General features: G+C 62.5%; 62 protein-coding genes and 1 pseudogene (1 of these 63 cut by a window edge). 49 read left to right on the plus strand and 14 right to left on the minus strand.

Translation table 11 applies throughout. The annotated features are described in order from the left end of the window. Positions 1–369 precede the first annotated feature (369 nt). Both J2X15_RS13255 and J2X15_RS13260 read left to right on the plus strand, forming a co-directional pair. Positions 370–1,431: a hypothetical protein gene (locus tag J2X15_RS13255; RefSeq protein WP_310343613.1), complete on the plus strand. Its 1,062-nt coding sequence runs from the start codon at positions 370–372 to the stop codon at positions 1,429–1,431. A gap of 116 nt (positions 1,432–1,547) precedes the next feature. Then, positions 1,548–1,694: a hypothetical protein gene (locus J2X15_RS13260; protein WP_310343615.1), complete on the plus strand. Its 147-nt coding sequence runs from the start codon at positions 1,548–1,550 to the stop codon at positions 1,692–1,694. Positions 1,695–1,777: 83 nt separating this feature from the next. Here the strand turns inward: J2X15_RS13260 and J2X15_RS13265 are convergent, their stop codons facing one another. The 3 genes from J2X15_RS13265 to tauA are packed head-to-tail and all read right to left on the minus strand — an operon-like array spanning position 1,778 to position 4,488. Further along, the gene (locus tag J2X15_RS13265) at positions 1,778–2,650 is read right to left on the minus strand and encodes an ABC transporter permease subunit (protein WP_310343617.1); all 873 of its coding nucleotides are present in this window, start codon (positions 2,648–2,650) and stop codon (positions 1,778–1,780) included. Continuing rightward, positions 2,647–3,447, minus strand: a complete 801-nt coding sequence (locus J2X15_RS13270; RefSeq protein WP_310343618.1) for a taurine ABC transporter ATP-binding protein — start codon at positions 3,445–3,447, stop codon at positions 2,647–2,649. The genes J2X15_RS13265 and J2X15_RS13270 overlap by 4 nt, the downstream gene beginning before the upstream one ends. Before the next feature lie 18 nt (positions 3,448–3,465). Beyond that, complete coding sequence (tauA, locus tag J2X15_RS13275; RefSeq protein ID WP_310343619.1) at positions 3,466–4,488, minus strand: taurine ABC transporter substrate-binding protein; 1,023 nt, start codon at positions 4,486–4,488, stop codon at positions 3,466–3,468. Between the two features lie 139 nt (positions 4,489–4,627). Here tauA and tauD point away from each other — a divergent pair, with 139 nt between their 5' ends. The 11 genes and pseudogenes from tauD (at position 4,628) to J2X15_RS13330 (ending at position 12,206) form a co-directional block, all read left to right on the plus strand. Beyond that, the gene (gene tauD / locus J2X15_RS13280) at positions 4,628–5,461 is read left to right on the plus strand and encodes a taurine dioxygenase (RefSeq protein WP_310343621.1); all 834 of its coding nucleotides are present in this window, start codon (positions 4,628–4,630) and stop codon (positions 5,459–5,461) included. Positions 5,462–5,617: 156 nt separating this feature from the next. Beyond that, on the plus strand, positions 5,618–6,085 hold the full coding sequence (locus J2X15_RS13285; RefSeq protein WP_310343623.1) for a rhodanese-like domain-containing protein: 468 nt from the start codon (positions 5,618–5,620) through the stop codon (positions 6,083–6,085). 11 nt (positions 6,086–6,096) lie between these two features. Continuing rightward, complete coding sequence (epsC, locus tag J2X15_RS13290) at positions 6,097–7,029, plus strand: serine O-acetyltransferase EpsC (RefSeq protein WP_310343625.1); 933 nt, start codon at positions 6,097–6,099, stop codon at positions 7,027–7,029. Continuing rightward, entirely contained in the window at positions 7,026–7,298 is a 273-nt protein-coding gene (locus tag J2X15_RS13295; protein ID WP_310343627.1) for a helix-turn-helix domain-containing protein, read from the plus strand. Before epsC ends, J2X15_RS13295 begins: the two co-directional genes overlap by 4 nt. 57 nt (positions 7,299–7,355) lie before the next feature. Further along, positions 7,356–7,836: pseudogene (locus tag J2X15_RS13300) on the plus strand (hypothetical protein); the annotation flags it as partial. An 8-nt stretch (positions 7,837–7,844) separates the two neighbouring features. After that, positions 7,845–8,552 (plus strand): TorF family putative porin, encoded by a 708-nt coding sequence (locus tag J2X15_RS13305; RefSeq protein WP_310343629.1) that lies wholly within the window; start codon positions 7,845–7,847, stop codon positions 8,550–8,552. A 132-nt stretch (positions 8,553–8,684) separates the two neighbouring features. Continuing rightward, complete coding sequence (locus tag J2X15_RS13310; RefSeq protein WP_310343631.1) at positions 8,685–9,278, plus strand: RNA polymerase sigma factor; 594 nt, start codon at positions 8,685–8,687, stop codon at positions 9,276–9,278. Next, on the plus strand, positions 9,275–9,955 hold the full coding sequence (locus J2X15_RS13315; protein ID WP_310343634.1) for an anti-sigma factor: 681 nt from the start codon (positions 9,275–9,277) through the stop codon (positions 9,953–9,955). Before J2X15_RS13310 ends, J2X15_RS13315 begins: the two co-directional genes overlap by 4 nt. Continuing rightward, positions 9,952–11,229 (plus strand): S8 family peptidase, encoded by a 1,278-nt coding sequence (locus tag J2X15_RS13320; RefSeq protein WP_310343635.1) that lies wholly within the window; start codon positions 9,952–9,954, stop codon positions 11,227–11,229. The genes J2X15_RS13315 and J2X15_RS13320 overlap by 4 nt, the downstream gene beginning before the upstream one ends. A 143-nt stretch (positions 11,230–11,372) precedes the next feature. Beyond that, entirely contained in the window at positions 11,373–11,966 is a 594-nt protein-coding gene (locus J2X15_RS13325) for a hypothetical protein (protein WP_310343637.1), read from the plus strand. Positions 11,967–11,996: 30 nt separating this feature from the next. After that, positions 11,997–12,206: a hypothetical protein gene (locus tag J2X15_RS13330; protein ID WP_310343639.1), complete on the plus strand. Its 210-nt coding sequence runs from the start codon at positions 11,997–11,999 to the stop codon at positions 12,204–12,206. A gap of 205 nt (positions 12,207–12,411) precedes the next feature. Here the strand turns inward: J2X15_RS13330 and J2X15_RS13335 are convergent, their stop codons facing one another. Continuing rightward, positions 12,412–12,852 carry a nuclear transport factor 2 family protein gene (locus tag J2X15_RS13335; protein ID WP_310343641.1) on the minus strand — a complete coding sequence of 147 codons (441 nt, stop codon included), beginning with the start codon at positions 12,850–12,852 and terminating at the stop codon, positions 12,412–12,414. Between the two features lie 196 nt (positions 12,853–13,048). Next, positions 13,049–13,231, minus strand: coding sequence for a hypothetical protein (locus J2X15_RS21255; protein WP_409034285.1), 183 nt, complete (start codon positions 13,229–13,231; stop codon positions 13,049–13,051). Here J2X15_RS21255 and J2X15_RS13340 point away from each other — a divergent pair. The 6 genes from J2X15_RS13340 to J2X15_RS13365 all read left to right on the plus strand — a co-directional run bounded on the left by J2X15_RS13340 (position 13,185) and on the right by J2X15_RS13365 (position 18,846). Next, entirely contained in the window at positions 13,185–13,496 is a 312-nt protein-coding gene (locus tag J2X15_RS13340; protein WP_409034286.1) for a helix-turn-helix domain-containing protein, read from the plus strand. The genes J2X15_RS21255 and J2X15_RS13340 overlap by 47 nt on opposite strands. 79 nt (positions 13,497–13,575) lie before the next feature. Beyond that, positions 13,576–14,508, plus strand: coding sequence for a family 2A encapsulin nanocompartment shell protein (locus J2X15_RS13345; protein ID WP_310343646.1), 933 nt, complete (start codon positions 13,576–13,578; stop codon positions 14,506–14,508). Positions 14,509–14,565: 57 nt separating this feature from the next. Then, the gene (locus J2X15_RS13350; protein ID WP_409034288.1) at positions 14,566–16,443 is read left to right on the plus strand and encodes a family 2A encapsulin nanocompartment cargo protein cysteine desulfurase; all 1,878 of its coding nucleotides are present in this window, start codon (positions 14,566–14,568) and stop codon (positions 16,441–16,443) included. A 97-nt stretch (positions 16,444–16,540) separates the two neighbouring features. Beyond that, complete coding sequence (locus J2X15_RS13355) at positions 16,541–17,326, plus strand: EAL domain-containing protein (protein WP_310343651.1); 786 nt, start codon at positions 16,541–16,543, stop codon at positions 17,324–17,326. Positions 17,327–17,331: 5 nt separating this feature from the next. Then, entirely contained in the window at positions 17,332–17,892 is a 561-nt protein-coding gene (locus J2X15_RS13360; protein WP_310343653.1) for a hypothetical protein, read from the plus strand. Between the two features lie 219 nt (positions 17,893–18,111). Further along, the gene (locus J2X15_RS13365) at positions 18,112–18,846 is read left to right on the plus strand and encodes a hypothetical protein (RefSeq protein ID WP_310343655.1); all 735 of its coding nucleotides are present in this window, start codon (positions 18,112–18,114) and stop codon (positions 18,844–18,846) included. Positions 18,847–19,495: 649 nt separating this feature from the next. Here the strand turns inward: J2X15_RS13365 and J2X15_RS13370 are convergent. Together J2X15_RS13370 and J2X15_RS13375 are read right to left on the minus strand one after the other, a co-directional pair. After that, on the minus strand, positions 19,496–20,941 hold the full coding sequence (locus J2X15_RS13370) for an IS1182 family transposase (RefSeq protein ID WP_310343657.1): 1,446 nt from the start codon (positions 20,939–20,941) through the stop codon (positions 19,496–19,498). A gap of 784 nt (positions 20,942–21,725) precedes the next feature. Next, complete coding sequence (locus J2X15_RS13375; RefSeq protein ID WP_310343659.1) at positions 21,726–22,157, minus strand: hypothetical protein; 432 nt, start codon at positions 22,155–22,157, stop codon at positions 21,726–21,728. A 261-nt stretch (positions 22,158–22,418) separates the two neighbouring features. Here J2X15_RS13375 and J2X15_RS13380 point away from each other — a divergent pair, with 261 nt between their 5' ends. The 17 genes from J2X15_RS13380 to J2X15_RS13460 all read left to right on the plus strand — a co-directional run bounded on the left by J2X15_RS13380 (position 22,419) and on the right by J2X15_RS13460 (position 37,527). Further along, positions 22,419–22,874 (plus strand): hypothetical protein, encoded by a 456-nt coding sequence (locus J2X15_RS13380; RefSeq protein ID WP_310343661.1) that lies wholly within the window; start codon positions 22,419–22,421, stop codon positions 22,872–22,874. 205 nt (positions 22,875–23,079) lie between these two features. Beyond that, complete coding sequence (locus J2X15_RS13385; RefSeq protein WP_310343663.1) at positions 23,080–24,018, plus strand: fatty acid desaturase; 939 nt, start codon at positions 23,080–23,082, stop codon at positions 24,016–24,018. Positions 24,019–24,032: 14 nt separating this feature from the next. Further along, entirely contained in the window at positions 24,033–24,965 is a 933-nt protein-coding gene (gene osmF / locus J2X15_RS13390; protein ID WP_310343665.1) for a glycine betaine ABC transporter substrate-binding protein OsmF, read from the plus strand. Positions 24,966–24,975: 10 nt separating this feature from the next. Continuing rightward, the gene (locus J2X15_RS13395) at positions 24,976–25,782 is read left to right on the plus strand and encodes a phosphate/phosphite/phosphonate ABC transporter substrate-binding protein (protein WP_310343667.1); all 807 of its coding nucleotides are present in this window, start codon (positions 24,976–24,978) and stop codon (positions 25,780–25,782) included. Between the two features lie 144 nt (positions 25,783–25,926). Then, complete coding sequence (locus tag J2X15_RS13400; RefSeq protein WP_310343669.1) at positions 25,927–26,760, plus strand: transporter substrate-binding domain-containing protein; 834 nt, start codon at positions 25,927–25,929, stop codon at positions 26,758–26,760. A 66-nt stretch (positions 26,761–26,826) separates the two neighbouring features. Beyond that, positions 26,827–27,519 (plus strand): amino acid ABC transporter permease, encoded by a 693-nt coding sequence (locus J2X15_RS13405; protein WP_310343671.1) that lies wholly within the window; start codon positions 26,827–26,829, stop codon positions 27,517–27,519. Next, the gene (locus tag J2X15_RS13410) at positions 27,516–28,262 is read left to right on the plus strand and encodes an amino acid ABC transporter permease (RefSeq protein ID WP_310343673.1); all 747 of its coding nucleotides are present in this window, start codon (positions 27,516–27,518) and stop codon (positions 28,260–28,262) included. The genes J2X15_RS13405 and J2X15_RS13410 overlap by 4 nt, the downstream gene beginning before the upstream one ends. Further along, a complete protein-coding gene (locus tag J2X15_RS13415; RefSeq protein ID WP_310343674.1) occupies positions 28,259–28,999 on the plus strand; it encodes an amino acid ABC transporter ATP-binding protein in 741 nt (246 codons plus the stop codon). Before J2X15_RS13410 ends, J2X15_RS13415 begins: the two co-directional genes overlap by 4 nt. 10 nt (positions 29,000–29,009) lie before the next feature. Then, positions 29,010–29,450 carry a 2OG-Fe(II) oxygenase family protein gene (locus J2X15_RS13420; protein ID WP_310343676.1) on the plus strand — a complete coding sequence of 147 codons (441 nt, stop codon included), beginning with the start codon at positions 29,010–29,012 and terminating at the stop codon, positions 29,448–29,450. A 29-nt stretch (positions 29,451–29,479) separates the two neighbouring features. Further along, positions 29,480–30,136 carry a methylthioribulose 1-phosphate dehydratase gene (mtnB, locus tag J2X15_RS13425; protein ID WP_310343678.1) on the plus strand — a complete coding sequence of 219 codons (657 nt, stop codon included), beginning with the start codon at positions 29,480–29,482 and terminating at the stop codon, positions 30,134–30,136. Positions 30,137–30,157: 21 nt separating this feature from the next. After that, positions 30,158–30,709: a 1,2-dihydroxy-3-keto-5-methylthiopentene dioxygenase gene (locus J2X15_RS13430; protein WP_310343680.1), complete on the plus strand. Its 552-nt coding sequence runs from the start codon at positions 30,158–30,160 to the stop codon at positions 30,707–30,709. A 7-nt stretch (positions 30,710–30,716) separates the two neighbouring features. Continuing rightward, positions 30,717–31,982, plus strand: coding sequence for an S-methyl-5-thioribose kinase (mtnK, locus tag J2X15_RS13435; RefSeq protein ID WP_310343682.1), 1,266 nt, complete (start codon positions 30,717–30,719; stop codon positions 31,980–31,982). Further along, positions 31,982–32,677, plus strand: a complete 696-nt coding sequence (mtnC, locus tag J2X15_RS13440; protein ID WP_310343684.1) for an acireductone synthase — start codon at positions 31,982–31,984, stop codon at positions 32,675–32,677. Before mtnK ends, mtnC begins: the two co-directional genes overlap by 1 nt. Further along, entirely contained in the window at positions 32,674–33,783 is a 1,110-nt protein-coding gene (gene mtnA, locus J2X15_RS13445) for an S-methyl-5-thioribose-1-phosphate isomerase (protein WP_310343686.1), read from the plus strand. The genes mtnC and mtnA overlap by 4 nt, the downstream gene beginning before the upstream one ends. 115 nt (positions 33,784–33,898) lie before the next feature. Next, the gene (locus J2X15_RS13450; RefSeq protein ID WP_310343688.1) at positions 33,899–35,344 is read left to right on the plus strand and encodes a sugar ABC transporter ATP-binding protein; all 1,446 of its coding nucleotides are present in this window, start codon (positions 33,899–33,901) and stop codon (positions 35,342–35,344) included. 75 nt (positions 35,345–35,419) lie between these two features. Then, complete coding sequence (locus J2X15_RS13455; RefSeq protein ID WP_409034287.1) at positions 35,420–36,427, plus strand: ABC transporter permease; 1,008 nt, start codon at positions 35,420–35,422, stop codon at positions 36,425–36,427. A gap of 59 nt (positions 36,428–36,486) precedes the next feature. Next, complete coding sequence (locus J2X15_RS13460) at positions 36,487–37,527, plus strand: substrate-binding domain-containing protein (protein WP_310343690.1); 1,041 nt, start codon at positions 36,487–36,489, stop codon at positions 37,525–37,527. Between the two features lie 103 nt (positions 37,528–37,630). Here J2X15_RS13460 and J2X15_RS13465 read toward each other — a convergent pair whose 3' ends face one another. The 6 genes from J2X15_RS13465 to J2X15_RS13490 form a co-directional block, all read right to left on the minus strand. After that, positions 37,631–39,004 carry an LLM class flavin-dependent oxidoreductase gene (locus J2X15_RS13465; RefSeq protein WP_310343691.1) on the minus strand — a complete coding sequence of 458 codons (1,374 nt, stop codon included), beginning with the start codon at positions 39,002–39,004 and terminating at the stop codon, positions 37,631–37,633. 48 nt (positions 39,005–39,052) lie between these two features. Continuing rightward, positions 39,053–39,790 carry an ABC transporter ATP-binding protein gene (locus tag J2X15_RS13470; protein WP_310343693.1) on the minus strand — a complete coding sequence of 246 codons (738 nt, stop codon included), beginning with the start codon at positions 39,788–39,790 and terminating at the stop codon, positions 39,053–39,055. Between the two features lie 8 nt (positions 39,791–39,798). Then, positions 39,799–40,650, minus strand: a complete 852-nt coding sequence (locus tag J2X15_RS13475) for an ABC transporter permease (protein WP_310343695.1) — start codon at positions 40,648–40,650, stop codon at positions 39,799–39,801. A gap of 16 nt (positions 40,651–40,666) precedes the next feature. After that, on the minus strand, positions 40,667–41,656 hold the full coding sequence (locus tag J2X15_RS13480) for an aliphatic sulfonate ABC transporter substrate-binding protein (RefSeq protein WP_310343697.1): 990 nt from the start codon (positions 41,654–41,656) through the stop codon (positions 40,667–40,669). Positions 41,657–41,689: 33 nt separating this feature from the next. After that, positions 41,690–42,892: an acyl-CoA dehydrogenase family protein gene (locus J2X15_RS13485; protein WP_310343699.1), complete on the minus strand. Its 1,203-nt coding sequence runs from the start codon at positions 42,890–42,892 to the stop codon at positions 41,690–41,692. Positions 42,893–43,034: 142 nt separating this feature from the next. Further along, on the minus strand, positions 43,035–43,931 hold the full coding sequence (locus J2X15_RS13490; protein WP_310343701.1) for an MBL fold metallo-hydrolase: 897 nt from the start codon (positions 43,929–43,931) through the stop codon (positions 43,035–43,037). 110 nt (positions 43,932–44,041) lie between these two features. Here J2X15_RS13490 and J2X15_RS13495 point away from each other — a divergent pair, with 110 nt between their 5' ends. From J2X15_RS13495 to J2X15_RS13520, 6 genes are all read left to right on the plus strand, one after another. After that, on the plus strand, positions 44,042–44,374 hold the full coding sequence (locus tag J2X15_RS13495) for an ArsR/SmtB family transcription factor (RefSeq protein ID WP_310343703.1): 333 nt from the start codon (positions 44,042–44,044) through the stop codon (positions 44,372–44,374). Further along, positions 44,371–44,805, plus strand: a complete 435-nt coding sequence (locus J2X15_RS13500; RefSeq protein WP_310343705.1) for a YeeE/YedE family protein — start codon at positions 44,371–44,373, stop codon at positions 44,803–44,805. Before J2X15_RS13495 ends, J2X15_RS13500 begins: the two co-directional genes overlap by 4 nt. A gap of 16 nt (positions 44,806–44,821) precedes the next feature. After that, entirely contained in the window at positions 44,822–45,262 is a 441-nt protein-coding gene (locus J2X15_RS13505; RefSeq protein WP_310343707.1) for a YeeE/YedE family protein, read from the plus strand. A gap of 1 nt (position 45,263) precedes the next feature. Beyond that, entirely contained in the window at positions 45,264–45,605 is a 342-nt protein-coding gene (locus J2X15_RS13510; protein ID WP_310343709.1) for a protein tyrosine phosphatase family protein, read from the plus strand. A 10-nt stretch (positions 45,606–45,615) separates the two neighbouring features. Beyond that, a complete protein-coding gene (locus J2X15_RS13515) occupies positions 45,616–47,358 on the plus strand; it encodes a SulP family inorganic anion transporter (protein ID WP_310343711.1) in 1,743 nt (580 codons plus the stop codon). A 104-nt stretch (positions 47,359–47,462) separates the two neighbouring features. Next, positions 47,463–48,023 carry an RBBP9/YdeN family alpha/beta hydrolase gene (locus J2X15_RS13520; RefSeq protein WP_310343713.1) on the plus strand — a complete coding sequence of 187 codons (561 nt, stop codon included), beginning with the start codon at positions 47,463–47,465 and terminating at the stop codon, positions 48,021–48,023. A 51-nt stretch (positions 48,024–48,074) separates the two neighbouring features. Here J2X15_RS13520 and J2X15_RS13525 read toward each other — a convergent pair whose 3' ends face one another. Then, on the minus strand, positions 48,075–48,596 hold the full coding sequence (locus tag J2X15_RS13525) for an Rrf2 family transcriptional regulator (protein WP_310343715.1): 522 nt from the start codon (positions 48,594–48,596) through the stop codon (positions 48,075–48,077). Between the two features lie 134 nt (positions 48,597–48,730). Between J2X15_RS13525 and nhaR the strand changes: the two genes are divergently transcribed. From nhaR to cysT, 7 genes are all read left to right on the plus strand, one after another. Further along, complete coding sequence (gene nhaR / locus J2X15_RS13530; RefSeq protein ID WP_310343717.1) at positions 48,731–49,624, plus strand: transcriptional activator NhaR; 894 nt, start codon at positions 48,731–48,733, stop codon at positions 49,622–49,624. Between the two features lie 36 nt (positions 49,625–49,660). Continuing rightward, positions 49,661–50,194, plus strand: a complete 534-nt coding sequence (locus tag J2X15_RS13535; protein WP_310343719.1) for a helix-turn-helix domain-containing protein — start codon at positions 49,661–49,663, stop codon at positions 50,192–50,194. Then, on the plus strand, positions 50,191–50,754 hold the full coding sequence (locus J2X15_RS13540) for a DUF6036 family nucleotidyltransferase (protein WP_310343720.1): 564 nt from the start codon (positions 50,191–50,193) through the stop codon (positions 50,752–50,754). Before J2X15_RS13535 ends, J2X15_RS13540 begins: the two co-directional genes overlap by 4 nt. Before the next feature lie 13 nt (positions 50,755–50,767). Then, positions 50,768–51,238 carry a hypothetical protein gene (locus tag J2X15_RS13545; protein ID WP_310343722.1) on the plus strand — a complete coding sequence of 157 codons (471 nt, stop codon included), beginning with the start codon at positions 50,768–50,770 and terminating at the stop codon, positions 51,236–51,238. Further along, the gene (locus J2X15_RS13550; protein WP_310343724.1) at positions 51,238–52,053 is read left to right on the plus strand and encodes a MipA/OmpV family protein; all 816 of its coding nucleotides are present in this window, start codon (positions 51,238–51,240) and stop codon (positions 52,051–52,053) included. The genes J2X15_RS13545 and J2X15_RS13550 overlap by 1 nt, the downstream gene beginning before the upstream one ends. Positions 52,054–52,174: 121 nt before the next feature. Further along, positions 52,175–53,179, plus strand: coding sequence for a sulfate ABC transporter substrate-binding protein (locus J2X15_RS13555; RefSeq protein WP_310343726.1), 1,005 nt, complete (start codon positions 52,175–52,177; stop codon positions 53,177–53,179). Then, on the plus strand, positions 53,180–53,869 hold the 5' portion of the coding sequence (gene cysT, locus J2X15_RS13560) for a sulfate ABC transporter permease subunit CysT (RefSeq protein WP_310343728.1). It continues 135 nt past the right edge of the window; only the first 690 of its 825 coding nucleotides appear in the window; it begins with the start codon at positions 53,180–53,182; the stop codon falls past the right edge of the window.

Here is a 53,869-nt window from a genome sequence, read left to right on the forward strand (position 1 = left end):
CACAATGAATCTGGACATATTCAATCCTCCACACGGCTTGATATGTCATAGCAAATGTGGGGAGAGATTCAAGGTGTTTTCACACAGCCTCGGTCGACAGTTGCACATGGTGTCAGTAGACATACGCGCTGACTGTGGATCAACCATCGGATGCGGTCTTTCGTAGATACCCATGGATTCACCCGTTTGGGGGATAGGCAAGCAATCCAGCGGCCATCAGAATCGCAGCCAAAGCCCTCTGCTATTGAGGATGAAGCGTGAGCATGGGACTCAAGCCACTTCAGGAGGGCCAGGGAGACCATACCGATGCTTGTCCGCTGTCATCATTGCCACTTCCGTTACTTTCTAAATCCTCAGCTGCGATGCCCCATGTGTCGCACACCTACAAGCTTCACCTTCAACCCCTTGATCAAAATGGGGCCAGAAAAGCGCGTGGCGGTTCGACCGCCGGGTTTGCCGGTAGCGACCGTAGATCTGGTGATGGAACGTTTATTCGGTCGGATGTACCAGACCGCCCAATATCCGGTGCTTTGCGCCCTAGCGGCGATGGTCAATTTTGCGGGCCGAAAAAGAGACCCTGTGGTTGATTACCTCAAAACACTTAAGTTTGGTGTGAATTTGCCATCCTCCGTGTTTTGGAACTGGACTCCTACTTACGAAGGTGCAAGCCGCTTGCAGTTCAACAGCCTCATCAACGATCCAGCGGGCAGGGTTGATACGGCGATTCAGATGTTCGACGTTCCACTGGGCTACACCTTCATTGCGCCGAAGCGAAAGCAGAAAATCTTCTTCAAAACACTTGCGACCAACAAACTGTCAGGCACCTTCGGTTGCATAGAAACCAGCGTGCATGGACAGCATGAACTGGGGCAAGGCGAGCCGGGTGTTTACGACTGGGGCTCGATGGGTGGGCAAATACAACTGTCCAAGCCGAATCAGCCTCTTTGGCGCGGCTTGGACTTCTCATCGATAGTCGTGAAAGTTGACTTGATCGACGTGCGCTACATGGGCGATTTCATGGTGCCACCGTCTATGTTCTTTGCGAAGAATCTGGCAAAGCACATGCGTTACAAAACTCGCCACGACCTGCAAGTGAGCCTGAGGGCTGACAAGATCAATGTCGGTGTGGACTGGGGCGCGCTCAATCTGAGTTGTGAGCTTGGTGGCAGTGCCGATATGGACATGACGCTGATAGACGAGCCCGTACCGGATTTACCCCAGCACCGAATGATCGCGCGGGGCGAAGGTAGTTTCCAATTGAAAAAGGTTGGTGGCATTACCCTGCCGACGTGGAGTATCTTTCAAAGAAAAGTGAAGATTGTCGGTACCAAAGGCCCAACTCACAGGGTGACCTGGAAGGTCGAACAGCCGCCTTCAACGCCCAGTCCGCCAGATCCCTATCTGGATTTTTTGGTGAGACATGGCGTCTAACCCCCCAAGCCTTACGCGTTTTAGTCACTTGGTCGTGCAGTTTTATTCGTTCCCTTCTGGCGACGGCCTGACCAGAATCGAAGCATCCACAACAACATTCTTCCAGGAGGTGTGTGATGCAAGACCATGATGTTGCCGACCTGCAGCAGGAAAGCCCTTTCAGCCCGCGTGAGCTGGTGGTGTCGCTGCTTAGCGCGGTGCTGTGGGTTGCGCTGGCGGCGGGCACCGCGCAGCTGCTGATGTTGCGCGTGCAGGTGGTGTGACATGGACCGCCATCTGCAGCGCATCCTTGCCGTCACCCGCCGGGCCTGGAACCTTGATCACCCTCGGGCAGTTACCCCCGCGCTCACTGCTTTCCCTTCCAGGGCACCAGCCAGGCTTCGACCAGGCGCATGCTGAAGGAGAACGCGAAGGCGCACAGCGCAATCACCGCGATGCCGACAAACACCGCGTCGGTGGCTAGGAAGTGCGATGCCGACATGATCATGTAGCCAATGCCGCGCGTGGCCGCGATGAGTTCGGCCGCCACCAGCGTGCTCCAGCCCATGCCCAGCGCAATGCGGATGCCGGTCAGGATTTCGGGCAGGGCCGAGGGCAGCACGATGTCCTTGAACAGCTGCCAGCGCGAGGCACCCAGCGACAGGGCCGCGTTGACACGCTCCTGCGGCAGCGAGCGCACACCGGCCTGGGCCGACAACACCACGGGCGCAAACATGGCCAGCGCCAGCAGCACGATCTTGGAAGTCTCGCCAATGCCCAGCCAGATGATCATGAGCGGCAAGTAGGCCAAGGGCGGTAGTGGCCAGTAAAACTCGATGGGCGTGGAGAACACGCCTTTGGCCCAGCGGCTCAGACCCATGAGCAGGCCCACGGGAATGCCCAGCGCCACGGCAATGACGGCGGCCGACAGGATGCGGCCCAGACTGGCGGACACATGCTCCCACAGCGTGGCATTGGCATAGCCTTCGCGAAATATCTCCACGCCCAGCGACAGCACTTCGGCCGGCGTGGGTAAAAACAGCTTGGGCACCAGACCGGCCTGGGTGATGGCCCACCAGAGCAACAACAGGGCTGCGCCCGTGGCCACACTGATGGTGACGGTGGATTTTTCGCCAATGCCAAAGTTGCGCATCTTCACGAGGCGGGGCTGTGGGCTGCGAGTGCGCGGCTCCTCAGTTTGCAAACCGGCAGCTGCGGCCTTGATGGCTAGCTCGCTCATGCGATGGCCTCCTGGTATTCGCTTTGATGCTCGTTGCGGTGGACGATGGCGCGTATCTCTTCGCGCAGGTGCGCAAACTTCGGCGCAGTCTTGATGGCGCGCGCATCGCCATCACGCGCAAAGGTGTTCACAAAGTCCAGGTCAAAGCGCGCCACGATGCGGCCGGGCCGCGGTGACATGACGATGAGCTGGGTGCCGAGGAACAGCGCTTCTTCAATCGAATGGGTGATGAAAAACACCTGCTTGCCGGTGCGGTGCCAGACCGACACCAGCAGCTCCTGCATCTGCTCGCGCGTCATGCTGTCCAGCGCACCAAAGGGTTCGTCCATGAGCAGAATGTCCGGGTCGGGTGCGAGCGCACGGGCCAGGCCCACGCGCTGGCGCATGCCGCCCGACAGTTCGTAAGGCGCGGCATTCGCAAAGTCTTGCAGGCCCACGAGGTGCAGCAGCTCCAGCGCACGGTCGCGCTGTTCAGCGCGGCTGGCGCCGGCAAACTTCAGGCCCAGGGCCACGTTCTCGGCCACGGTTTTCCAGGGCAGCAGGCTGTCTTTCTGGAACACCACGCCCCGGTCGGCGCCGGGCTTTTCAATGGGGCGACCATTCAGCGTGATGCTGCCTTCAGACAACGGCAAGAAGCCCGCCATCGCATTCAGCAAGGTGGACTTGCCGCAGCCCGAGGTGCCCAGTGCCACGACAAAGCCGCGCTCTGGAATGTCGAGCGAGACCCGGTCCAGCGCCTGCACGGGGCGGCCGTTGCGGCCCGCAAAGAAGACGCTGGCGTTTTTGACACTGAGCATGGTCGTTACTTGCTTGTCTTACTTTTGCGCAACCACGGCGCCACCGAGGGCCGAGGTGGTTACAAACGCGGCGTAGCTGGGCAGCACGTCGGAGATCTTCTTTTGTTCTTTCAGGAAACTAGCGGTTTCCTTCAGGATGCGGGCCACGCCCGACTTCTCGCCACCGCCCAGCCAGGCGTCGGACGCCTGCACATTCAGCGGTACCAGGTTCAGGTTCTTCAGCGCGGCGGAGAAGTCGGCGGGTGTGCCACCCAGCAGCTTGGCCAGCGTCTTGGCGTTGTCGCTCTCAGGTCCCCAGGCGGCTTTGTCCTTGGCAAAGGAGTTGGAGTACTTCTCGATCACGTCGACATACGCTTTCAGGAACGCTGGGTTCTCTTTGGCAAAGGCGCCTGTGGCGACCCAGGCGCTGAAGGTGGGTGCGCCTTTTTCAGCCACTTCCTTGGAGGTGATCAGCACCTTGCCGTTTTTCTTCAGTTCGGTCAGTGCGGGGTCCCAGACAAAACCGCCGTCAATGTCACCGCGGTTGTAGGCGGCCACGATTTCGGGTTGGGGAATGGCAAAGACTTGCACGTCTTTTTCGGTCAGGCCTTGGCTCTTCAGCAGCGCCAGCAGTTGGTAATGGTCGGTGGACACGGGCGCGGCGGCCAGCTTCTTGCCCTTCAGGTCTTTAATCGAGTTGATGCCAGAGCCGTTGCGCACCACCAGCGCTTCGTCAGTGCCGGAGATGGAGGCCAGGTAGAAGGCCTTCACGTCCAAACCGCGCGAGGTGGCTGCTGCGTAAGGGCTGGAGCCCACATAGCCCACCTGCACATCGCCCGACGCAATGGCGGCGAACACATCGGCACCCGAATTGAACTTGCGGAAATCAATCTGGTAACCAGTGGCTTTGGCAAAGTCGCCGTTGGCAATGGCCACAGACGACGGCAGCGCGTCGGTCTGGTAACCGATCACGACTTTCTTGTCGGCCGCAAAGCCCAGGCTGGCGCCGGCCAGCAAAGTAGCGCCAATGGCGGCAGTGAAGAGTCTTTTGGTGAATTGCATGGTTCGATTCCTTGATTGGGGTTATGGGGCTTGGAATCGAGCTTATTGATATGCCCTGTGCGTGTCGTCGAATGAATTTGACATAGCTAATGCGAATAACGCGCAAGCAAACGCAGGCCGGCCCGATAGGCTTGGACGCATGACTATCGACATCCGCCCCCTAGGCCCCGCCATTGGCGCCCTGGTCAGCAACATTGACCTGACCCAGCCACTGCGCACCAGCGACCGCGACGCACTGCACAGTGCGCTGCTGCAGCACCATGTGCTGTTCTTTGAAAACCAGCCCATCACCCCGGTACAGCAGCGCGACCTGGCGCGCGCCTTTGGCGAGCTGCACATCCACCCGGTCTACCCCCAGCACCCCGAGGCGGCCGAGATCATCGTGCTGGACACGCATAACGACAACCCGCCCGACAACGACAACTGGCACACCGATGTGACCTTCATCACCACGCCGCCGCTGGGGGCCATCCTGTCGGCGCGCGTGCTGCCGCCGCATGGGGGCGACACGCTGTGGGCCAGCGGCATTGCGGCGTACGAAGCGTTGTCCGAGCCGCTGCGCAGTTTTTTGGACCCGCTGCATGCCGAGCACAGCTTTGTGCAGTCCTTCCCGGCCTGGCGCTATGCGCGCACGCCTGAAGAACGCAAAACTTGGGAGGCCGCGGTGGCCAAGTCGCCCGAGGTGGTGCACCCCGTGGTGCGCACCCACCCGGTGAGTGGCAAGCGCGGCCTGTTCGTCAACGAGGGCTTTACCAGCCGCATCGTGGAACTGACCAAGGCCGAGAGCGATGCGGTGCTGGCCTTCCTGCGCGTGCACCTGGCCAAGCCCGAATTCACCGTGCGCTGGCGCTGGAAGCAGCACGACCTGGCCTTCTGGGACAACCGCCTGACCCAGCACTACGCCACGGCCGACTACCTGCCCCACCGCCGCGTGATGCACCGCGCCACCATCCTGGGCGACGCGCCGTTCTGACGGTGACCGACAAAGCCGCCTCAGATGTTTAAGTTGTTAACAAGCAAAAAAGTATTCGTTTGTTATCTAAGTCTTGCTCTTTAGAGTGCCCCCATGGCCACCGCAAACCGCAGTTTGCTGGCGATAGACACCTAGATGAACGAGAGGAAACCCACCATGTCAGCCCCGTCTGAAACATCCGCACTGCCCCAAGCGTTGGAGGCCGCCCGCGCCGTGGCCCTGGCCACTGGCCTGCCCTATGCCGGCGGCGTAACACCGCCCCTGGCCTGGCAGCTTTTCTCGCAAGAACAGGCCTTGCTGGTCGATGTGCGCAGCGGCGAAGAACGCAAATTTGTCGGCCATGTGCCCGGCAGCCTGCACGTGCCATGGGCCACGGGCACGGCCCTGACCCGCAACCCGCGCTTTGTGCGCGAACTCGAAGCCAAGACCGGCAAAGACACCCCCGTGTTGCTGCTGTGCCGCAGCGGCAAGCGCTCGGCTCTGGCGGCTGAAGCCGCTACCAAGGCCGGGTTCACGCAAGTCTTCAATGTGCTCGAAGGCTTTGAAGGCGAGATCGACGCCCACAACCACCGCGGCACCGAAGACGGCTGGCGCTTCCACCAACTGCCCTGGATCCAGGACTGAGACCCACCACCATGGCCATTTTTGACACACCCGAGATCGTGGCGTCCCTGCGCGCAGTGCGCCAGCAGTGGCGCGAATCGCAAAAGCGGGCGCTGGAGCCCGGTGGGCGCGAGTTCCCCTCGCGCGAGGCGCTGAACCATATTGTGGAAAACCTCAAAGGCGCGCTGTTCCCGCTGCGCCTGGGCCCGCCCGACCTGTACCCCGAGGGTGAAGACTTCTACGTGGGCACCACGCTGGAGACGGCGCTGCACGGCCTGCTGGACCAGGTGCGGCTGGAGCTGAAATACGTGGCCCGCCAGCAAACCGGACAGGATGCCGATGTGGAGGCCCAGGCCCTGCAAGTAACACGTGCATTGGCCACCGAGCTGCCGCGCATCCGCACCCTGCTGGACAGCGATGTGCTGGCCGCCTACCAGGGCGACCCCGCCGCCCGCAGCGTGGACGAAGTGCTGCTGTGCTACCCCGGTGTGCTGGCCATCATCCACCACCGGCTGGCGCACAAGCTGTACCTGCTGGGGTTGCCGCTGTTGGCCCGCATCATTGCCGAGCTGTCGCACAGCCAAACCGGCATCGACATCCACCCCGGTGCCCACATCGGGCCAGGCTTCTTTATCGACCATGGCACCGGCGTGGTGATTGGCGAGACCGCCGTCATCGGCCAGCGCGTGCGCCTGTACCAGGCCGTGACGCTGGGCGCCAAGCGTTTCTCGGCCGATTCCGACGGTACGCTGCACAAGGGCCTGGCACGCCACCCCATCGTGGAAGACGACGTGGTGATCTACGCCGGCGCTACCGTGTTGGGCCGCATCACCATCGGCAAGGGCGCAACCATTGGCGGCAATGTCTGGCTCACGCACAGCGTGGCGCCTGGCAGCCACATCACCCAGGCCCTGCACCAACATGACGGCCGCCACGACACCCACGCAGAGCCGGTGGCCGCATGAGCGAACAACTGCTGGAAAACTTTGGCATTGCGGTTCGCCGCATGCGTGCCACGCGAGGCCTCTCGCAAGAGCAACTGGCCGAACGCTCGGACCTCAACCGCTCCTACGTGGGCGAGATCGAGCGCGGCCAGGTCGTGTCGTCGTTGGTCACCATCCAGAAACTCTCCAACGCGCTGGACATCTCGGCGTCTGGCCTGCTGCAAGAGTGCGAAGCCACGGCCAACAGCCGTTTTGTGCAGCGCATCAAATTGACGGCTATAGCCTGTTGAGCGCGGGGCGCGCAATTTGGATACTGCCGCAGACCCTTTTGTCTAACCCTCTCTTCCCTGTCACACACCAAGGACCTCCATGACCAGCACCCCCGCCGCCCTGACCACGCTGGGCGACAACGCCGCACGGCAACTCGCCAGGGCTTGATCGGCTCGACGCTGGAGTACTACGATTTATTCATCTACTCCACCGCGGCGGCGTAGATTTTCCCCGAGGGCGACACCCAGGGTGTGAAAGAAGGTACTGATCATTGGCATGTTCCTGAAGGGCTTTTCGACCGCGGCCGTTGGCCTGCCGCTCGGCCTGTGGGCGTCGGCTCGATGCTCCTGGAGCACGCACCGTTCGGGTGGTGCGGCATTTATGCGAGCTTCAACCTGCAAGACGCGCGGGACGCCGTTCGTGCAGGCCATCACCGGGAGCTGGCGTGACATGCTGCGGGTGATGTGCTGCTCGCTGATAAACGTGATTCCGGTGGTCACCACCATCTTTGGTGCCGCCTACGCGGTACAGCCCGGCTACAGCATCGGCTTTTGTAAACTCGGTCCATGACGACGCTCCCCCATCGCTACAAGCTCGCCGCTCAGTGCGCGATCTCGGCATTGCAACTGCTCGGTTTTGCAGCATCGGCGCAGACACGCAGTGTGGCGGGCGAAGTCGCCATCAGCTCCAGCCTCATTGACCGGGGAATAGTGATAGGGTCAAACCGTCCCATCGCCCAGGCGCAAGTCACGCTGTACGACACATCCGGCTGGTCCACCGGGCTGGCTGTCGGTGTGCAGGCCGGGGCCTCCAATCCCAGCCAGGTGTTGGTGCGCGGCAGCTATGAATGGCTGCTGAGCAACGATTGGCAAATGCAGGCCAATGCGCTGTATTACTGTTACCCCTCCGACCCCGGTTTGAAGATGTTTGACCACCTCGAAGCCGGCGCCTCCTGGGGCTACCGCGATATGCTGGCCTTGAGCCTGACCGGCCACCAGTACAGAATTCCGGCGCCGGGCCGGCCGCGTCCACACTGGACGGCTGAAATGAACCTGCGCTGGCCCTTGGCAGAGCATGTCTCGCTGCTGTCAGGCATAGGACAGGCCCAGTTGGACCACGACGGCGGCTACCTCTATGGGCAGGTTGGCACCGCCTGGAGCCAGGGGCCGTGGCGGGCCGAAGTCAGCTATCTACATACCGACTGGCGGGCGGTCACGGTATTTGGCAACAACGCCGCACGACACTGGTCCGTGCTGCTGGCACGGTCTTTTTGAGGCTGCACGGGGGTGGTCGCAGCCCGCACGGCCGGACTTATTTGGCCTGGGTTTAAGTTTTTCCCTCTGGTGGCGTAACTTTTTTGGCGCCAAAGTGCACTCACGGGTCTACACACCAACCCCAGCAAGTCCATGCCTCCCTCTCTTTACGCCGACACAGACGCCGAGGACATCCTCCTCGTGCGCCAGGTGGCGGCTGCCGATCGCGCCGCTTTGGCCGGCTTGTACCGCGGCTACCACAGGCGGCTCAACCGGTTCTTGTCGCGCTTGACACGGCGCAACGACTTGATTGAAGAAGTCATCAACGACTGTTTCTGGATCGTCTGGCAAAAGGCGGCCGAGTTTCGCGGCGAATCGCGTGTGTCCACCTGGATCATGGGCATTGCCTACCGCTGCACTCTCAAGGCCCTGCGCCAGGAGGGTGGGCTGGATACCGTGGACGACGGGGAGCCCCGCCTGGCGCAGGAAAGCACAGACCCCCAGGCCGATAGAGAGTTGCGCAACTGGCTGGGCAAGGGCCTTGAGCACCTCAATGCGGAGCAGGCGTTGACCTTGGATCTGGCCTATGGCAACGGCCATTCGCTGGAAGAAATCTCGGCCATCATGCAGTGCCCCGTCAGCACGGTGAAGGCGCGCATGTTCCACGCACGCGTCAAGCTGCGCAATCTACTACCCACCTTAGCTACCCCCCATGCCGGGCGAACCGGCGACGGGGCCATCGTATGAACCAAGAACCCATCCAAGAACGCGACCATTTCCTAGCCTGGGACGCTTTGCCTTGGGTGCTGAACGGGCAAGCCACCCGCGAGCAAGAAGAGGCTGTGGCGCAGCATATGCCGCATTGCGAAGACTGCCAGCGTGAATGGGCGTACCAGCAACAGCTACAGCAGACCGTGGCCTTGGCCCCAGTAGCCGCCCTGGATATCGACGCGGGCCTGCAGCGCCTGCTCAACCGCATCGATCTGGACCAACTGTGCGACCAACCCAGCCCGGTGGCCGCAGCGCAGCCGGCCGTGGCACCGCGTCGGCGCAGCGCCCCCTGGTGGGGGGCGGCCATGGCTGCCGCCGTGTTGCTGCCGGTGCTGGGCTGGTGGGGGAGCATCACCTCTCCCTGGTCGGCGCACGATGAAAACTACCGCACCCTCAGCCAGACCGTGCCAGCGGCCACTGGCGCTACCGCGCCCACGGCGGTGCGCATCCAGGTGGTACCCGACCCGCACACCACGCTGGCCCAATGGGGCGAACTGCTACGCACCGAGCAACTGCAAGTCGTGGATGGCCCGAATGCCGTCGGGGCCTACACCCTGGCTTTGGCCGACAAGCGCAGTAGTGCCGATACCCTGAAGCGCCTGCGCAAGCTACCGGGCATCGTGATGGCCGAGCCGACCGAAGGACGGCCATGAAGCCTGGCGCGTGGTTCCGCTGGGCTCTGTTCGCAGGCATGGGGCTGCTGCTGTCAGCCTGTACAACGCTGCCCGACCCGGCTGCCGAAGAAGCCCGCATGCGCCGGGACAGCAGCCGCTACATTGTGCTGGCGGTAGCCAATCCGCTGGAGAGCATCTCCAGCCGTGTGGGCACCAGCCTGTCAGGCTATGGCGCGCCACCACGTTACGTCGTAGGCAGCAGGGCCGCCCAAACCATGGCCGCACTGGCCAAGGAATATGCGCTGCGCGAAGCTTCGGGCTGGCCCATTCCCTCGCTGGGGCTGCATTGCGTGGTGTTTGAAATACCGCCTGGTGCCCAGCGCGAAGAGTTGATGGCCGTTTTGTCGCGCGACAAGCGGGTCAGCCTGGTGCAGGCGCTACAGGACTTTGAAACCCACTCCGAACCCCTGTCGGGCGTCTCTTACAACGATCCCTATGTGCTGTTGCAACGGGGCTTTGTGGAGACCCATGCAGCCCAGGCCCACCAGATCAGCGTGGGCAAGGATGTGCGCATTGCCGTCATCGATACCGGCGCCAACACCAAACACCCCGACCTGCAAGGCCGCATCGACTCCAGCAGCAACCTGGTGGATAAAAACGAAGCTGCCTTCTTGCAGGACCGGCATGGCACCGAAGTGCTGGGCATCATTGGGGCTGCAGGCAACAACGGCCAGGGCATTGTCGGTATGGCCCCCGGAGCCAGACTCAGGCTGTACAAGGCATGTTGGTATCCCCCTGCGGGAACCGGTGCCCGCTGCAACTCGTTCACCCTGGCCAAGGCGCTGGTCGAGGTGCTGCAATCCGACGCCAGAATCATCAACATGAGCCTGGGCGGGCCACCCGATGAATTGCTCAACCAGTTGCTGGCGCAACTCTTGAAGCAAGGCCGGTTGGTGGTGACAGCCTTGCCCTCCAACCAGCAGTTGAGCGGCTTCCCGTCCGGTGTGGCGGGCGTGGTCGTGGTGGGTATGAACGGCGTGAATGGCATGCTGGCACCGCCTAACGATGCCCTGTGCGCGCCAGGGCGTGACATCCTGACCCTGGAGCCCGGTGGGCGCTACGATTTTGCTAGCGGCTCGTCGATGGCCGCGGCCCATGTCAGTGGCTTGGTCGCCCTGTTATGGTCCCAGGCACCCCAGTTGGAACGCACCGACATTCTGGATATTTTGGCCCGCAGCAGCACACCGCAGGTCGACGCGGAGCGCGCGCTGCTCAACCTGCGCTCACGCCAGACGCAAGCCCTGAACCGTTGAACCCGGGCGCGACAGTATTGATTTTTTCTATGGAGATGGTTTTTTTCTAAAACTTCTTCTCCCGCTTGCAACCGGCCGCCGCGCGCTTGGCACCTACGGACATGACTACAGCACGACTGAGTCCAACCTTAGGAACGCCACACATGTTGATCAAGAATATTCTCGTGTACCTCCACCTTCTTGCCATGGCCGTGGCCGTCGGCAAAATGCTGGAGTACGACTTCCGGTTTCTCCGCTTCGTGCACCTGTCCCCCACAGCCGAACGCACCGCAGAGCTGCTGCGCACCAAGATCACCATGACCCATGCCTTGCAGTTCCTGTGGCTCACAGGCGTGGGACTGGTCTATCTGGGCTACGCCGGCAACCCGCACTATCTGGAGAATGAAAAACTCTGGATGAAGTTCGTCACCGTCAGCGCGCTGACCCTCAATGGCGTGCTGATGCACCGCTTCGCCTTCCCGCACATGCTGCGCACAACACCCTTTCTGGCCCTGCCTTTTCGCACCATGCTGGGCCTCAGCTTGTTTGCCAGCATGTCGTCGGTTTCCTGGCTGTTTGCCGCATTCCTGGGGATTGCCCGCTCTTGGAACAACACGGTTTCGTTCCAGTACGTCTTGTCTATCTACCTGGGCTTGATCGCCGTCACGGCGGTGGGGAGCATGGTGCTGCTCAGCACACTGCGCCAGTACCACTTCAAACGCAGCCTGGTGTCGGTCATGGAGTTCAGCAGCGACTAAAAGGTTCGATCAGGCTCTTATAGGCTGTGGGTGCATATAAAACGCCCCCTGCCCCTGCTGCGGACCACCGGTGGCCTGTTAGGCCTGAACATCCCCCTGGGCAAGCTGGCCGGGACTGCTGGCATCACGCCGCTGTTCTGGTCGCTGCTGATATCGGCCGGCGCCGGCCTGGTGCTGGCCCTGGCACTGTGGGCCTTGCGCGACCGACTGCCGTGGGACCGGCTGCACCTGCGCTACTAACTGGTGACAGGCACGCTACCCAACACGCTGGTCATCATGCTATCCAAGGGGGAGCCATCCTACTGCACCAGATCGTGCGCAGCGTTCCAGCGCCCGGCGTGCAGGTGTTGCAGCACTTGTTGAAGCAGGGTCATGGTGTCCATCGCCTTACGCATCGGGGTGCAGTACACGCCACGTTGGCACGAACTGCAATCCTGGCATCTTCTTACTTTTGCGGGTTGGAGAACATGAGGTTGCCGCTGACGGTCTTGACGACTTCTTCTTGCAAGATGTCCCAGTGCTCCACAATTTTTCCATTGGCCAAGCGGAAGATATCCACACCAATCATGGCTTTGGGGCCTATGCCGGTGTAGCGGCCATGCATCATGACCAGGTCGCCTTCCGCCACCACCATGCCGGGCTCGTACTTGAAGTCTGGCCCGAAATTGCTCACAAAGCCCTTCAAAACAGCAGAGCCGTTAGGCACCATAGGGTTGTGCTGGACGTAGTCGGGTGACCAGTATTTGTCGATGACCGATGCATCGCGTGTGATGAACAGGCCTTTCATACCTGCCACCACGATTTCCTTGTTGGTCTGGGCAAACGCGCTGGTAGAGAAGAGGGCCACCAAGGATGCGGCGACGAGGAGAGTTTTAAAGGGTTTCATGGTTGATTCCTGTTGGGCTTGCTATGGATAAATCGCTGACGATTTCACTGGCCCTTCGCTAAAGCGCGGTGACGACATCGCATCAGCGTTGGAGGCACTTTAGTTTCAATAATCGCGCAGAAATACACGTTAATCTGCACATTAGTGTTGCCTTACTCGATCAAGTGGTGGGTCGACGGGCCACCATGCAAGCCTTCTATCGGTGCTGGGCAATGGCCGCACTACTGCTTCCCGCCGCAGTCCTCCATCGCAAACCGCAGCAAAGCCGCGCCGCTGTCCTGCCCAAAGCGTTGGCGGATGTTCGCCCGGTGCTCATCCACGGTGCGCGAACAATGTCCAGCGCCCGGGCAATCGCCTTGCTGGTCAGCCCCTGGGCCACCAGGGCCAGTACCTCGGTCTCGCGGGCGGTCAGGGCGAGTTGCTGCTGGCGCGGCCTCTCGCAAGAGCAACTGGCCGAACGCTCGGACCTCAACCGCTCCTACGTGGGCGAGATCGAGCGCGGCCAGGTCGTGTCGTCGTTGGTCACCATCCAGAAGCTCTCCACCGCGCTGGACATCTCGGCGTCTGGCCTGCTGCAAGAGTGCGAGGCCACGGCCAACAGCCGTTTTGTGCAGCGCATCAAATTGACGGCTATAGCCTGTTGAGCGCGGGGCGCGCAATTTGGATACTGCCGCAGACCCTTTTGTCTAACCCTCTCTTCCCTGTCACACACCAAGGACTTCCATGACCAGCACCCCCGCCGCCCTGACCACGCTGGGCGACAACGCCGCACGGCAACTAGCCAACGCCACCAAAACCACGGCGCAGCTCTCCACGATCTCGCCACGCTGGCTCACGCACCTGCTGCAGTGGGTGCCCGTCGAAGCTGGCATCTTCCGCCTGAACACCGTCAAGGACCCGGAGTCCATCAAGGTCACCTGCACCGCACGCCAGACCGAAAACCAGTTGCCCCGCACCTTCGTCAACTACGACGAAAAGCCCCGTGAGTTCTTTCTGAACGCCGTCAGCACCATCCTCGATGTGCACACCCGCGTGTCCGACCTGTACAGCAGCCCGCACGACCAGATCAAGGAACAACTGCGCCTGACGATTGAGACCATCAAGGAAAACCAGGAAAGCGAGCTCATCAACAACCCCGACTACGGCCTGTTGTCGCAAGTGACCGATGAACAACGCATCTTCCCGCTGACTGGCGCGCCCACACCGGACGACCTGGACGAGCTGCTGACCAAGGTCTGGAAAGAGCCCGCCTTCTTCCTGGCGCACCCGCTGACCATCGCCGCCTTCGGCCGCGAAGCCACCCGCCGCGGTACGCCTCCTCCCACCATCAGCCTGTTTGGCTCGCAGTTCATCACCTGGCGCGGCATTCCCTTGATCCCTTCGGACAAGGTGCCCGTGGCCGACGGCAAGAGCAAGATTTTGTTGATCCGTGTGGGCGACAAGCGCCAGGGCGTGGTTGGTCTGTACCAGCCCGGCCTGCCAGGCGAACAAAGCCCCGGCCTGTCGGTGCGCTTCATGGGCATCAACGACCAGGCGATTTCCAGCTACCTGATTTCCCTGTATTGCTCGCTAGCCGTGCTCACGCCCGACGCTGTGGCTGTGCTGGACGACGTGGAAATCAACAAGTACCACGACTACCCAGATACCTACAAGTAATACGCTGTGAGCACTTTAGGTACTTCCCCTCCGATCGACCCGGCGCTGATTGCGCAAATGGCCAATGCGCTGTTTGCCAGCAGTCCGTCCGGCCCCTCGGGTGTCTCCGCACTGAGCTCTGGCGCCCCAGGCGTACAGGCCCCGGTGAATCTGGCTCCGGCCGGTTCTCCATTGGCCAGCCCCGCGGGCCTGGGGCCCAGCGTGCCCGGCACCCCGATTCCACAAGGCCTGGCGCCCGGCGCCAACCTGATTCCAGCCTCGCCCACACCGGTGTTGTCCTTGGCCAATCGCATTCCCGCATTGCAGCCCCATGCCGTAGCCGGCAATGGCGTGCCCGACACCCTGTTCAGCCAGGCACCGGCGTATGAGCCACGCTTTGGCAGCGCAGTACTGGGCGTGCCCGAGGCCAGCGCAGCTGTGGCGCCTGTGGCCAGCCAAAGTGCGCAGCCCAGCCCCGGCGGCGCTTCGCCGTTCTACTTTCTGAACGAGCAGTACGGCCACCCCACGCCCAGCGCCGCCGCGCCGACAGCCCCCACGGTGCCCAGCATCGGTTCGGGCGTCAGCCCGTCCGCAGCCGGTGTGCCGTCCACCACACCATCGACTGAGCCCAAGTACTACTTTGTTGACTCAGTGGTGTTGCCCAGCGGCTACGTCACACCGGCCAAGGCTGCGCCTAACGGCAGTGCGCCCCAAGTTGGCAGTGGGCAACGCCCGCCGTTTGATGTGCACGCTGTACGCCGCGATTTCCCCATCCTGCAGGAGCGGGTGAACGGCAAGCAACTGGTGTGGTTCGACAACGCAGCCACCACGCACAAACCGCAGTCGGTGATCGACCGCATCGCGCACTTCTACGAGCACGAGAACTCCAACATTCACCGCGCGGCGCACGAGCTCGCTGCCCGTGCGACCGACGCCTACGAAGGCGCGCGCCAGCGGGTGAAGAACTTCATCAACGCGCCGGACGTGAACGAGGTGATCTTTGTGCGCGGCACCACCGAGGCCATCAACCTGGTGGCCAAGAGTTGGGGTGGCCAGCACATCCAGGCCGGTGACGAAATCATCGTCTCCAACCTGGAACACCACGCCAACATCGTGCCCTGGCAGCAGCTTGCTGCCGCCAAGGGTGCCAAGCTGCGCGTGATTCCGGTGGACGACAGTGGCCAAGTGCTGCTGGACGAATACCAGAAGCTGCTGAACGACCGCACCAAGATCGTCTCTGTCACGCAAGTGTCGAACGCGCTCGGCACCGTCACGCCCGTCAAGGAAATCGTGGCCATGGCCCACCGCGCCGGTGCGAAAGCATTGGTCGATGGAGCACAGTCCATCTCGCACATGCGCGTGGACGTGCAGGACATTGGTGCCGACTTCTTTGTGTTTTCCGGCCACAAGGTATTCGGCCCCACCGGTATCGGTGTGGTCTGGGGCAAACGCGAAGTGCTGGAAGACATGCCACCCTGGCAGGGCGGCGGCAACATGATTGCCGATGTGACCTTCGAGAAGACGGTGTTCCAACCCATCCCGAACAAGTTCGAGGCGGGCACCGGCAACATCGCCGATGCTGTGGGCTTGGGTGCCGCCATCGACTACGTGAACAAGGTGGGCATTGAAAACATTGCCCGCTACGAACACGAGTTGTTGGTCTACGGCATGCAAGCTCTGGGTGCCATTCCCGGTGTGCGCTTGATCGGCACTGCGGCCGACAAGGCCAGCGTGATGTCGTTTGTGCTCAAGGGCTACACCACCGAAGAGGTGGGCCAGGCCCTGAACGACGAAGGCATTGCGGTGCGAACCGGCCACCACTGCGCGCAGCCCATCCTGCGCCGCTTTGGGGTGGAGACCACGGTGCGTCCTTCCCTGGCGTTCTACAACACCTTTGACGAAATTGACCGCCTGGTGGCGGTGGTGCGGAAGTTGAGCTCTGCACGTGCCCACTAAAAGTGCACTGACGCCGCGCCTCTCCAGTGCCAGGCTGGCTCCTTTGGGGCCAGCCTCTTCTCCGTTGCTCTCTCCGCATGCCGGGTGGACCGCCTTCATGGCCACCTGGTGCACCCCCCAGCAAACGCCGCCCCTGGTAGGCACGCGCGCCGGCGGTGAGGTGGTCGCCCACCATGGGGCCTGGGTGCTGTACTCCGTCTTCCAGCCCATTTATGCCGCAGGCCATGCGCAACCAGCCGCCTTTGAGGCACTGATCCGCGCCCACGACATGCACACGGGGCGTGAGGTCCCGCTCAGTGAACTCTTCCACCGCCCAGCCAACCGGGACGATGGCGTGCTGCTGGACCGCCTGTGCCGCCTGCTGCACGTGCTGAACTTTCAGCGCCAATCGCACGACGACACGCTGCTCTACCTGAACCTGGACGCGGGCTATCTGCAGTCTTTGCGGCCCGGCCTGCATGGGCAGTTCTTCAGCGCCTTGCAGGCGGAAGTGCCACACGATCCGGCAAAGATCATTCTGGAAATTACCGAGACCGAGATTGAGAGCCGGGACGTGCTGGCCGGCATCGTCGACTCCTTCAAGCAGCGCGGCTTTCGCGTGGCGATTGACGACTTTGGCGCACGCCACTCCAACTTCGATCGCCTCTGGGGCCTCACACCCGACATCGTGAAAATTGACCGCGAGCTGTTGCTGCAAGCCGAAATCAATCCGCGCGCGGGCAAGATCTTCCCCAAGCTCATCGACATCATCCATGACCTGGCCGCGCAAGTCGTGTGCGAAGGCATTGAGACCCCCGCCCAGCAAGCGCTGGCCGTGCGTTGCCAGGCGGATTTTCTGCAAGGCTATCTGTTCGCGCGGCCTGACCGCACGCTGCAGAGCTGAACCGCATGGCCGCGCCCTCGGTGGTCGACGCCAACTACCGCTTCATTGCGGCCTACCAGGAGGTCAATGCGCGCATCAACCAGCGCCAACAGGCCCTCGCGCTGTATGTGACCATGGTGGTCAGCCTATTGGCAGCGCTGGTCGCGTTGAAGCCCGTGCCCGGCGCCAAAGAAACCCCGGTGGAGTGGTTGCTGCTGGGCTTTCCTGTGGCCTCGGTGTGCCTGGCCTTCCTCAACTACAAGGCCGAACGCGCCATCTCCAACCTGCGCTCCTTCATGGCGGAGCTGGAGCAGCTGGGTAACGCCCACCTGTCGCTCCCCAGCTACAACACCGAAGCCCGCTGGGCCGACGGCGCCAACCACGCACGCCGCTTCCACGACCTAGCCACCACCTGCCTGGCCCTCGGTGGCAACGCACTGGGTTTCTGTGCGGCGTGGCAGATGTACCCGCTGCGCTGGCAAGAATCACCAGTGCTATGGCTCGTTAGCTGTGGGTTGGCGTTGTTGTCTTTGCTGGTGTTGGTGCTTACGCCCAAGTGGAGCTATCGGCCTGTGATCAAGGCTTAGGCGCGTTGGCTGAAAATTGCGAATCGCTAGTGCGGCGACAAGCGACCCAAAGCGGGCTTCCAGCAACCTGGATTCATGACCGGAGAGCGGACATCCAGAACTGAAAAACCAGGCGGGTACGATCAACAGCCGAAATGCGGCGGAAGCCGACTCTTAATAGCGGTGTCCAGCTGGAAATCATCTCGGTAAATTACCATCATATTTTTCGTTAAGGCCCTCATGGCGTACGCTAGCGTCCTCGTCCTTGCAGCTATCAACTGCGCCATCCTATTCTTTGTCTCCTTACTGGCGGTGGGTGGGGATGGGAGTTCTGATGGAATCAAAACCATCTGGCTGTTAGGCTATGTATGGATTGCTCTATTCACTATCGCGGCCTTAGTTCTATGCGCACGCAAGCGAGGTCCATCGGGAGTGTTAGTTGCTGCCAGCACGCTGCCAACCGCCTACGTCGCCAGTGTCCTGGCAACAGCACTTGGCGCCAGCATGGTTTATCTGAAACCGAGTTCTTTAGAGTTCACAGCAGCATGCAAGAACTCGGTAGCGCAGTTTCTAGCTCCGTCATCCGAACCCGTTCACACCCTCGCGTATGAATGGGGACGCAAGCATCCAATTGACATCAACTACTTTCGTATCGCCGCAAACGACTACGTCTCAGCAATCGAAACCCGCAACCCACCATACCCACCCGGCATCACGCTTGTCGAGAACAATCCAGAAACCGCTGATGTGCTTGTTAGCTTCAAGTACCCCATAGGCGAGGAAGAACTCTCACAAGCCTTTTCTCGCCAAGGTTTGGTTGGGTACGAGCTAACTGTCTTGGATCAACGCGACAACCGCACTCTCGCAAGACTCAGGTACTTCACAGATCTCTCGAACAACAAAGCGTGTGGCCCAACCGTCGACGGAGTCCTCAGTATCAGGGCATTCGTTCTTAAGGCGATCGGAGCGCAATGATGGCAGCGGTTATCTCAAATGTTAACGACTGCTTCTGAGCGAAACGAATGTCTGCAGTCAGTCTGCAGACGCCTCAGTTCAGCGGTTGAAGAGGACCCACGTAGCCGATCATTTTTGATTAACTTGAACGCATAACACCAATTCAGCGCCTTATAGAACAAGTGGATTCAGACCTTGGATTAATACACATCGAAGCGCACCCGCACCGTGCTCGTGAAAGTCTGTACGAACTCCAAATTTCGCGAGTTTCCGAGTCTGGCCAGTATCGAATTTATGTTGCAAGCAACGGGCATATTCACGCACATATCTTGGACCCCCAACATGACCGCAACAGCCCATTAGGCAGTAGCGCTGAAAAATCAATCGTTCATGACTTGGTGAGGGCTGCCACTCACGACACTGATGAGAATGTGGATGGTCTTTTCGATCCGATGTAACTATGTTGTGTGCCCCAAAGAAAGACCACTTTGGAGCGAAGCGAAAGACTGCTATCAGTCGAGCCTGTGTGGAAACACATTCTATGGATGCACGTGCAACGCAGTTGGACGCTTCAGAATCGATTTTTCGCTTGATGCGCTGGAGAGGCAACTCAGAAGCATCTAAATCGCCTCTCGTGGTGTTTATACGGTCGTCTCTAAGCAACAAGGAGTCATGCCCCTGCCAACCTGATCGCCTTCATCATCCCTGCAATCCCAAGAATTGCCATAACCCTGCGCAGGTTATAGGCCAGTACGTGCAGACTGATTTCTGTGCTGACGTTGGCCAACCCTTTCATCGTGAAATGCGTAGCACCCATCCAGGACTTCAGCGTGCCAAACACATGCTCCACTGTGCAGCGCCTGAGCTTCATCTTCTCCCGGCTGTTGTCGATGCGCTTCTGCATGGTGTCCAGAACGGCCTCATGCTCCCAGCGCTTCACTCTGCGTTCTTTGCCCGTGGTGCAGTGGGCCTTTTGCAGGCAACTCCCACAGTGCGATGACCAGTAGGCATACATCTTCATGCCATCTTCGGTGCTGGTACTGCGGTAAGGCAGGCGTTGTCCTGCAGGACACAGGTATTCGTTGTCTTTGGCAATGAAGACAAAGTCAAGTTTGCTGTAGCGGCCCTCAGCTTTGCTGCCAGAGGTCATGGGCTTGGGTACATATGCCTTGATTCCTTCGAGTTCGCACGCCCGTATCTCCGTACTCTTGAAGTAGCCCCGGTCTGCGATGGCTTCCAATGCGCTATCGCCAGTGGCCTCTCTGGCCTGGATTGCCATGTTGGCCAACTGCCCCCGGTCACTGCCGCTGGTGATGACCTCATGGGCAACGACCAGATGGTGTTCGGTCTCTACGGCCGTTTGTACGTTGTAGCCCACCAGTCCTGTGCCAATGCGGCTGGAGACCATGGAGCGCGCCTGCGGGTCTGTCAGAGAGATTTGACCATCTGGTTGCTGCTCCAGGCGCTTGCCAAGGTCGCGTAGCTCTTGCATCTGTTTCTTGAGAAACGCAATCTTGTCCTGCAGGCGCTGTGTGTTCGTCTCCATCTCTGGCTGTTGGGTGCGGTCTGCAGTTTCCAGCTGCCCCAGGTAGCGCTCGATACTCGCATCGACTTGCCGCATGCGCTGTTCCAGCTTGTGCTGGGTGAAGTTCTTGTCGCGGTTGTTGACGGCCTTGAACTTGCTGCCGTCGATGGCCACGATGACTTGGGTGAAGAGCTTGAGCTGGCGGCACATGGCGATAAAGCGTCGACAGACGTTACGGATGCCTGTGCCGTTGTCATGGCGGAAATCTGCAATCGTTTTGAAGTCCGGTGCCAAGCGCCCAGTGAGCCACATCAACTCCACATTGCGCTGGGCCTCACGCTCCAGGCGGCGGCTGGATTGGACCCGGTTGAGATAGCCGTAGATGTAGAGCTTCAGGAGCATGGCCGGGTGGTAGCCGGGGCGTCCCGTTGCCGCTGCTTGCATTCCTTCAAAGCCCAACCCAGCCAAATCGAGTTCATCGACAAAGATGTCAATCACGCGTACCGGGTTGTCTTCCCCTATAAAGTCATCCAAACACTCGGGCAGCAAGGTGACTTGCTGGCGGTCTGCTCCTTCTATGAATCTCGGCATTGCCCATCCTCCCTGCGTTTGCATAAGTCATAGCAAACGTCAGGCAGGATTCAAGGGGTTTACACACAGGCTGAGTCTGCAGGCGCCGAGCTTCGGGGCGGAAGCGGCCCTTCAGTCGTGTGGTCCCGTTGGCTATAGATCTCGAAAAATTAGTCTTTTCATGTTCGTCAATCCTGTCCTGCATCAACCCCAATGAAACTGCAACACAGCATCATTCGTCTCTTCTTTGTTTGTTGCGTCGTGACAACTTACGGATGGAGTGACTATGCAAACGCGCAACCAACGTCGAAGGTGCCCAAGGGGCTTCAAGTTGTAGCAAGTCAGTTTGCTAATTCATATATCCTGGGCACTGGGGAGTCGCACTTTCTCACTAGCGTGAGCACTGTTGACGCTGGGAACGCCGTTGCGGTCGTTGGATCCATAGGCGACTATGGACGAAATCCAAACGCATACACCCTGTACTTAAAGCTGATCGATGGGAAGTGGAAGGTCTTCAAATACGATTTCGTCTTCAGGCCGACTGGCAAGAGGGAGTCCAGAGACCAAGTTCCACCATTTCCATATCCGGGTTGGGAGAAACAAGCACCTTGACCTTCCCCAGAAGCTCCCGATTTAACCCACGGCGGGCTTCGGTAGTTATGACCACATAGTTTGCGTATTGGGCCTGACTCTGGCCTCCTACGCGCCGCGCCAAGAATGTCTGCATTCAGTCTGTAGACGCCTCGGCTTCGGGGTGGAAGCGGACGTCCGCGGAATCACCTGAATGGGGATAGGCAACCTACAGTCAATTGACACGTTCCTTCAATGACTTTGCTATTTCTACAACGTTGTCAAATCCTTGGAGCTTAATGGACTGCCTGTCCTTAAATATCAACGATAGTTCTGGCCATTCTTTTTGATTGAGCTCCACCTTTTCAATCGCGGAATAGTTGATTCGATTCTCTCCGTGAGGATGCCCCAGGATAAGTTCGTTTTCACCCAACTCCAATGAAATCTGTTCGGCAATTGATGGCCACGTCTTTAAGGCAATAGAGATTTTCCAAAGAGCGCCAACGGCAAAGAGAACAACAAGTGCAGCCGCTTGGTGCTTAGAACGTACATGCTGTTGAAACAGGACCACCACCACCGTAAGAGCAGCAAGAATGAGAAATAGCATTTGCCATTTCCTGATTTGAACTTCGCGCTGAATGAAGCTGTCGCGTAACTTGAATTTCATAAGTCAAATTGTGGGTGTGATGTAACTCAGGTGTTGGCGCCAAACACTAAGTTCGTGTGAAGAACCGCCATCGCGGTCCTTCAATCAAGTACGCGAACCCGAAGCTTTCAATGTACATATGTTGCCGCCGGTGAACTTTTGCGACAGACCGCGTCCAGTCTGTAGCCGCCTCCGCTTCGGGGGCGGAAGCCGACATCTCAGGGCACGTCTCTGCTAGATATCATGTCGATGCCCCGTCTGTACATTATTCGTTAGGCGACCATGAAACGTTTTCTGGCATTTTTTCCGTCTTTTATCTCAGGGTTTTGCGCTCAACCCGCCTTCGCTGCAAAGCCAGAATTATTGGTTCAACAGTTCATCGAGGATTATCAGGAGTGGAATGACAAGGCACTGAAATTGAGTGCGCAGCTACCTTCGGGCGAAGGAATAAAGCTAGCAGAAGCTGCTTACATAGAATTGCTGAAAAAGTTTTATCTTCCTTCCTTCAAAGGACAGCCCATTGCATTTGGAACCGAATCAGATCATTCGCCAAGGCAAGAGCGCATTGTTTCAAGCAATATCTCCATTAAAACGGCCGTCGTAACAACAAAATCAGAATCAACGGTCGTCTCAAATTTTGTCGCAGATTACGAGTATCACCTGATCTATCAGCCGCGGAGGTGGTATTTAGAGGAAGTTTATTACGTTGATGATGACGGTCGGTATGCGGGTTTGTAAAGCGCCGAACCTCTCGGTCGAAGAGGTGGCTATGTGCTTTGATGCATTGAATGCCTGCTTCCAGTGGCGGATTCAACCGGTCGATGCAACCGCACGCATGCACAAATTAGCGCAGCGTGACACGCATATCCATATCTGTTTTTCTTAGATTTCAGCGGCCTGCTTATTCGATAAATTTTGGGCCATCGTCTCTGTGCGATGTTTTATGCCCAACCATCGCCTGCACGCCTATTCCCCCACCAGCACGCCGCAGCGGCTCGCCAGCAGCCAGGTGCGCGGTGCCGCCGTGGAATGGCCCACCATGGCCTTGTGGCTAGCCGTTGTAGGCAGCTGGGTGCTGGTACTGGCCACCGCACGCCACATGCCGGTGTGGCTCCACTTTGCGGCGCTCACCGTTCTGGCAACCTGGTACATGAGCCTGCAGCACGAACTGCTGCACGGCCACCCCACGCGCCTGGACGGGGTCAACCGCCTGATGGGCCTGCTGCCCATCGCGCTGTGGTACCCCTACGACCTGTACAAAGCCCACCACCTGACGCACCACCAAGACCAGCATCTGACCGAGCCCGGCGTCGACCCCGAGAGCAACTACCGCCACGCTGCGCATTTGCGGCCGCGCTGGAAACTCGCGCTGGTCACCAGCCAGCGCACCGTGGCGGGCCGGCTGCTGCTGGGCCCGGGCCTGACAGTGGTGCACCTGACTGCCGATGTGGCATGGGCTATCCGCCGTGCGGACGCCCGGCGGCTTTGGATCTGGGCGCAGCACCTGACACTCGCCGGTGCGTTGCTGGTGGCCGTGGAGTACGCCACCGCAGTGTCTGCCTGGGAATACGCCGCCGCCAGCTACTTTGGCATGGGCCTGGGCATGCTGCGCTCCCTGTATGAGCACCGCCCCGCAGCGCTGCCCGCACACCGCATCGTCATTAACGAGGCAGCGCTGCCATGGCGTCTGCTGTACCTGAACAACAACTACCACGCGGTGCACCACACGCACCCCGGCCTGCCCTGGTACCGCATTCCCAGCTACTACCGCGCAGACCGCACGGGCTACCTGGAGCGCAATGGCAGCTTCCTGCTTCAGGGCTACGTCTGGTTGCTGCGCAAGCACCTATGGCGCCCAATCGATTCCCCTTTTTTTCACTGACACAAGGACTCACCATGACATTCCCATTCACACGCCGCGCCCTCACCCTGGCCGTGCTGGTAGGCACGCTCACTGCCCCCACCGCCTGGGCCCAAAGCACCCCAGTGCGCGTGGGCTCCAAGATCGACACCGAGGGCGCGCTCCTGGGCAACATCATTGTTCAGGTGCTGGAAGCCAACGGCATCAAGACCGAAAACAAGGTGCGCCTGGGCAACACCAAGATCGTGCGCAGCGCCATCGTGGCCGGCGAGATCGACATCTACCCAGAGTACACCGGCAACGGCGCCTTCTTCTTCTCGGATGAGAAAAATCCGGCCTGGAAGAGCGCCAAGGCCGGTGCCGAGTTGGTCAACAAGCTCGACGCATCGGCCAACAAGATCACCTGGCTGGACGCCGCCCCCGCCAACAACACCTGGGCCATCGCTATCCGCAAGGATGTGGCCACGGCCAACAAGTTGAAGACCCTGGAAGACTTGGGCCGCTGGGTGTCCGGTGGCGGCAAGTTCAAGCTGGCAGCCTCCGCCGAGTTCATCGAACGCTCGGATGCACTGCCCGCCTTCCAGACTGCCTACGGCTTCAAGCTGAGCCAGGACCAGCTGCTGACGTTGGCCGGTGGCGACACCTCCATCACCATCAAAGCTGCGGCTGAGCAAACCTCCGGCGTGAACGCGGCCATGGCTTATGGCACCGACGGCCCCGTGGCCGCCCTGGGTCTGGTGATCCTGGAAGACCCCAAGGGCATCCAGCCCGTCTACGCGCCTGCACCCATTGTTCGCGAGTCCGTGCTGGCAAAGAACCCCAAGATCCGTGAAGTGCTGGCTCCCGTGTTCAAGACGCTGGATGGCCCCACGCTGCAAGCCCTGAACGCAAAGATTGCACTCGAAGGCCAGGACGCCAAGAAGGTGGCGGCTGACTACCTGAAAGCCAAGGGCTTGGTCAAAGGCTGAGTTCAGGCTTATGGCATTCGCCCTGCCGATGTACTTCCCCCCGGGGAAGGCAGTGCAAGGTTTTGCAGAAGCGTTGCGTGCCGAACTGCAAAACCGTCTGCCTCCGGCATGGGCTGCACATGTACCGCTGGCTCTGGAATGGCCCACCGACTACGCAGCCCACTGGTTGTCGCCGTCGCTGCTGCTGAGCCAGTCCTGCGGCTATCCGCTCACCCACGCACTGCGGGGCAAGGTGCAATTGCTGGGTACATTTGTCTACGCCGTGGCAGGGGCGCAGGGCATCCATTGCCGCAGCCAGATCATTCGGCGCCGTGACGACACGCGCGATACGCTGGCCGCCTTCCGTGGTAGCACGGTGGCCTACAACGGGCGGGATTCCCAGTCCGGTTACAACGCGCTGCGGGCGCTGATCGCCCCCTTGGCGGAACACGGTCGCTTCTTTAGCGACGCGTTGGAAACAGGGGCCCACCTGCAATCCATTCGTGCGGTGTTGGATGGCCGGGCGGACATTGCCGCGATTGACGCGGTGACCTGGGCCTTGGCACTGGAAACAGAGCCGCAATGGGCACACGCCCTGACCACGTGGACCGAGACCGCGCCCTACCCGGGCCTGCCCTTGATCACCGCTGCACACACCCCTGCCGAGGTCGCTGCCCATTTGCAGAATGCCCTGCACACGGTGGCCACTGCGGCGCCATACGCTGCCACGCGGGCACCGCTGCACATCGCTGGTTTTGTGAGGACCACGCCCGAAGACTATGCCGTCTGCCGCGCGATGGAAAAACAGGCCGCAGCGTTGGGCGTACACCAGCTGTGAGCGGCACTGCGCAGCGCTTGCGATGAATCATTCCATCGATATCTGATTTCATTCGTTCTCATTACCAGCGCATCTGAATAACCTGCTCACAGGCCCTGCAACGAAGCGGGGCCATTGTTCAACGCTGATTCATTAGGGAAAACCATGCGCGTACCTTTCATCCTCAAAACCGTCTCTGCCACCCTGCTCGCCGTTGCGAGCTTGGCAGCCCACGCCGACCAACTCAGCGACATCAAGAAAAAAGGCGAGATCGTCATCGGCGTGCTCGGCATCGACGAACCCAACAGCTTCATTGACCCCAAGACCCGCGAATTCATTGGCTACGAAATCGATCTGGCCAAGGCCATTGCCGCCAAGATTGGCGTGAAGCCCGTGTTCAAGCAAATCGCTGTGGCTGCCCGCATTCCCGAGCTGCAACAAGGTGGTGTGGACCTGCTGGCCGCATCCCTGACGCACAACAAGGAACGTGAAGCCCAGGTGGACTTCTCCCTGACCACCGTGGTGACCGGCCAAAAGGCCCTGGTGAAGAAATCCAGCGGCATCAAGGACGTACCTGATCTGGCTGGGAAGAAGGTGGTAACCGTCAAGGGCGGCACCCAGGAGCCGAACACCAAGAAGGCTGTGCCAACGGCTGAAGTGGTGACGTTTGAGAACACCCAGCAAGCCTTCCAGGCCCTGCAACAGGGCAAGGGCGTGGCGTTTGTGAATGATGAAGCCAGCCTGATTGCCGAACACGCCAAGCTGGGCGACAAGGCCAAGGACTATGTGATCCTGCCGCAAAACCTGAGCGTGGAACCTTTGGCTTTCGGCATCAAGAAGGGTGAAACCAGCCTGAAACTGGCGGTGGACGACACCTTGCGCGGCCTGGAAAAAAGCGGCGCTGCAGAGAAGACCTTCCTGCAATGGTATGGCCCCAACACCAGCCTGAAATTCCCCAAGCGCACCTTCAAGATCGACTCCGACAAGATCGACGGCTAAGCCACGGCCCTGTTCTGACCCACCAAACCGCCCTGTTGGGCGGTTTGGTTTTTTCCCCTCCTCCCCGTGTTTGATCTCTCCCTCCTCCTCACAGGCCCGTACCACGATCTGTTGGTCAAAGGCTTGCTGCTCTCCCTCACCCTGCTGGGGCTGACCCTGGTTCTTGCATTGCCGCTGTCCCTGCTAATCGCTTTGCTGCGGCTTGCGCCCTCGCGCATCTTGAATGCGGTGGCCTGGAGCTATGTGGAAGCCATCCGCAATGTGCCGCTGCTGGCGCACATGCTGTTCTGGTATTTCGGCGCGCCCGAGCTGCTGCCCGAGGCCACGCGCGAGTGGCTCTATGGCCACAACTTCGAGGCCATCGCCGCGCTGTGCGCGCTCACGCTGTACACCGCGGCCTTCATGTCCGAAGACATCCGCAGCGGCATACGCGCCGTGCCCCCCGTGCAGCTGGAAGCTGGCCGTGCGCTGGGCTTTGGTTTTCTGACCACCATGCGCCTGGTGGTCCTGCCGCAGGCCCTGCGCGTGACGGTGCCCCCGCTGGTCTCGCAAACGCTGAACCTCTGGAAGAACACCAGCATTGCCACCGTCATTGGCACGGCCGAGCTCATGTACCAGGCTGCCAAGGTGGAAACCGCCACCTTTCGCAGCTTTGAGCCCTTTGTGTTTGCCACCGTGAGCTACCTCTCGCTGTCGCTGCTGATCACCGGCCTGGGTGCCTGGTACCAACACGCCTACCCCGTGAGGGCCGCCACATGAGCTTTCTGGAAATGCTGGACACCTACTGGGTGTTCTTCCTCATCGGCCAGTACCCCAATGGTCCGCTGGGCGGCCTGAGCCTGACGCTGCTGCTAGCCAGTGCGGCACTGCTGCTGGCCCTGCCTTTGGGCCTGGTCCTCGGCGTGTGCCGGGTCAGCCCCTGGCGCGCCATCCGCTGGCCGGTGACCGCGCTGGTGTTTGTGGTACGCGGCACACCGCTGCTTATGGTGGTGTTCTGGGCCTACTTCTTTTTGCCCAGCATCACGGGCGTGAAGACAGGCCAGTTCCCCACCATGCTGATGGCGCTGGTGGTATTTGATGCGGCCTACCTGGCGGAAATCGTGCGCGCCGGCATCCAGTCGCTGCCCAAGGGCCAGACCGAGGCGGCGCGTGCGCTGGGCCTGTCCTACATCGGCACGTTGCGGCTGGTGCTGCTGCCCCAGGCCGTGCGGCACATGCTCCCCTCGCTGATCAACCAGTTTGTCTCCACCATCAAGGAAACGTCGCTGGGTTACATCATCGGACTCAGTGAGGTCTCCTTCATCGCCAGCCAAATCAACACCCAGGTATTCACCATGCCAGCGCAGGTCTACCTGATCCTGGCCTTCACCTACTTCGTGCTGTGCTTCGGGCTGTCGCGCGTGGCCTATGGCCTGGAAAAACGCCTCTCCACGCGCCGGCCCAAGCGCCGCACCGTTCTCCTCACCGACCAGCGCGCCCCTGCGCAGGAAGTTCCCGCATGATCGAGTTTCACCAAGTCAACAAGTGGTACGGCGAGTACCAAGCCCTCAGCGACATCAATGAGACCGTGGCCCGCGGCGAGATCGTCGTGGTCTGCGGCCCTTCGGGCTCGGGCAAGTCCACGCTGATCCGCACGCTGAACCGACTCGAACCTATCCACTCTGGTCGCATCACCCTAAACGGCCAGGACATCCATGCGCGCGGGTTGGATGTGAACGCGTTCCGTGCCGGCATTGGCTTTGTGTTCCAGCAGTTCAACCTGTTTCCCCATCTCAGCGCGCTGGACAACTGCACGCTGGCCCCACGCCGCCTGCGGGGCCTGAGCGCGGCCCAAGCCAAAGAAGAAGCCCTGGCCCTGCTGGAGCGCGTGGGCCTGGTGCACAAGGCCCACGCCTTTGCCTCCGAACTCTCGGGCGGGCAACAGCAGCGCGTGGCGATTGCACGCGCGCTGGCCATGAAGCCCCCGGTGCTGCTGTTTGACGAACCCACCTCGGCACTGGACCCCGAAATGGTGGGCGAGGTGCTGGCGGTCATGAAAGACCTGGCCCGCGATGGCCTGACCATGCTGGTGGTGACGCACGAAATGGGCTTTGCCCGCGACGTGGCCGACCGTGTGCTCTTCATGGACGCCGGCCACGTGCTGGAACGCGCCACGCCGGAGCAGTTTTTCAACCGCCCGGAACACCCACGCGCCCAACAGTTTCTGGCCGACATCCGCTCTCCGTTTGCGGTGGCCTGAATCACTCTGCATGTCTACACGCACACTGCCCATCCTGGACCTGCGCGACTTCACCACGGGTGATGCGACACAGCGCGCGGCGTTTGTGGCCCAGCTGCGCCAGACCGCCCACCACATTGGCTTCTTTTACCTGCGGGGTTTTGGTGCCGGCACGGTAGTCATCAACCTTGGCGAGGTGCTGGAAATTCTGACCCAAGGCTATCTGCGTGCCACCACACACCGCGTGGTCAGCCCCATCGGAGCCAGCAGCCGCCTGTCGGTGGCACAGGCGTCCGGTGTGGACACGGACCCACAGAACCCTCTCATCGCCCACACGGGGCGCAACTTGCTCAAGGGTCGGCTACGTTCGCACCCCGAGGTGACACAGCGCTTTTATGCAGATGTGCAACCACCGAAAAACGCGCATGGATATGCGCAAACAATCCTTGGCGAGACTTATGCGACTCCCTAGCATCAGGGGTTTGAAAAGCGCCCCGAGATATGAGCCAGCCATCGACAGCAACCTCCGCCACCGCACACAGCGTCTGGCCTGACTGGAACACAGCGGCCCAGGCCGTGATTGAAACGGGCCGGCAAGCCGCGCAGCGTGGCTGGGTACCGGCGACTGCGGGCAACTTCTCGGTGCGCGCCGCCGACGGCCTCGTGGCCATCACACGCTCCGGGGTCGACAAGGGCGCGATGGTGCTGACCGACATCCTGCGCCAGCCCGCCGGGCAAGCCTTGTTGCCAGGCTCCTCCGCCGAAGCCGAACTGCACCTCCGGCTGTATGCCGACCACCCCACCCTGGGCGCTGTGTTCCATACCCACAACCTGGCCGCTTCGGTGTTGGGTCGCCTGCATGTAGCCCACGGTCGCATCGTGCTGGAAGGCTGGGAACTACAAAAGGCCTTGCAGGGCATACGCACACATGAGACACGCGTGCACTTGCCCGTGTTTGCCAACACCCAGGACATTGCGGCACTGGCCAATGAGGTCTCCGCGCACTTTGCACTGGCACCGGCAGACACCGTGCTGGCACCCGGCTACGTGATCGCCGGCCACGGCCTCTACGCATGGGGCAGCGATGCCCGACAAGCCTGGCGTCACCTGGAGGCGCTGGACGTGCTCTTGGCACAGGTGCTGGCACTGCGCGCCTGAACCTTCTCTTTTGGATACCCCATGACCACCCTCACCACCTACCATGTCTCCACACCCGGCCAGCTCGTGCTGCAAACACGCGACGACCTCGTCATTGCCCACACCCTGGCCCAAGCCGGCATCCAGTTCGAGCGCTGGGCCGTACGCACCTTGCCGGCCGATGCCGACAGCGCTGCCGTACTGAGCGCCTATGCACCCGAGATTGAGCGCCTGAAAGCCAGCAAGGGCTACACCACCGTGGATGTGGCGCGCATCACGCCCGAGCACCCGGACCGCGCGGCCATGCGCCAGAAGTTCATCGAGGAACACACGCATGCTGATGACGAGGTGCGCTTCTTTGTGGAGGGCGCGGGCGCGTTCTACCTGCACCTGGGCGACACGGTGTTGCAAGTGCTGTGCGAGGCCGGCGACCTGATCTCGGTGCCCGCCGGCACGCGCCACTGGTTCGACATGGGCCCGGCGCCGCGCTTCACGGCCATTCGCCTGTTTGTCTCGCCCGATGGCTGGGTAGGCCACTTCACGGGTGACCCGCTGTCGGCAGCGATTCCGCGCCTGGACGCGGTAGCGGCCTGAGGTACCTATGAGCGACCGCGACCCCACCCCACACACCCACGACTACCGCGTACTGCAACGCGAAGAGATCGCAACGCTGCTGGCACAGTGGCCCGCGGTGGCCGCACGCCTGGGCGGCCAGCCCGCCCAGTGGACCGTGCAGGACGTGGCCGATGGAAACCTGAATGCCGTCTACCTGGTCGAAGGCCCGCTGGATGGCCTCTGCGTCAAACAGTCCCTGCCCTATGTGCGCGTGGCCAAGGACGACTGGCCGCTTTCCGTGGAGCGTGCGTACTTCGAGAGCGCCTACATGCAACGCACCGAGCCCTTTGTGCCCGGACTGGTGCCGCAGTTCCTGCACTTCGATGCCACGCTGCGCGTCATCGTCATGGAGCGCCTGCAGCCGCACACCATCCTGCGCAAGTCCCTCATCGAAGGCGTGCGCCATGCCGATGCGGCACGCGCGGTGGCCGACTTTGCCGCAGCGTCCCTGTTCCACACCTCGGACATCAGCACACCGTTCGAGCGCAAGTTCCAGGACGTGGCCCTGTTCTCGCAAAACCACGACCTGCAGCGCATCACGGTGGACCTGGTGTTCATCGACCCCTACCAGGTGCATGCGCGCAACCGCTATGCCTCGCCACAGCTCGCCGCCGTGGCGCAGTCGTTGCGCGACGACGCGGCGCTGAAGGCTGCCGTGGCCACCTTCCGCAACCACTACCTGGCCAAGCCCCAGGCACTCTTGCATGGCGATCTGCATTCGGGTTCGGTCATGGTGACGCAGACCGACACGCGCGTCATCGACGGTGAATTCGCCTGGGTCGGCCCTATCGGCTTCGATACGGGCATGTTCATCGCCAACCTGCTCATGGCGTGGTACGCCAAGGCGGGACACAGCGGTGACACCACTGGCTACCGCGCCTGGATACTGGAGCAGATTGCGGTCTTCTGGCAGCGCTTTCACGCGCAGTTTCTGGCCCACTGGAACACCCATGGCGGGCGTGGCGATGGCTATCCCGACAGCCACTTTGACGCCACCGCACTGCCAACCGTGCAGGCCGCGTTTCTACAAGACGTGTGGGCCGACACGCTGGGTTTTACCGCCATCGAGATCATCCGCCGCACCATTGGCTTCTCGCAGATTGCAGACTTTGGGGCTGTTGCCGATGTAGACCTGCGCGCCCGCCAGCAAGCCGCCGCGATTGCACTCGCACGCGACTTGCTACTGCACCCCGCACGCTACGAGGATGTGCAGGCCTTAGTCTCTGCCGTGCCTGCTTTCGGTCTCCACTGATGCCCCACCTCACATTCCAGGCGGCTGTGGTGCTGCTCGACATCGAAGGCACCATAGGCTCCAAAACCTTTCTCACCCAGGTGTTGGCGCCCTATGCGCGCAACCACCTGCGCACCTACATTGCGCAGCATGCAGACCTGCCCGCCGTGGCCCAGGCGCTGCAGGACACCGTGGCACTGGCCGACACGCCGAACGTAGATGCGGTGGACACGCTGTTGCAATGGATCGCGGAGGACCGCAAGGCGCCGCCGCTCAAGAAGCTGCAGGGCCTGGTCTGGCAAAAAGGCTTTGAGGGTGGCGACTTTCAGGGGCATCTGTACGCCGACGCGGTAGCCGCGCTGCAACACTGGCACGCAGAGGGCCTGCCACTGGCCATTTACTCATCCGGCTCGGTGCAGGCCCAACACCTGTACTTTGCACACAGCGTGGCTGGCAATCTGCGGCCTTGGTTTCACTCGCACTTTGATACCGACAGCGGTGCCAAGGTGGAAGCCGCGTCCTACCTGCGCATTGCGCAGGCCCTGGGCCAGGCGCCTGCAGAGGTGCTGTTCGCCTCCGACAGCGTGGCCGAGCTGCAAGCCGCGCAAATCGCCGGACTGCAGGTGGTGCATGTGGTGCGCGAGGACACGGCGCCCGACGCGCGCTTTGCCAGCGTGCAAAGCTTTGTCGAATTGCAGGTCCAGCGCCTCCCATGAAGATCCACGGAACCCATTACCGCTCCATTTGGTGGGACGCGGCCGCCGACGGCGTGCGCGTTATCAACCAGCTGGCGCTGCCCTTCGCGTTGGACACCGTACTGATCCGCAGCGCCGACCAGGCCGCCCACGCGATCCGCACCATGACCGTACGCGGCGCGCCCCTCATCGGTATCACCGCCGCCTATGGCTTGGCGCTGGCGCTGCGCCACGACGCATCCGACCCCGCGCTGGAACAGACCGCGCACGGCTTGCTGGCCACGCGACCCACGGCCGTGAACCTGCGCTACGCCATTGAGGTGGCGCTGGCACAGCTGCGCCCCTTGAGCCCCGCGCAGCGGGCCACGGCCGCACTGGAGATTGCTGCACAACTGGCCGATGAAGACGTAGCGCTGTGCCATGCGATTGGCCAACACGGCTTGCCCTTGATCGAAGCCGCCTGGGCCAACCGTGGCACGCGCGAACGCGTCAACATCCTCACCCACTGCAATGCCGGTTGGCTGGCCACGGTGGACTGGGGCACGGCGCTGGCACCGATTTACGCCGCGCACGACCAGGGCATTCCGGTGCATGTGTGGGTGGATGAAACCCGACCGCGCAACCAGGGTGCGCTGCTCACTGCGCTGGAACTCGGCTGGCATGGCGTGCCCCACACCGTGGTGGCCGACAACGCGGGCGGCCACCTCATGCAGCGCGGCGATGTGGGCCTGTGCCTGGTGGGCGCGGACCGCGTGACCACACGCGGCGACACGGCCAACAAGATAGGCACCTACCTGAAGGCACTGGCAGCCTTCGACAACGGCGTGGGCTTTCATGTGGCGCTGCCCAGCCCGACCATCGACTGGCGCATGGACGACGGCCTGCGCGAAATCCCCATCGAAGAGCGCAGCGGTGATGAGGTGCTGACCGTACAGGGACTGGATGCGCAAAACACGCTGCGCTCCGTGCGCGTGGCAGCCCCCGGCAGCCCTGCGGCCAACCCCGCATTTGATGTGACACCGGCGCGGCTGGTGACCTCGTTTGTGACCGAGCGCGGGGTGCTGGAACCGCATGCGCTGCACACGCTGCGCAGGCAGAAAACACCTGCGCAGAAAACGCATATCTAAGCAGTTTTTTCTTCATTGGCGGCGTGCGCTGCGGCCGATAGCATCCACCCCTCTTCTTACATTCGTTGGCCTGTCTTTGTCCTCTTTTGCCACTCCGTTGGTTCGTATTCGCGGCTTGAAAAAGCACTTCGCGGCGACCCGCGCACTCGACGGTCTGGTGCTGGACATCGCCAACGGTGAAGTGCTGGCCCTGATGGGTGCCAATGGGGCGGGCAAGTCCACCCTCGTGAACATTCTCTCGGGCGCCTTACAGGCCGACGCGGGCACGCTGGAGCTGGCAGGTCAGGCCTACGCACCCGCATCACCACGCGACGCCGCACGCCACGGCGTGGTCACCGTGCACCAGTCCACCGACCGCGTGGGCGCTGCTGGGCAGCGTGTGGCCGATGTGCTGCTGCTGGACCGCTTTGCGTCCGGCGATGGCGCCCTCTTCGTCTCACGCCGCAGCATCCGCAAGCAGGCCCTGGACGTGCTCGCCCACACCGGTTTTGCACTGGATGTGGATGCCGACTTTGGCGACCTGGGCGCGGCCGACCGGCAGCTGGTGGCAATTGCCCGTGCCGTGGCCGCGCAGGCCAAGGTGCTGATCCTCGATGAGCCCACGGCCAGCCTGTCGCAGGCCGAGGCTGAGCGCTTGTTTGCCGTGCTGCGCGACCTGAAGACACGCGGTATCGCCATCCTCTACATCTCGCACCGCATGGCAGACCTGCAGGCCATTGCCGACCGCGTGGTGGTGTTGCGCGGTGGTGTGGTTGCAGCAGACTTTGTGCGCCCCGTGCCGTTTGATGCCGCCGTGGAGGCCATGATTGGCCGCCCGCTGGCCAGTGCCCGCGTGGCGGCACGGCCCATGGCCGACCGCGTGGTGCTGGACCTGCGTGGCGTGCGCCTGCTGGCACACAGCCCGGCCTTTGACCTGCAGGTCTGCCGCGGCGAGGTGGTCGCCATCACCGGCCATCTGGGTGCGGGCAAAAGCCGGCTGCTGCGTGCGCTGTTTGGACTCGAATCTCTGGCTGCTGGTAGCGTGGAACTGCAGGGCCAACCCTATGCGCCACGCGGCCCGCAAGAGGCCATTGCGTCCGGCGTGGGCCTGGCGGGCGAAGACCGGCATCGCAGCTCGCTGCTGCCCGCGGGCTGGCCCGGTGCCACGGTAGCGGGCACGATTGCCCTGCCGCACCTGCACCGCTGGTTTCCGCGCGGCTGGCTGCGCCCCTCGGTTGAACGCAAGGTGGCCCAATCTGCCATCACGCGCCTGGGCATCCGCACACGCGGGCCCGACGCACCCATGGAAACGCTGTCCGGCGGCAACCAGCAAAAGGTAGTGCTGGCGCGCTGGCAATCCGAACCCCAGCACCTGATGTTGCTGGACGAACCCTTTCAAGGCGTAGACGTGGGCGCACGCGCCGACATCATTGCGGCCCTGCGCGCCGACACGCAGACCGCCACCCTCATTGCCACCAGCGACCCCGAAGAGGCGCTGGAAGTGGCCGACCGCATCTATGTGATCCAGCACCACGACCTGCAGCCCGCATCCGAACACGGCAGCGCTGCGGTACTGGTCTGAGCCATGGAACCTTTTTTCGCCCATCCCCGCGCCCCCATGCCTGCTACCTCCGTATCTACCCCATCTACCCCCGGCATGACCACGTCTACCCCGCCGCTCTCACTGGCCACCATCGCGGCCCAGGTGCGGCGCTATGCCATCTTCGGTTTGCTACTGGCCATGCTTATTGGCTTTGGCCTGGCCGAGCCCGCGTTCTGGTCGGTGGGCAATGCGATGAGCGTGCTGCAGGCGGTCTCCGTCGTCGCCATCCTCGGCGTGGGCGTGACCGTGACCATGGCCGTAGCGGGCTTTGACCTGTCGATTGGTGCCACGGCAGCCTCCAGCGTGATGGTGGCGGGCTACAGCATGGTGGTCTGGCAAAACGGTGCACTGGCCAGTGTGGTGGCCGTGCTGGTGCTGGGCGTGGCCGTGGGCCTGGCCAACGCGTTGCTCATCGTCAAACTCAAGGTGCCCGACCTGCTGGCCACGCTGGCCATCATGTTTTTGCTGGGTGGCCTGCAGCTCATTCCCACAGCCGGGCGCTCCATCTCCAGCGGCATGATCCTGCCCGATGGCAGCTCGGCCACGGGCAGCTTCAGCCCCGACTTTCTGGCGCTGGGCCGCGCCACGCTGGGCGGCGTGGTGCCGCTGCCGGTCGTCATCCTGGCGGTGCTGGCCGTGGTGTTTTACCTGCTGACCGAGCACACGCGCATCGGCCGCCTGCTGTTTGCCACCGGTGGCAACGAACTGGCCGCGCGGCTGGCCGGGGCGCCCACGGCACGGCTCAAGGTGCTGGCCTATGTGATCAGCGCCAGCCTGGCGGCACTGGGTGGTGCGCTGGTGGCGGCGCGCGTGGGGCGCGGCGATGTGTCCTCGGGTTCTTCGCTGCTCATGGACGCGGTGGCGGCCTCGCTGATTGGCTACGCCGTGCTGGACGCACGCCGCCCCAATGTGGCGGGCACCGTGGTGGGCGCCATCTTTGTGGGCGTGCTGCTCAACGGGCTGACCATGCTCAACGCCCCCTACTACACGCAGGACTTCGTCAAGGGCGCGGTGCTGGTGGGCGCGCTGGCCATGACCTATGGCCTGAGCCGGCGCGACTGAACAGCTTCTCCCCTTCAATTTTTCGTTTCGTTTTCTTCAACACTCTCAGGAGGATTTTCATGGTCAAGCACACACTCAAAACCATCGTCAGCGCACTGGCGCTGGCCAGCGCCTTTGGCGCCAGCGCACAGATCGCCGGCGCGCCGGCCCCCTTCGACAAGGGCGGCGTGAAGGTGGCCCTGGTGGCTTACCTGTCGGCCGGCGACTTCTACCAGGCCTACCAGGCCGGCGCACAGCAACAGGCCAAGGCCCTGGGCATTGACCTGCGCGTCTACCCCGGCCGCCAGGACGCTGCCGAGCAGCGCAACCAGATCGAACAGGCCATCAACCAAAAGGTGCACGGCATCATCGTGGACCACGGTCTGCCCGAGTCGCTCAAGGACGTGGTGCAAAAGGCGGTGGACGCCGGCATCAAGGTCGTGGCGTTTGACGTGAACCTGGACAACGCGAAGATTCCTCAGATCGAGCAGAGCGACCACGCCCTGGCCCGCCATGCGCTGGAGCAAGCCGCCAAGGACAACGGCAAGGCCTTCAAGGCGGGCTACGTCTACGTGGCAGGCTTCGCGCCGCTGGACCGCCGCAACGAGGTGTGGACCGAGTTCAAGGCACAAAACAGCGGTGTGACTGAGAAAGTGCGCTTTGGCGTGGTGAACGCCACCACCGCGGCTTCCGTGGCCGACCAGGCCAAGGCCGCGCTGCGCGCCAACCCCGACGTGACCGTGGTGTTTGCCCCCTATGACGAATTTGCGCGCGGCGTGAAGTTGGCCGCGCAAGAGCTGGGCATCTCCAAGAAGCTGAAGATCTACTCGGCCGATGTGTCCACCGCCGACATCCAGGAAATCACCGAAGCTGACAGCCCCTGGGTTGCCACCGTGGCCACCAACCCCGCCGTGGTCGGTGCCGTGTCCGTGCGTGCCGTGGCCCTGTCCATCGCCGGCAAGGACCCCGGCCGCCGCGTGGTGGTAGAGCCCAGCCTGCTGACCCAAAAGCAACTGCGTGACGCGGGTGTGAAGACCGTGGAAGAGCTCAGCGCCAAGCTGCCCGCCTTCGGCCAAAGCACCGTGGCCACGGCACCCTGGATCAAGAACGCCCCCAACTAAACGGGGCGCTAACCCCTGGTCCGCGGACCGGGGAGTGCTTATTTGCTATGAATACCGTAGCTGCTTGCGGATATTCCACGAGGGCTAGAGCCCCATTTGGCACTTAAATGTCCTGTGCAGGCGCTCGGCGGAAGCTGGCGGCGGCATGGCGTGTCGGCAGCGTGGGGCCCTGGCCCAATACCTTGTGACGCAGGCTGCCTTCCTCATAGGCTGTTTTGAACAGGCCGCGGTTTTGCAGCTCGGGCGTGACGATGTCCACAAAGTCTTCATAGCTCTCGGGCACCACGGTGCGGCTTAGGTTGAAACCGTCAATGCCGGTGTCGCGCACCCAGCCCTGCAGCGTGTCCGCCACCTGGCTGGCATCGCCCACGATGGCCGGGTAGCGCCCGCCCAGTTCAAACAATTCCAGCAACGAACGCCGCGTCCAGCCCCGCTCCTGCGCGGCTTTGGTGGCGGACTCGATGGCATTGGAATTGCCATAGGCAATGGGCTCGTCCAGGTCGTACTGGCCGTAGTCGATGCCGGTGCTGGCCGAGAAGTGGGCCAGGCCCGCCTCGCGACTGGCGTACTGCTTGTAATCGGCGTACTTCTCCTGCGCCTCGGCCTGCGTGCGGCCCGGCACCACAGCCACGCCCATGAAAACCTTCACATCGTCGGGCCGGCGCCCGGCGACCACCAGCTGTTCGCGCAGGGCCTGTACGGCTGCACGCGCCGCCTCCTTGCTGGGCGGGGAGATGAACACGCACTCGGCATGGCGCGCGGCAAAGCGCTGACCACGGCCCGAGCTGCCGGCCTGGAACAGCACCGGCGTGCGCTGCGGCGAGGGTTCGGACAAGTGGTAGCCGTCCACCTGGTAGTGCGTGCCCTGGTGCTGCACGCGGTGCACCTTGCGCGGGTCGGCAAACACGCGGGCCGCCTTGTCGCGCAGTACGGCGCCGTCTTCCCAGCTGCCTTCCCACAGTTGGTAGAGCACGTCCAGAAACTCGTCGGCTTTGTCATAGCGGGCGTCGTGCGCCAGCTGCTCGGACAGGCCCATGGCGCGCGCGGCGCTGTCCAGGTAGCCGGTGACGATGTTCCAGCCAATGCGACCCTGGGTCAGGTGGTCCAGCGTGGAGAAGCGGCGCGCCAGCAGGTAGGGTTGCTCGTAGCTGAGGTTCACGGTCACGCCAAAGCCCAGGTGCTGCGTGACCGCTGCCATGGCGGAGACCAGCAGCGTGGGGTCGTTCACGGGCAGCTGGATGGACTCGCGCAGCGTGACATCCACATTGCGCTGGTACACGTCGTAGGTGCCCACGATATCGGCCAGGAACAGGCCGTCAAACAGACCACGCTCCAGCGTGCGCGCCAGGTCGGTCCAGTAGGGAAGGGTGTTGTAGCGGTGGGACTGGTCGCGCGGGTGCGTCCACAGGCCGTGGCTGATATGGCCCACGCAGTTCATGTTGAAGGCGTTGAGCAGGATGTGTTGTTGGGAGGGCATGGCAAACGGGAGGTACTGCCACCGAGGGCGGCAGGGAGAGGGAAAAGGCTAGATGGCGTGCACGCGCTGCAGGGCCGCCAGCACCTGCACGCGGGCCTGAGACAGTGCGGGATCGGTGCGGTCACGCGGCTGCGGCAGGTTCAGCGCGACGGATTCACGCACGGTGCCGGGGTTGGCCTCCAGCACCAGCACGCGGTCGCTCAGGTACACGGCTTCGTCAATGTCATGCGTGACCAGCAGCAGCGTGATGCCGTGGTGGCGCGCGATGCGGGTCAACAGGTCTTGCAGCTTCATGCGCGTGAAGGCGTCCACCGCAGAGAAGGGTTCGTCCAACAGCAGCACGCGGGGTTGGGTGAACAGGCCACGCGCGATCGCCACGCGCTGCGCCTGGCCACCGGACAGTTCTTTGGGCAACGCCGCCTCGTAGCCGGCCAGCCCCACTTCGGTCAGCAGCTCGGACACCCGGGCGCGTGTGGCGGCCGTGGGCGACGGTTCGGCAAACGCCACGTTGTCGGCTACGCTGAGCCAGGGGAACAGGCGCGGCTCCTGAAAGATGAAACCAATGTCGGGGCTGCGCCCGGTCAGGCGCTGGCCGTCCAGGCTGACCTCGCCGCTGAAGGCGCGCTCCAGCCCCGCGACGATGCGCAACAGCGTGCTCTTGCCCGAGCCGCTGGCGCCCACCAGGCTCACCACCTCGCCTGCGGCAATCTGCAACTGGATGGGGGCGAGCACATGCTTGCTGCCAAAGTGCTTGGCCTGGATGCGGGCTTCGAGAACGGCGCTCATGGAGGACGTCAGGCGCGGCTGTCGTGGGTGTCGCGCCAGCGCAGCAACCGGGTCTCCAGCTGCTGCATCACGGTGTCGCTGAGCTGGCCCAGGATGGCCAGCAGCACAATGGCCGCCAGCACGATGTCGGCCCGGCTGGTCTCGCGGCCATCAGTGAGCAGGTAGCCCAGGCCCTTGGTCGCAGCAATCAGTTCGGCCGCGACCATGAACATCCAGGCCAGGCTCAGGCCGTTGCGCAGGCCGGTCAACACGGGCGGCAGCGCCGCCGGGAACAAGACGCGCCGCACCATGGCCACCGGCCCCAGCCCCACCATCTGCGCCACCTCCACCAGCTTGCGGTCCACGTCCCGAAAGCCGGAGGACACGCCCATGTAAACGGGGAAGAACGCTCCAATGGCGATGAGCACGATCTTGGATGCCTCGTCAATGCCCAGCCAGAGCAACAAGAGCGGCACCCAAGCCAGCGAGGGGATGGCGCGCAGCGCCTGGAAGCTGGGGTCCAGCACCGCCTCGGCCCTGCGGGACAGGCCCACCCAGGCACCAATCAGCAACGCGGCGCTGGCGCCCAGCGCAAAGCCGACTGCCACGCGTACCGTGCTGGCCAGCACATGGGCCGTCAGTCCCTCGGCACCCAGGCCCACCAGCGTGCGCGCCACATCACTGGGCGCGGGCAGCAAGTGGGCGCTGATCCAGCCCAGGCGCACCGCCAATTCCCCGCCCAACAGCACCAGAGCAGGCAGCACCAGCCCCCACCAGGGGCGCAGAGGCGCCGCGCTTTCACGCGCCTCCGCACGCCGTCCCGGCGCAGCCTCTGCGGCCGGTGTTGGCTGGACGAACAGGACTTCGGGGTTGACGGACATGGGGCTGCGCAGGAACTCAGGTGCGCTGGATCAGCGGCACCGAGAACTTGGTGTTCACCAGGCTGGCAATCGCCTTGTTCAGGTCTGCATCGGGTTTGACCAGCGCTTCGTCCACCAAGATGGGAGCGGCGGCCTGCAGGGCCTTGATGTGCTCTTGCGACGGCAGCGGGTTGCTGAAATCGGTGCGCAGCTTCACCTGCAGCAAAGCCACTTGCAGACTAACCTTGGCCTCTTCGGCCACGATCTTGGCGGCCTCGGTGGTGTTGGCCAAAATCCATTTGCGCGCACGCTCATAGGCAGTGATCACGCGGGCTACTTCGGCCGGGTGGCTGGCCAAAAATTCTTCGCGCACATTCAGAAAGCCATAGGTGTTGAAGGCCACGTTGCGGTAGATCAGGCGCGCACCCGAGTCCAGCTCGCTGGCGGCCATGATGGGGTCCAGGCCGGCCCAGGCGTCCACCCGGCCTTGCTCCAGCGCCACGCGTCCGTCGGCGTGCTGTAGCGACACATGCTCAATGTCGCTGCGCTTAAGGCCTGCGGTCTTCAGCGCACGCAGCAAGAACAGATAGGGGTCGGTGCCCTTGGTGGCGGCAATCTTCTTGCCCTTGAGGTCCTTGAGCGACTGGATGGGCGAGTCCTTGGGTACCACCAGCGCGGTCCACTCGGGGCGGGAGAAGATGTAGGGCGCGGTGATGGGGTTGCCATTGGCTTTGGACAGCAGAGCGGCCAGGCCGGCGGACGAACCGATGTCCAGGCTGCTGGCGTTGAGGTACTCCAGCGCGCGGTTGCTGCCAGCGCTGAACACCCACTTGATGGCCACGCCGTCTTTCTTGAATTCGTCTTCCAACCAGCCAAAGCGGCGCAGCACCAGGCTGGGTGGCGAGTAGTACGCATAGTCCAGGCGCAGCTCTTTCAGGGGCTCGGCCGCAAGCGCGATGGAGGGCAGCGCGAGGCTGGCGCTGGAGACAGAGGCGGCTTGCAGCAGGGTGCGGCGAGAAATGGTCATGGAAGTCTTTGCAACGGGTTTCAGAAAGCAGGGTCAGGAGTACGGCGTGGGGTCGGGGAACTGGCCATCCAGCAGGTAGCGGCCGAGGTCGCGGTACTTGTAGTCAATGGGGTCGTGCAGGGTATGCACGCGGGCGTTGCGCCAGAAACGGTCCAGCCCCAGCGATTGCGAGCTGGCGCGGGCACCGGTCAGTTCGAAAAACTGCGAACTCACCTCCAGGCTGGCCTTGTGCGCGAGCGCCTTGGCCTCGTTCACCGCAATGGCCACTTCGCCACGCTGCTGCGCAGTGAGCGTGGGGCCCACGGCCCAGGCGGTGTCCAGTTGGCGCGCGGCGTCATCGGCCACCAACACGGCGGGGCGGATCAGCAGCCACAGCTCTGCGATACGGTGCTGGACATAGGGGTCCTGGCTGGCGCTGGCGGCGGTCGAGAAGAACGAGGGTCGCGTGTGGTGCTGGATCTGGTGGCGCGCTTCGTCGAACGCGCCTTGGGCCAAGCCCAGGTAGAGGTTGGTGAGGATGAGTTGCGACACCTGCGTGCGCAGCGTGGCCCAGGGCGTGCGCTGCACGCCGGGGCCCTGCAGCACTTCGTCGTGCCGGATCTGCACCTGGTCAAACTGCACGGTGCCGCTGTCGGTCTGGCGCTGGCCAAACGCATCCCAGTCGGCCACGATGGTCACACCCTGGCGGGTACTGGGCACGACGACCACCACCGCGCTCTGGCTGGCCGCATGCCAGCCGGATGCCAAGAGGTAGTCCGACCCCACGGAGCCCGAGCAATAGCTCTTGGGCCCCTGCAGCACAAAACCACCGTCGCACTCCGTCACCGTGGCGCGCTTGTCCAGCGGGTTGAGGGCATTGCCCCAGAAAATCTGCTGCTCCACCGTGGCCTTGAGCAGGCGGGCGTGTTGCTCCGCATTGCCAAATTGCTGGATGCTGGCCACCTGCAAATGGTGAAAGGCAAAGACATGGGCCAGCGCGCTGTCGGCCTCGGCCAGGCGACGTATGGCCTTGTAAATATCGCTCCACAGCGCGCCACTGCCACCCCAGACTTTGGGAATGCTGAGGTTCAGCAGTCCGCTGTCGCGGATGGCCTGGCGCTCTGCCGTCGCATGGCCACCTTGCTGGTCGCGCACCACGGCGGTGGCCTGGAGTTGGGTGTAGAGCGCCTCGACTTGGGCGTCGATGTCGGCCGAACGCAACGCCTGCTGCGCCGCCAGAGTTTCGTGTGCGGACATAGCGCCGAGACTACAGTCCACCACCCCTGCATCCAAGCGATCAATTCACATATGGATATGCAGATTGGTAGCTAGGCCGTCTCGATTGCTATAGTTTCAATAGCTGCTTGCGCAAATTCCATGCGGGCTAGCGCTTGTTTTCTCACAAAACATTGAGCGGCACCTTGAGGTACACCCGCCCATCCGACTCCGCCGGTGGCATGGCACCGGCACGGATGTTGACCTGCACCGAGGGCAGGATCAGGGTGGGCATGGCCAGGCCCGCGTCGCGCTGGCTGCGCATGGCCACAAAGGCGTCCTCGGTCACACCGTCGTGCACATGGATGTTGCTGGCGCGCTGCTGCGCGACCGTGCTGACCCACGCTGCGTCGCGCCCCTCGGGCGGGTAGTCGTGGCACATATACAGGCGCGTGTCGGTGGGCAGGTCGAGCAACTTGCGCACGCTGGCGTAGAGCTGGTGCGCATTGCCACCGGGAAAGTCGCAACGCGCGGTGCCCACGTCGGGCATGAACAGGGTGTCGCCCACAAACACCGCATTGCCCACCTGGTAGGCCATGCAGGCTGGCGTGTGGCCCGGCAACGAGAGCGCCTGGACGCGCAGGTCACCAATGGCAAACACTTCGTCGGGCTGGAACAGGTGGTCGAACTGGCGGCCGTCGGGGTGGAACTCGGGCTCCAGGTGGAAGACGGCCTTGAAGACGTTTTGCACACCGGTGATGGCGGCGCCAATGGCGATCTGGCCACCGAGCTGCTTGCGCAGGTAGTGGGCGGCGGACAAGTGGTCGGCATGGGCATGGGTTTCCAGAATCCACTGCACGGTCAGCGCCTGTTCCTTTACAAATGCCGCCAGGGTATCGGCCGACCGGGTGCTGGTGCGGCCGGACTTGGGGTCAAAGTCCAACACCGAGTCGACCAGCGCGCAGTGGCCGCCCGCGTGGTCGAACACCACGTAACTCACGGTCCAGGTGGCGGGGTCAAAAAAGGCTTGCACCTGGGGTGTGGCGGTGGCAGAAAGGATAGGGGAAGCAGTGGCTGTCATGGAAAACTCCTTGTAAAGGTCGTTGTTTCAGTTTCGACGTACATAGTTTATTGACTTATATATTGTTAGTCAATAAACTATCGACATTGCAAACGAACCGGAGCCCCACCATGCTGGCCACCCCCGACACCCCAACCTCCCCCCCGCTGGACCTGGCCGTGCTGCGCCAGTCGGCCGACGCGGCCTGCCGCCTGATGAAAGCCCTGTCCAACCCCGACCGCCTGCTGCTGCTGTGCCAGCTGAGCCAGGGCGAAAAGCGAGTGGGCGAGCTGGAAGAGCTAGTGGGCATTGCGCAGCCTACGCTGTCGCAACAGCTCGGCGTGCTGCGCGACGAGGGCTTGGTGAGCACCCGGCGCGAGGGCAAATCCATCTACTACTGCATAGACAGTCCACAGGCGCTGGCGGTAATGGGCGTTTTGTACGCGGAGTTTTGCGCACCATGACCATTGACTGGAACCACTTCACGCCCTGGGCCTCGCTGGCCGGTGGGCTCATTCTGGGCCTGGCCTCGGCCCTGTTTATCTTGTTGAATGGCCGCGTGCTCGGCATCAGCGGCATCGTGGGCGGCCTGCTGCGACCCAAGGCGGGTGACGCTGGCTGGCGCATCGCATTGGTGCTGGGCCTGGTCCTTGCCCCGGCGCTGTACTGGGGCCTGACGGGCGCCACGGTACCCGCCACCATTGACGCGGGCTGGGGCACGTTGGTGCTGGCCGGCCTGTTGGTGGGCGTGGGCACGCGCTATGGCGCGGGCTGCACCAGTGGCCATGGCGTGTGCGGGATCTCACGCCTGTCACCGCGCTCCCTCATTGCCACGCTAGCCTTCATGGCGGCGGGCTTTGTCACCGTATTCATCCTGCGCCACGTGCTGGCCTAAGCCTTAGGAGCTTGTTATGAAAGACCGTATTGCCGCATTCGCCGTGGGCCTGCTGTTTGGCCTGGGCCTGATCCTCGCAGGCATGACCGACCCCAGCAAAGTTTTGGGTTTTCTGGACCTGGCCGGCGCGTGGGACCCGTCGTTGGCCTTTGTCATGGGCGGCGCCATTCTCGTGGGCCTGGGTGCATTTGCACTGGCCAAACGCCGCAGCGCCAATTTTCTGGGGGGTCCCATGCAGTTGCCGACAACCACCGTGATCGACCGCCGCCTGGTGGTGGGCAGCATGCTGTTTGGTGCCGGGTGGGGCTTGGCAGGTTTTTGCCCGGGGCCGGCCATTGTGTCGCTGGGGGCAGGACAATCCAAGGCTGCGCTGTTTGTGCTGGCCATGGTGGCTGGCATGGCCATTTTTGAATGGGCCGAACATAGTAAGCACCGCACTTTGACAGGAGACCCATGACATGACCCTTCGCACCCAAGCCCTCGCCCCCCACTTTGCCGTGGCCGCCCAAATGGACGCCAGCATGGTGGCCGACGCCGTGGCCCAAGGCTTCAAGACCCTGGTGAACAACCGCCCCGATGGTGAAGGCGGCCCCGACCAGCCCCTGAGCAGCAGCGTGGAGGCCGCGGCCCGCGCGGCCGGCCTGCACTATGTCTACCTGCCCGTGGTGGGCGGCGCCATCACCCCAGCGCAGGTGCAAGCTATGCGGGATGCAATGCAAACCGCGCCGCAACCCGTGCTGGCGTTTTGCCGCTCGGGCGCGCGTTCGGCCCAACTGTATTCGTTGACCCAGGCCGAATAAGCGCCGCACCATGCCGCCCACCGCCACCCGCTTCGCCTGGCTGCCGCACTGGCTGCGCCACTACCAGCGCGCCTGGTTGGGCGGTGATGTGTCGGCCGGGCTCATCGTCGCAGTGCTGGTGATTCCGCAAAGCCTGGCCTACACGCTCTTGGCTGGCCTGCCGGCCGAGATGGGGCTGTACGCCAGCATCTTGCCCGTGGTGGCTTATGCACTGGTGGGCTCCAGCATGACGCTGGCCGTGGGGCCGGTGGCGATTGCCGCCCTGATGACGGCCAGCGCCCTGCAGCCGCTGGCGATTGCGGGTACCACCGAGTACGTGCAGCTGGCCATGCACCTGGCGCTCATCTCGGGGCTGATGTTTTTGGCCTTTGGTGCGTTGCGGCTGGGGTTTTTGGCCTACTTTTTAAGCCGCCCGGTCATCAGCGGCTTTGTGTCGGGCTCGGCGGTCATGATCGCTTTGGGCCAGCTCAAGCACATCCTGGGCGTGGAGGCACCCAGTAGTTCCAGCGCGGCTACGCTGCAAGGCCTGTGGCGCGCACTGCCACAAAGCAACCCCACGGCCATCGCGCTGGGCCTGGGCAGCATGGTGGCTTTGCTGCTGGCCCGCCGCATCCTGGCACCTGCCCTGCTGCGTGTGGGTGTGGGCGCCCAAGCGGCAGACTTGCTGGCCCGCATGGCACCGATTGCCACCGTCATCGTGGGCACCGGCCTGGTGGCCTGGGGCCAATGGGATGTGACGCGACAGGTTGCCGTGGTGGGCAGCGTGCCCGCAGGCCTACCAGCGTGGAACCTGTCGTTGCCCGGCCTCTCGGAGTTGGGCCAGCTGTGGCTGCCCGCCCTGCTGATCTCGCTGGTGGGGTTTGTGGGCAGTGTGTCGGTCGCGCAGTCGTTTGCCATGCAACGCCAACAGCGCATTGCGCCTGACCGCGAGCTCTGGGGCATGGGGGCCGCCAACATTGCCAGCGCCCTGACCGGCAGTTACCCGGTGCACGGTGGGCTATCGCGCTCAGCCATCAACTTTGCGGCAGGGGCGCAAACGCCACTGGCATCGCTCATCACGGCTGCGTTCATGGTGGTCATCATCAGTCTCTTCACGCCGCTGTTCTATTACCTGCCGCTGGCCGTGTTGGCCGCCGGCATCATCGTGGCGGTGTTTTCATTGGTGGACATGGCCACCCTCCAGGCCAGCTGGGCCTATGACCGGGCCGATGCGCTGTCGCTCCTGGCCACGGCGGTGGGTGTGATCGTGCTGGGGGTGGAAACGGGCATTGTGCTGGGCGTGGCCATGTCGCTCGCGGCCCTGGTCTGGCGCAGCAGCCACCCGCACATGGCCGTGGTGGGCCGGGTGCCGGGCACCGAGCATTTCCGCAACGTGGAGCGCCACGCGGTAGAAACCGTGCCGGGCCTGCTGGCGCTGCGCGTGGACGAGAGCCTGTTTTTTGCCAACGCCACCGCGCTGGAGGAACACATCGAGACGCTGATGCAGGCGGATGCCTCGATCCGGCGCCTGCTCTTGGTGTGCTCCGCAGTGAACCAGATCGACGCGACCGCGCTGGGCATGTTGACCGAGCTGGAGCAGAGCCTGAGCCAGCGCGGCATTCGGCTGGAGCTGGCTGAAGTCAAAGGCCCGGTGATGGACCGCCTGCAACCGACAACGTTGGGGCAGCGGCTGCAGGGGCGTTTATTTCGGAGCGTGCACGACGCATTTGTGGCGACTGACCGCCAAACCGACCCGCATTGGCAGAGTCCCTAAGGCTCAATTTGCTATATGTAAATGGAAAATAAGTAGTTTGGGTTTTAAGGCGGGGTTCTGACAATGCCCCTCTGTTCAGCATTTAGCGCTTTGGCGCAACTCCCATGGTCACCCTTGTCATCGTTCCCGGCTGGCGCGACTCCGGTCCCGGCCACTGGCAAACCCTGTGGGCCGAGCAAATCCCAGGCGCGGTGCGCGTGCACCAGGACGACTGGATCACGCCGGTGCGCACCGCCTGGGTGGCGTCCATCGGGCAAACCATTCTTGATGCCCCCGGCCCGGTGGTGATTGCCGCCCACAGCCTGGGCTGCATTGCCACCACCCACCTGCCACCCGAAGTGGTGGCCAAGATCCAGGGCGCTCTGCTGGTGGCTCCGGCCGACCCGGAGCGGCGCGGCATTCTGGCCGACTTTGCGCCCGTACCCTACCAGCGCCTGCCCTACCGCAGCGTGCTGGTGGCTAGCAGCAACGACCCGTTTTGCCCGGTGCGCACCGCAGGTGCCTATGCGCGCGCCTGGGGCAGCGAGTTTGTACGGCTGCAAGACGCTGGCCATATCAATGTAGAAGCCGGCTTTGGCCCCTGGCCACTGGGCTTGGCGCTGCTGCAGTCGCTGCTGGGCGAGCCATTCCAGGCGCCTTCCACACCCGAAGCACTCTCAATTTAGTAGCTACCCGCGCATTGTTGACGAGGGCTAGCGGCCTATTTGGCTTGAAGATCAGCCGCGCAGTGCCAGCGCCTGCCCCAGTGCAAACACTGAGTTGGGCGCATTGGTGCGTACGGGCGCCAGTGGCTTGAGCTTTTGCAACACGCCCTTTTTGGCCGTCTTGCGCTCTTGCACCTGAAAACCCTTGGCGCGCTGTTCGGCCGCCAGGCTTTTCAGCGTGATGGTCTTCATGTGCGCCACGATGGTGGACTGCAGGGCGGCCCACAAGTCCTTGGTCATGTCTTCGCCCTGTTCGCGGCGTGCGGCGTTGTCTTCGCTGTCTTCAATCGCGCCAATGATGTCGGCCACGCTGATGCCGTCACCACGGAAACCCAGCGTGTAGCCGCCGCCGGGGCCACGTGTGCTCTCCACCAGACCGTGCTGGCGCAGCTTGGCAAACACCTGCTCCAGGTACGACAGCGAAATGCGGTGGCGCAGCGCGATGTCCTGCAGGGGCACGGGCTGGCCGCTTTCGCGCAGGGCCAGGTCGATCATGGCGGTGATGGCAAAACGGCCTCGGGTACTGAGTCGCATAGGTTTACTCCTTTGAGTAATTGACTAGAAGACTTGAACTGTAGACCGCGCTATGCTTCGCGTAAATTCGTATTTTGTAATTTTTTACTTCGATTATTTCGCAGTGTTTCGGTTTGTTTCAGTCGGAGCGCACCATGAACTTCAAGCACCTTCACTATTTCTGGGTTACCGCCAAGGCCGGCGGGGTCATGCGGGCGGGTGAGCAACTGCACACCACGCCGCAAACGCTGTCGGGCCAGATCAAGCTGCTGGAGGACTGGCTGGGCCGCAAACTGTTCCAGAAAAGCGGGCGCAACCTGGAACTGACCGAGGATGGCCGCCTGGCGCTGGGCTACGCGGACCAGATCTTCACGCTGGGGGCAGAGTTGGAAAACGCGGTGCGCCAGTCCAGCGGCGCGCAAAAGGTGCTGGATTTCAAGGTAGGCGTGGCCGACTCGGTGACTAAGTCGCTGGCCTACCGCTTGCTGGAGCCCGCGCTCTCGGTGGAAGAGCCGGTGCGGCTGATCTGCAGCGAGGGTAAGTTCCCCGACCTGTTGGCCAAGCTGGCGCTGAACCAGCTGGACCTGGTGATCGCGGATGAGCCCATGTCCAAGCGCATCAGCGTCAAAGCCTTCAACCACCCGTTGGGCAGCACCGCCATGAGCTTCTTCTGCGCGCCCGAACTCAAAGCCCAACTCAAAGGCCCCTTCCCCGCCTGCCTAAACGGCGCGCCCATGCTGATCCAGGGCGCCCAGGCTTCGGTACGTCAGCAGTGGGAGGGCTGGCTGAGCCGCCACCAGATCCACCCGCGCACGATTGGAGAGTTTGACGATGGCGCGCTGATGAACGCCTTTGGCCGCCAGGGCCGCGGCGTGTTCATGGCGCCCTCGGTCATGGAGGCGGACATCATCGAACAGTTTGGCGTGGAGCTGGTCGGCCGCACCGACGAGCTGGTGGAGGAGTTTTTTGCCGTGTCGGTGGAGCGGCGCATCACCCACCCCTGCGTGGTGGCGATTACCAATGCGGCGCGCGGCGCGCTGTTTGGCTGACCAGTACCCCTTTTGGGTTTGACCGGGATTCTGTACATGACTAAAATTCTGTACATGCCAACAAGCCCCAACCTCATCGGACCGCAGCTGCGTGCATTGCGCATAGCGCAGGGGAAGTCGCAAATGGATGTGGCCAAAGCCGCTGGCATCAGTCGCACCACCCTGATCCAGATCGAAAAAGGCATGGACGCACAAATGTCCAGCTACCAGGCCGTGGCGGAGGAACTGGGGATGGCGTTGGGACTGGGTGGCGAGTCGCCCGAACTGGCGGAGCGCCGCAAGGCTCGCCAGGAGAACCAGGCCAAGCTGGCCGCCTCGCGGGAAAAGCACCTGAAGATTGCCGCCCTCATGGCGCTGGACGATGCCCCTGCACGTGAGATGAAATCCCAGGCGCTGCAGATGGTCGCGCTTTGGAAGGAGAGAGATTTGTGCAGCCCGGTGTACATCGAACGCTGGACGCAGATTCTGCAAGCCGAACCCAAAGAGCTGGCACGCAACATCCTGGCCATGGATGAGGACTGGGGGCCAGCGTTGCGCCAGAACACCCCGTTTGCCTTGACGCTGCCATGAACCTCGAAGACGTCGACAAGGTGTTGAGCCAGATACGCGACGACAGCGGTTTGGATGAGTTTGTCATTGTCGGAAGCCTGGCGGCATTGGGCGTCGGCGGTGCCCACCGGCCTGCCCGCATGACCATGTCTATGGAAGTCGATGCCTACCCGGCGAAGGACCCGGGAAGGGCGCCAGAGTTTTCTAAGAAATTTGGCGAAGACAGTGCCTTCCACAGGGAAAACGGTTTCTATTTCGACGCCATCAGCCCGGCGCTGCCCACCCTGCCAGAGGGCTGGAAGAGCCGGACGATCCACCAGGTGCTGCCATCGGGCGTCAAGGTGCAGTTTCTGGACCCCAATGACTGCGCGATCTCCAAACTGGCCCGCTCCGAGCCCAAAGACCGAGAATGGGTGAGCGCAGGTCTGCGCGGCGGCATACTGTCTTTGCCAACCATCGAGTACAGAATGCGCGAAACGCAGTTTCTGGATGCCGAAGAACAACGCAAGGCCTACCAGTCGCTGAAAGAAGACCGTGCTTGGCTTGAAGCGCAGCCTTCCACCGGCAACACCAAACCTTAACCCGAGACTCCCCATGTACAACGCCCTCGTTTTCATCCACCTCGTCTGCGCCATCGTCTGGATGGGGGGAATGGCTTTCATGCTGCTGGCGCTGCGCCCCGCCGCGATGGCGACGCTGGAGGCCCAGCCGCGCGCACGTCTCATGGTGGCGGTAATGCGGCGCTTCTTTCTCGCCGTGTGCATTGCCATCGTAGGCCTGCTGGCCACGGGCGGACACCTCTACACCAGCGCGTTCCGCGCTTCCAAGTCTGTCGTAGGCGCGGGCGTAGTGCCGCTGGGCTGGGACATCATGGCCGGCATGGGCGTGCTGATGTGCCTGATCTTTGGGCACATCTACTTTGCCGGTTTCAAGAAATACCAACGCGCCGTGGCAGCGGGCGAATGGCCGGTGGCGGCCAAGGCGGCAGGCCAAATCCATGGGTTGGTGATTACCAACTTCTGCCTGGGCTGGCTAGCGATTGCAGCCGTCAAACTGCTGGCCTGATGGCCGTGCGAACGGTATGGGTCTTGCTGGGCAGCTGCGTAGCGCTGGCCGCCCATGCGCAGGAACAAGGCTTGCCCCTGTGGGAGGTAGGCATGTTTGCCGGGGGCTTCTCCAGCCCGGCTTACCCGGCGTCTAGCGAGCGCAGCACGCGCGCGCTGGTGCTGCCCACACTGATTTACCGCGGCGAGGTGTTCCGCTCTGACCGCGGCGGCGTGGGAGCGCGCGTGCTGCACACCGAAGATACCGAGCTGGACATTGGCTTTGCCGCCTCGCTGCCCGCCAGTTCGCAAGATATTCCGGCCCGCCAGGGCATGCCGGACTTGGGCACGCTGATCGAGTTTGGACCGCGGCTCAAGGGCACGCTGGCACGCCCCACCCCCGACAGCCAGTTGCGTTACGAATTGCCGCTGCGCATGGTGCTGGAGATCAACAGCGGCGTGCACAACCAGGGCTTTGCGATGGAGCCGGAACTGAGCTACGACGTACGCAGCGGCAGCTGGCGCCTCTCCACCAGTGCCAGCCTGGTGCTGGGTGACAGCCGGCTCAACCAGTACTTTTACGGCGTGCCCGCCGACTTGGCCACGGCCCAGCGCCCGGCCTACACGGCACAGGCCGGGCTGATCTCCACGCGGCTGACGCTCAACGCCTCGCGCAACCTGGGCCCCGACGTGCGGGTGTTTGCCTATGTGCGAATGGAGCGCTATGCCGGCTCAGCCAACGCCGCGAGCCCGCTGTACCAGCAATCCACCGGCACCTCGGCCGGGCTGGGCCTGTTATGGACGCTAGGCCGTTCCGCTGCCAAAGTCGCCCACTAGGTCTTGCTTAGACTGATTGCCGCATATACAAACAACGAACTATTCGTTGTGGTTTTATCGCCGCATCCCCAGAATCGCAGTTCTGCACATTTTGTTGCACATTCCCTTTGTGAGGTCCTTCATGAATTTCAAGCAAAAAGCCACGCTAGCCCTCGCCGTCATTGCGCTGACAGCTAGCAATTTGGTAGCAGCACAAACCACGACGCTGCTCAATGCGTCCTATGACGTGGCGCGCGAATTCTACAAGGACATCAACACCGCCTTCATTGCCAACTACAAGAAGACCACGGGCAAGGACATCAAGATCGACCAGGCCCATGGCGGCTCCAGCGCCCAGGCGCGCGCGGTGAACGACGGCCTGGAGGCCGATGTGGTCACCTTCAACACCAGCACTGACGTGGACTTTTTGGCCAGCACCGGTGTGGTGGCCAAGGACTGGACCAAGAAATTCCCCAACAATGCAGCGCCCACCAGCTCCACCATGCTGTTTCTGGTGCGCAACGGCAACCCCAAAGGCATCAAGGACTGGGACGACCTGATCAAACCCGGCGTGCAGGTGGTGGTGGTGAACCCCAAGACCGGTGGCAACGGCCGTCTTGCCTACTTGGCCGCCTGGGGCCAGGTGCGCAAGAAGGGCGGCACCGACGCCCAGGCGCTGGACTATGTAAGCAAGCTCTACAAGAACGTGCCCGTGCTGGCCAAGGGCGGCCGCGACGCGACCACCATTTTTCTGCAACGCAATATTGGCGATGTGCTGATCACCTTTGAATCGGAAGTGGTGAGCGTGGACAACGAATTTGGCGCCGGCAAGGTCGATGCCGTGCACCCCAGCAGCTCGGTGGTGGCGGAGAACCCCGTGGCCGTGGTGGAGCGCACCGTGGCCAAGAAAGGCACTGCGGAGCAAGCCAAGGCTTACCTGAACTTCCTGTACTCCGATGAAGGCCAGGAAATCGCCGCCAAGCACGCCATTCGCCCCACCAACCAGGCCATCCTGAAGAAGTACAGCAACGTGTTCAAGCCCATCAGCCTGTTCCGCGTGGAAGACTACTTTGGTTCGTTTGCCGAAGCACAGAAAGTGCACTTCAACGACGGTGGCCAGTTCGACAAGCTCTACACCGTCAAGTAAATGCGTGCTGCGAAAAAGGTACTGCCCGGATTCAACATCACGCTGGGTTTCACGCTGTTCTACCTCAGCGTGATTGTGCTGATCCCCCTGTCGGCGCTGCTCTTCAAGACCTTCACCCTCACCTGGGACCAGTTCGTCACCGCGGTGGGCAGTCCCCGCGTGATGGCTTCGTACCGGCTGACGTTTGGGGCCGCATTCATCGCAGCGCTGGTCAATGCCGTGGCCGGCCTGCTGGTGGCCTGGGTGCTGGTGCGCTACACCTTTCCCGGCAAGAAGATCATCGACGCGCTGGTGGACCTGCCGTTTGCGCTGCCCACCGCGGTGGCTGGTATTTCGCTGACCGCGCTGCTGGCCAGCAACGGTTGGGTGGGCAGCCTGCTGGAGCCCTATGGCATCCAGCTCGCGTTCAACCGCAACGGGGTGGTGATTGCCCTGATCTTTATCGGCCTGCCCTTCGTGGTGCGCACCGTGCAACCCGTGCTGGAAGACGCCGAGAAAGAGCTCGAAGAGGCCGCCACCTGCCTGGGCGCCACACGCTGGCAGACCTTCCGCCACGTGATCTTCCCCACCATCGCACCCGCGCTGCTCACCGGTTTCGCCATGGCGTTTGCCCGGGCCATCGGGGAATACGGTTCTGTCATCTTCATCGCCGGCAACATGCCCATGGTGTCTGAAATCACGCCGCTGATC

The sequence above is a fragment of the Rhodoferax saidenbachensis genome, assembly GCF_031457975.1.
GTDB classification, from domain to species: Bacteria; Pseudomonadota; Gammaproteobacteria; order Burkholderiales; family Burkholderiaceae_C; genus Allorhodoferax; species Allorhodoferax saidenbachensis_A.

Excerpts from the sequence above, each read along its gene's own strand:
- J2X15_RS13255 (WP_310343613.1), top strand. The coding sequence starts at position 370 with ATGTGTCGCACACCTACAAGCTTCACCTTCAACCCCTTGATCAAAATG.
- J2X15_RS13260 (WP_310343615.1), top strand. The coding sequence starts at position 1,548 with ATGCAAGACCATGATGTTGCCGACCTGCAGCAGGAAAGCCCTTTCAGC.
- J2X15_RS13265 (WP_310343617.1), bottom strand. The coding sequence starts at position 2,650 with ATGAGCGAGCTAGCCATCAAGGCCGCAGCTGCCGGTTTGCAAACTGAG.
- J2X15_RS13270 (WP_310343618.1), bottom strand. The coding sequence starts at position 3,447 with ATGCTCAGTGTCAAAAACGCCAGCGTCTTCTTTGCGGGCCGCAACGGC.
- tauA (WP_310343619.1), bottom strand. The coding sequence starts at position 4,488 with ATGCAATTCACCAAAAGACTCTTCACTGCCGCCATTGGCGCTACTTTG.
- tauD (WP_310343621.1), top strand. The coding sequence starts at position 4,628 with ATGACTATCGACATCCGCCCCCTAGGCCCCGCCATTGGCGCCCTGGTC.
- J2X15_RS13285 (WP_310343623.1), top strand. The coding sequence starts at position 5,618 with ATGTCAGCCCCGTCTGAAACATCCGCACTGCCCCAAGCGTTGGAGGCC.
- epsC (WP_310343625.1), top strand. The coding sequence starts at position 6,097 with ATGGCCATTTTTGACACACCCGAGATCGTGGCGTCCCTGCGCGCAGTG.
- J2X15_RS13295 (WP_310343627.1), top strand. The coding sequence starts at position 7,026 with ATGAGCGAACAACTGCTGGAAAACTTTGGCATTGCGGTTCGCCGCATG.
- J2X15_RS13305 (WP_310343629.1), top strand. The coding sequence starts at position 7,845 with ATGACGACGCTCCCCCATCGCTACAAGCTCGCCGCTCAGTGCGCGATC.
- J2X15_RS13310 (WP_310343631.1), top strand. The coding sequence starts at position 8,685 with ATGCCTCCCTCTCTTTACGCCGACACAGACGCCGAGGACATCCTCCTC.
- J2X15_RS13315 (WP_310343634.1), top strand. The coding sequence starts at position 9,275 with ATGAACCAAGAACCCATCCAAGAACGCGACCATTTCCTAGCCTGGGAC.
- J2X15_RS13320 (WP_310343635.1), top strand. The coding sequence starts at position 9,952 with ATGAAGCCTGGCGCGTGGTTCCGCTGGGCTCTGTTCGCAGGCATGGGG.
- J2X15_RS13325 (WP_310343637.1), top strand. The coding sequence starts at position 11,373 with ATGTTGATCAAGAATATTCTCGTGTACCTCCACCTTCTTGCCATGGCC.
- J2X15_RS13335 (WP_310343641.1), bottom strand. The coding sequence starts at position 12,852 with ATGAAACCCTTTAAAACTCTCCTCGTCGCCGCATCCTTGGTGGCCCTC.
- J2X15_RS13340 (WP_409034286.1), top strand. The coding sequence starts at position 13,185 with ATGTCCAGCGCCCGGGCAATCGCCTTGCTGGTCAGCCCCTGGGCCACC.
- J2X15_RS13345 (WP_310343646.1), top strand. The coding sequence starts at position 13,576 with ATGACCAGCACCCCCGCCGCCCTGACCACGCTGGGCGACAACGCCGCA.
- J2X15_RS13350 (WP_409034288.1), top strand. The coding sequence starts at position 14,566 with ATGGCCAATGCGCTGTTTGCCAGCAGTCCGTCCGGCCCCTCGGGTGTC.
- J2X15_RS13355 (WP_310343651.1), top strand. The coding sequence starts at position 16,541 with ATGGCCACCTGGTGCACCCCCCAGCAAACGCCGCCCCTGGTAGGCACG.
- J2X15_RS13360 (WP_310343653.1), top strand. The coding sequence starts at position 17,332 with ATGGCCGCGCCCTCGGTGGTCGACGCCAACTACCGCTTCATTGCGGCC.
- J2X15_RS13365 (WP_310343655.1), top strand. The coding sequence starts at position 18,112 with ATGGCGTACGCTAGCGTCCTCGTCCTTGCAGCTATCAACTGCGCCATC.
- J2X15_RS13370 (WP_310343657.1), bottom strand. The coding sequence starts at position 20,941 with ATGCCGAGATTCATAGAAGGAGCAGACCGCCAGCAAGTCACCTTGCTG.
- J2X15_RS13375 (WP_310343659.1), bottom strand. The coding sequence starts at position 22,157 with ATGAAATTCAAGTTACGCGACAGCTTCATTCAGCGCGAAGTTCAAATC.
- J2X15_RS13380 (WP_310343661.1), top strand. The coding sequence starts at position 22,419 with ATGAAACGTTTTCTGGCATTTTTTCCGTCTTTTATCTCAGGGTTTTGC.
- J2X15_RS13385 (WP_310343663.1), top strand. The coding sequence starts at position 23,080 with ATGCCCAACCATCGCCTGCACGCCTATTCCCCCACCAGCACGCCGCAG.
- osmF (WP_310343665.1), top strand. The coding sequence starts at position 24,033 with ATGACATTCCCATTCACACGCCGCGCCCTCACCCTGGCCGTGCTGGTA.
- J2X15_RS13395 (WP_310343667.1), top strand. The coding sequence starts at position 24,976 with ATGGCATTCGCCCTGCCGATGTACTTCCCCCCGGGGAAGGCAGTGCAA.
- J2X15_RS13400 (WP_310343669.1), top strand. The coding sequence starts at position 25,927 with ATGCGCGTACCTTTCATCCTCAAAACCGTCTCTGCCACCCTGCTCGCC.
- J2X15_RS13410 (WP_310343673.1), top strand. The coding sequence starts at position 27,516 with ATGAGCTTTCTGGAAATGCTGGACACCTACTGGGTGTTCTTCCTCATC.
- J2X15_RS13415 (WP_310343674.1), top strand. The coding sequence starts at position 28,259 with ATGATCGAGTTTCACCAAGTCAACAAGTGGTACGGCGAGTACCAAGCC.
- J2X15_RS13420 (WP_310343676.1), top strand. The coding sequence starts at position 29,010 with ATGTCTACACGCACACTGCCCATCCTGGACCTGCGCGACTTCACCACG.
- mtnB (WP_310343678.1), top strand. The coding sequence starts at position 29,480 with ATGAGCCAGCCATCGACAGCAACCTCCGCCACCGCACACAGCGTCTGG.
- J2X15_RS13430 (WP_310343680.1), top strand. The coding sequence starts at position 30,158 with ATGACCACCCTCACCACCTACCATGTCTCCACACCCGGCCAGCTCGTG.
- mtnK (WP_310343682.1), top strand. The coding sequence starts at position 30,717 with ATGAGCGACCGCGACCCCACCCCACACACCCACGACTACCGCGTACTG.
- mtnC (WP_310343684.1), top strand. The coding sequence starts at position 31,982 with ATGCCCCACCTCACATTCCAGGCGGCTGTGGTGCTGCTCGACATCGAA.
- mtnA (WP_310343686.1), top strand. The coding sequence starts at position 32,674 with ATGAAGATCCACGGAACCCATTACCGCTCCATTTGGTGGGACGCGGCC.
- J2X15_RS13455 (WP_409034287.1), top strand. The coding sequence starts at position 35,420 with ATGACCACGTCTACCCCGCCGCTCTCACTGGCCACCATCGCGGCCCAG.
- J2X15_RS13460 (WP_310343690.1), top strand. The coding sequence starts at position 36,487 with ATGGTCAAGCACACACTCAAAACCATCGTCAGCGCACTGGCGCTGGCC.
- J2X15_RS13465 (WP_310343691.1), bottom strand. The coding sequence starts at position 39,004 with ATGCCCTCCCAACAACACATCCTGCTCAACGCCTTCAACATGAACTGC.
- J2X15_RS13470 (WP_310343693.1), bottom strand. The coding sequence starts at position 39,790 with ATGAGCGCCGTTCTCGAAGCCCGCATCCAGGCCAAGCACTTTGGCAGC.
- J2X15_RS13475 (WP_310343695.1), bottom strand. The coding sequence starts at position 40,650 with ATGTCCGTCAACCCCGAAGTCCTGTTCGTCCAGCCAACACCGGCCGCA.
- J2X15_RS13480 (WP_310343697.1), bottom strand. The coding sequence starts at position 41,656 with ATGACCATTTCTCGCCGCACCCTGCTGCAAGCCGCCTCTGTCTCCAGC.
- J2X15_RS13485 (WP_310343699.1), bottom strand. The coding sequence starts at position 42,892 with ATGTCCGCACACGAAACTCTGGCGGCGCAGCAGGCGTTGCGTTCGGCC.
- J2X15_RS13490 (WP_310343701.1), bottom strand. The coding sequence starts at position 43,931 with ATGACAGCCACTGCTTCCCCTATCCTTTCTGCCACCGCCACACCCCAG.
- J2X15_RS13495 (WP_310343703.1), top strand. The coding sequence starts at position 44,042 with ATGCTGGCCACCCCCGACACCCCAACCTCCCCCCCGCTGGACCTGGCC.
- J2X15_RS13500 (WP_310343705.1), top strand. The coding sequence starts at position 44,371 with ATGACCATTGACTGGAACCACTTCACGCCCTGGGCCTCGCTGGCCGGT.
- J2X15_RS13505 (WP_310343707.1), top strand. The coding sequence starts at position 44,822 with ATGAAAGACCGTATTGCCGCATTCGCCGTGGGCCTGCTGTTTGGCCTG.
- J2X15_RS13510 (WP_310343709.1), top strand. The coding sequence starts at position 45,264 with ATGACCCTTCGCACCCAAGCCCTCGCCCCCCACTTTGCCGTGGCCGCC.
- J2X15_RS13515 (WP_310343711.1), top strand. The coding sequence starts at position 45,616 with ATGCCGCCCACCGCCACCCGCTTCGCCTGGCTGCCGCACTGGCTGCGC.
- J2X15_RS13520 (WP_310343713.1), top strand. The coding sequence starts at position 47,463 with ATGGTCACCCTTGTCATCGTTCCCGGCTGGCGCGACTCCGGTCCCGGC.
- J2X15_RS13525 (WP_310343715.1), bottom strand. The coding sequence starts at position 48,596 with ATGCGACTCAGTACCCGAGGCCGTTTTGCCATCACCGCCATGATCGAC.
- nhaR (WP_310343717.1), top strand. The coding sequence starts at position 48,731 with ATGAACTTCAAGCACCTTCACTATTTCTGGGTTACCGCCAAGGCCGGC.
- J2X15_RS13535 (WP_310343719.1), top strand. The coding sequence starts at position 49,661 with ATGACTAAAATTCTGTACATGCCAACAAGCCCCAACCTCATCGGACCG.
- J2X15_RS13540 (WP_310343720.1), top strand. The coding sequence starts at position 50,191 with ATGAACCTCGAAGACGTCGACAAGGTGTTGAGCCAGATACGCGACGAC.
- J2X15_RS13545 (WP_310343722.1), top strand. The coding sequence starts at position 50,768 with ATGTACAACGCCCTCGTTTTCATCCACCTCGTCTGCGCCATCGTCTGG.
- J2X15_RS13550 (WP_310343724.1), top strand. The coding sequence starts at position 51,238 with ATGGCCGTGCGAACGGTATGGGTCTTGCTGGGCAGCTGCGTAGCGCTG.
- J2X15_RS13555 (WP_310343726.1), top strand. The coding sequence starts at position 52,175 with ATGAATTTCAAGCAAAAAGCCACGCTAGCCCTCGCCGTCATTGCGCTG.